Here is a 56,918-nt window from a genome sequence, read left to right on the forward strand (position 1 = left end):
TGCGGCGCTTCTTCGGGCCGCACCATCGTCGAGGCGCGGGGGAGCGTCGGCAGAACCGGATCGGGCGTTTCGGCGATAGCAGTCGCCGGCGCCGGAACGGATGCGACCGGCGGTGGTTCGACCGCTACCGGCGTCGACAAGTCGAGGGTGAACTGCTTTTCGACCCGCGGCGCCAGTTCGGCCTCTTGAGGGCGAGTGCTTGGATCGGCGAGCGTCGGGCCGCTTGCTGCGGCCGGCATTGGTCGCTGGGCGAGAGTTGGCTCTCCCTTTACCAGCGAAGGGTGGATCGCTGGGGTTGGCTCCGGCTTGGCTGGCGTTGGCAATTTAGGAGCGGGGAGAATCGGTCGCGCCGGCGCTCTTGTGGGCGCAGTCGTCTTCGCCTCGGCTACGCGTGTTGCGGAGCGGGGTGAGTCGTCTTGCTGCCAAAGCCAGGGTGATGCCACACTCAGGCCGAGCAGCAAGATGCCATACGCCCAGTAAGCTGGGTGGAGGATTTGGGGATTCCGCCTAGAAGTCACCGTGTTCTAACCCTCGAGAAGTGGCTGGTGCACTGCGAGTCCATAAAAGGACGTAACCCTAGAATCGGATTCTCCGCCTGCTTAGTGAAATCGGATTCGCGCAAACGGCGTCGCGGAGGGCGTTTTTTCCCAAGTGAAGTAAGCTTGCCAGCGACGCTAGCTGGCAGCCTCGCTCCAATCGCGCAAGATTCCGACGACCGCCGGGGCGTACGTGCGGACATCCCACGCTTCGGCGTAGGGCAGGCTAGCAAAGTCGAAACGCTGATCGGACTCGACTACGAAGATGCTCTCGGGCGGAGCTGCCGCTAGCAGCGTCTGAATCAGCGCCAGCATTTCGTCGGCCTGGCTGATGAACAGCTCGTAGGGAGGACTGCAGAAGACGACCCAAGGGGGCTCATCAAATTCGGGCAATCGCTTTGCCCAGAAGAAGGTGTTGGCGGCGAATAGCCGCGACCGTTCGCCCAGACCAAGATTGTCCAGGTTTTGGCGAATAAGTTTCGACGTCGGGATGTGGCGTTCGATGAAGGTCGCGCTGACGGCGCCGCGGCTGAGCGCCTCGATCCCCAGCGCGCCGGTGCCGGCGAACAGGTCAATCGCGTGCTTTTCCTTGATCGACGGGCCGACCAGGTTGAAGACCGAGGCCCGGACCCGCTCTTTCATGGGGCGGGTCACTTCTTCGCCGGAGTAGAGGAGTTTCTTATTCTTTAGCTCGCCGCCGATGATGCGGATCGGCGCATCCAAACGGAGCTCTTTTCCGCCGGCAGCGGACTTCGACTTCGGTTTCCCAGGGCGGCTTGGCATTCGGCTACAATCAAACGCAGTGACGTCAATTTAATCCGATCAGACGACCAAAATACGGGGCCGCCGTCAACCGGCTTGGTTCCCAGGAAGACCGATGAGCGACCCCGAGCCAAGCAGCGAACTGGAACAAGAGATTCGGCGTCATCGTCGCGCCCAGATTTTGTCGGTGGCGATCGGCAATGGAGCGACGCTGCTGATGCTGATCGGTTTGATGGTGCAGTCGAGCCTGCTAGCGGTCGGCGGAGCGGCGACGACTGCAATCTGCTTTATCTCGATCTTGTGGCGCGGTTGGAAGTCGGCCGCAGCGGCGAAGAAGCTCGATGAGAGCCACCAAGAAAAAACCCCGGCCTGAAAGGGCGAGGCGGAACACCCTTACAGGCCATTGGGGTCGAACTTCTGGCCCAGGCAAAGGCCGAAGTATCAGCGAAAGGCGAGCCTGACCGAAGTCAGGCTCACCGTGTCATTTTCTACTAGGCGCCTTGGGCAGCGGCTCCCGAGGTCGCGGTCGAAGCGGCCGCACTTCCACCCGGCGTGCCGCCCAACGACTCCGAGACCAGGTGCGGCGGGTAGGCGTACATACCGTGTTCGGTAATGTCCAGACCCTTGATTTCTTCTTCCGCCGGGACGCGAAGTCCGATGGTGAACTTGATCAGCAGGAAGATGATCAAGCTGGTGAAGAAGGCCCAAACGAAACCAACTGCGATACCGAGCAGCTGAGCCAGCAGCTGCTCATGGCCGAAGCCGAGCAGGATGCCCTTTTCGATACCGACGAGGCCGACCGCCAGGGTGCCCCATGCGCCGCAGACGCCATGGACCGAAACGGCGCCGACCGGATCGTCGATTTTCAGGTTGTCAATCATGACGCAGGAGAAGACCACGATGATACCGGCGATCAGGCCAACTGCGGCGGCCCAGCCTGGTGCGATGGTATCGCAACCGGCCGTGATTCCGACCAGACCGGCCAAGGCGCCGTTCAAGGCGAACGAGGTATCGGGCTTCTTGAACATAATCCACGAGGTGATCAGAGCACCAATGGCGCCAGCGGCGGCCGAAAGGTTGGTCGTCACACAGATGAAAGCGAAGTTCGAGTTCACCGAGGTCGTGCTACCCGGGTTAAAACCGAACCATCCCAACCAGAGAATGAACACGCCGAGGGCGGCCAACGGAATGTTGTGACCCGGGATCGGCTTGATCTTGCCGTCGGCGGTGTATTTGCCGATACGGGGACCGATGACGATGGCGCCCGCCAATGCGGCCCAACCGCCAACCGAGTGAACGACAGTCGAACCAGCAAAGTCGTAGAAGGCGATCTTATTAGAGGGGTCGCCGATATAGAAGGTGTTCAACCATCCAGCAGCGGGGTCGCCGGTCAGAATGCCCCAGGCCCATTTGCCGAAGATCGGGTAAACGATCAGGGTGATTAGAACGGAATAAGCCAAGTACGAAACGAACTTGGTGCGTTCCGCCATGGCGCCCGAAACGATCGTCGCGGCGGTCGCAGCGAATACCGTTTGGAAGATCAGGAACGCCCAGTTGAATTGATCTTCGCCCCCGTCATAGGCGAAGCCGTCAACGCCGATCAAGCCGCCTGCGGCCGAGGTGCCAAACATCAAGCCGAAACCGACAAGCCAGAAGGCGAGTGAACCGATGGAGAAGTCCATCAGGTTCTTCATGATGATGTTACAAGCGTTCTTGGCACGCGTGAAACCGCATTCCACCAGGGCGAAACCGGCCTGCATGAAGAACACGAGGAACGCAGCCAAGCAAGTCCAGAGCGTGTTGACGTTGTTCTTGAAAGCGGCCATTTCCACGGCCAACGATTCGACGGTCGGAGGAGTTTCCTCCTCTTCTTCGGCGGCGACTTCGGCTTCCGCCTCCATTTCGCCTTCGACGGCGGCTTCAACAGCCGGCGCTTCCGCCGCATTTTCGTCTTGCGCTCGCAGCGGTGCGGCGACCATCATCGCTACCGCCAGTGCACACAAAGTGCACCATAGTTTTGGGTTAAGGGAGAGGGAGCTCAACATGGGCGATTACCTTAAGTTGGAGTGAAAACAGTCAGCCTCTATTGCCAGGGCCAATTTCTTTTTGGGTTCGCGGTTCATGTTTGCCCGACTGCGGGCAACCGCCAGAAACGAGAACCTCACGTGCACGCCTCGGTGGAAAAGCAACAGTTGTGCCACCGAGTGCTGGCGCCGTTTATGAAAAAGGGAGAGAAAATAGTGCAAATAGCGACAAACCGTGTGGAGAGAAGCAGTTGCAGCGGACAACGCTTTATTCATAAACCGGAAAGATTTTGCGCCAGTTGGTCACTTTGCTGCGATCGTGCGCATGAACTCTGCGCGATCTCTTAGCAATTGATCGCCTAAATCGCGGCAATTACGCCGCCCATGGGAGAGGAACGGACCGCAATAGGCCGTTTCGGCCAATTAGAGGTAGAACGATTTCCAGAGCGATTTTCCCACAATCGCTGCCCTCACGCAGCGATCGTCGCTCTTGAAGGGGGGGGATGCGTCCGTAAAAGGAGTGAAAAGGCCTAGGCTCCTATTTTCGGCGGTCAACTCGGACCGTCGTAAGGTTCACAGCCGGAATTCGCTAGGGAGAGGCGATCGAATCGATGCGCACAATGCGAGCCCGGCCCTCGTCGTCAATCATCGCCACGCTTTCAGCGCGAATCGTATAAGGGCCCAGCGAGAATCCGCCAATTCCATATTGGCTGGCGATTGGATGCGCCGAACGAGCCAGCACCGCATAGAAATAGTCCGGATTGTGAGGATCGGCATTGGCGTCAAAGACGACCGTCGGCTGGACTTGGGTAATCGCCCCAAAAACCAGCATGCCTCCGCTCGAACCATTTTGATTGCAATTGCCGCCGCGTGGGTCATGGTTCAGGTTGTTCGTTTGCAGCGAAAAGGGGCCGCCAGCCACCAGGTTTCCGCTGGCAAAGTCTGCAGCGACTTGGCGCGCGGTGAGCGTTGAGTGAGGGGCGTTCTCGTCATGCTGGCCCCATTCGATCACGCCTGCTAATACGGCCGCTTCCAGGGCGTCTTCCACCTCGGCCCGAGCCAGCCACAGGCGGCCCGTTTCGATCGTCATCAGGAGTCCGATCAGCGCCAGCGGCATGAAGACGATCAGCCACAAGACCGAGACGCCACGTCGCGAGCGGCGGGCGAAAGGTTGGCGTTGAGTGGTGGCGATCGACATGAACTGGTTCTTACGGGACTAAAGTAGTATCGCTTGTTACGGACTGCCCGGGTTTTGCGGCGGGTTGAGCTGCATGTCGAGGTGACGCAGCGTCGTCGTCTGCGACACGATCCGCCCGCTGATATCCATCCCCAGCGATTGCAGCAGGTTCGGAGTCAGCCCGGTCATGGGAGTCTGGACGGCGACGCGGACGTAATTTCGGGTCGTCGGCAGGTGGTCCATCAGGTCCGTTGGGGCTGGATAGCTGGTTCCGTCCGCCAACTTCGTAACCCCGCTCTGCGTATCGTGGAGCAGAATGATTTGCCGGCCCGGCAAATTCAGCGTCTCTAGTTGCCGGTCGACCGCTGCGATCACGTTACTGGGAGGACTGCCGCCGCTGGGCAACGAGATTCGGGATGCGGTGAGCGCCCCAGCTCGACTTGCCGCCTCCAGACGAGGCAGATTGGCGTATAGCAGATAGAACTCGATGATCGCTAGTAGCAGGATTAGTAATATTGGCAGCGTCAGGATCAGCTCCAACACGACCCCCCCGCTGCGGCGTTTTGCCGGCCGTCGATACCCCAAAGGGCTCAGGAAATAGGGGCTTAGGCAAGACAAGCGAAACAATCTGTGTGGGGGAGAGTGGTGACCGGCGACAACTACTCATTAACGTGAGCAGGCCCGTCCGCGTCAACTATTTACCGGCCGGTTGGCGTAAGTTTCGCCGGATAAGCCGGTTATTCAGATAATTTGGGTTGGGAAGTTGTAAGTGGTTGTCCGCGTTATTACGGTAGAGGTTACGCCAAAAAAGCGCATTTGGCGAAGATTCGCTAGTTTGGCAGGACTGCGAATCCTGGAGTTTCCTCCCCCCACCCAGTAACCACCGGATTTCGCGCGAACATGAATTTTTTGAAATCTCGATTGAGCAAACTGGCCGCAGATCAGAATGGCGGCGTGTTTGTTGAATATCTGATCCTCCTCACCTTGATCGGGATCGGGGCGATTGCAGGCCTTGCCACCGTCCGCGGAGCGCTATTGAACGAGTTGATTGACCTGGCGGATGCGATCTCGCAAATCCAGATCTAGCAGAGGTATCCCGCAGTCTGCGGGGTCGGTTCAATAGTTCGTTCTCCGTTTCGGATGGTTGTCGCAAGAATGCGCGCCTTGTTCTCCAATACGATCTCGACGCGAAAGCGATCGCGCTCCGGCGTGCAAACGTTGGAGTTGGTGATTGCGTTTCCGCTGTTGCTGATCGCCTCGCTGGCGATTGTGCAGTTTGCGGCGCTTTCGGCGTTTCAGGCGACCGTCGAGGCCGCCGTCGCCGAAGCGGCCCGGGAAGCGGCCAAGACGATCAACCCAGCCGACGCGCCCCAAGCGGCGCGCGCGACCTTCAATCAAGCGATGCAGGTGCACGGGCTCTCGACCAGCACGCCCAAGATCGCGCTGGCGATCGATCAGGTCGGCGCGCACACCGTTTATGGCGACCCGTTGCTGGCTCCTTCGCCCGGTTCGGTGATGATGGGCGAGGTGCGCGTTTCGGCCGCCGTCTCGTTGCAAAGCGCACCGACGCTCAATCTGTTGAAAACGTTCGGCCTCGATTTCGACCAACGAATCGTAGAGATGACCCATGTTAGCGGCGCCTGAGCAGGAGCAACTTGGCATGGAATCGGCCAACGACAAGACGAACGACGCTTCGCCGCGCGATACGACGCCGCTATTGAGTGATCGTTATGCGCTTTCGCCGCTTGACTTTGCGATCGTCAGTTTCTTCGTCGTCGCGTTTCTGCTGTTTTATTACTTGCCGCTGTCGACGGTCGGCGTCTGGCGCGACATTTCGGTCGGGCGGACGATTCTGGCCGAATCGCAACTGCCGTCCCATCCAGTGCAGATGCCGCTGGCTGCGACCAGTTTGTATCGACCGACCAATTGGTTGGCGGACATCTCGTTGGCGCTCGTCAATCGCGCCGGCGGCCCCGAGGCGATTTCGTTGGCATCGACCTTGGTGGCGACTGGCTACTTGTTATTCGTTTACTTCGTGCTGTGCCCAAGCAGTTCGCCCAAATGGCTAAGACTGATCGCAGTTGCGCTGGCCGCTGCGACGTTGCTATTCTGTTGGCAAGGCCTGACCCCAGAACTCGCTTCGTCGGTGCGTCTCGCGCTATTTCTCACACCGCTGGCGATCTTCGCCGGCTGGCGACAATCAAATATGGCGCCATCGATTTGGAGTTGGATCGTCGCGCCCCTTGCGATCGTTGCGTGGGCCAACACGCATTGGACGTTCGTTGCGGGCCCACTACTGATGTCGGCGATTGCGGTGGGCGTCGCTTGCGATTCGCGGTTGACCGGTCGATCGTGGGGAGAAACCTGTGGTGATCGCCAGGTACAGGCTTGGGTTTGGTTGGCTCAGCTCTGTTGGTTCGTGACGCTGCTCAATCCATTTGGCTTTGGCGTCTGGGCCGAAGCATTGGCGCAGATCGTTCATCCGCTGGATGGATCGACGCCGCTGGTCTTGGCTTCGGGGCTCGGGGCGATCGTCGCATTGCTGGTGGCGGCGCTTGCTTGCTTGTTGCGACGATCGCAAACGCCAGTACATGGCGGCGATATCGCGATGTTCGTCGTCGCCATCAGTTTAGCGGCTTGCAATACGCATTTCGTTTTGACGTTGGTGGCGGTGGCGACGATGATTTGCCTACCAATGACCGCCGGCCTGTTCGCTCGCTCGGACAAGGCCGAGCCGGTGGCGACTTCGGATACGCAGGAGCCTCGGCCGCTGCGTTTCGCCTTTACGCTGTTGTCACTGTTGGCGATCTGGATCGGTTTTGCGCTGAGCCCAATCAGTGCGTCGGTCTTGGGGGGAACTCCGCGCATGTTGGCCAGTGCGATTGAAGATCCGCCGCTGGGCGTGGTTCGTTTTCTGCACGAAAACCGTCGCGAGCGGTTCATCTTGGCGCCGGTCGTCTGGAGCGACTTCATCGCATACGCCGACGCCGATGCCGAGATGTTCGCCACGTCGGACTTCGATCGTCTACCGCAACAAGCGAAGTTCGATTTTCGACGACTGTATCAAGGAGGCTCGCAATGGCAGCGGATCCTGGATCGGTATGACGTCGACACGCTGGTCATCGACAAGCGGGCGCACGGCGATTTCGCGACGCAGGTTCTGGGCGATGTCGGAGGGGACTGGCAGTTGGCTTGGGAAAACGCTCGCGCCTTGGTTCTCCAGCGAAGGAGCGCCGCATGAGCAGCAGCACACAATCCTCGCGGCGTGGGATGTCAACGCCCTTGTTTGTGATAGTGCAAGCGGTCCTGCTGGCGGTGCTTTCGACCGGAATCGCCTGGGCGATTCGCGGCGATCGCCAGGCGAGCGTCCCGAGCTTGCCGAACCTGCGAAACGCGCCGCAGTTGGTCGGGCCGCAGTACGACCTGCCGGAACTGATCACCGACGAGCAGCTGCGCACCGTTCTGGTCCGCTTGCGTCCCCGCTTTCGTCATCAACAGCCAAAGATCAACCATGTGGATCACGCGCTGCGGTTCTGGGGCGCCGATGCGAATTTCGCCGACGCCGAATGTCTCTCGGGCGAAGAGATGCGGCAGTTGCTGACCGACATGAACGTCTTTCACGAGTACTGGGGAGACGCGACCCGCGAGCTGGTTACCCCGGGCGAATCAGGCTGGGCCGTGCGAACGCAACAAGGCGCGGCAACTTCCAGCCATGTCGATCACACGTTGGCGACGCTGGCCGAGATCGGCACGCCGCTTGATTTTCCGCTGAAGTCGCGGGATGAGACGCTGACGCTGCGCGATCTGCTGGTCGGAGCGCTGCGTGACTTTCGCTTGAATCAACAAGAGTACGAATGGACTTCGATCGCCGCTGCAACGTTCGCTGCTGACGACGGCGGCTGGGTTTCGCGCGAAGGGGAACGGCTGACGTTTGATCAGTTGGCCCAGCGAATCATGCGGCAGCAGTGGGTGCAGGGAGTTTGCTATGGCAACCATCGCCTGTTCACGCTGGCCGCGCTGCTGCGATTGGATCAAGAGACTGGGCTGTTCCAAGACGCGGCGACGCGGGATGAAATCATCGCCCATTTGAGCGAGGCGACCCGCCGTCTGGTCGGCAGCCAAAACGAGGCAGGCTACTGGGATCAAAACTGGTACGACTCTTCCCAGACGCCGGTCGACGAAGGGCTCTCGGATCCGCTGTCGCGGCGGTTGCTCGCCACCGGGCACGCGCTGGAATGGTGGGCGATTGCACCGGAAGACGTGCAGCCCCCGCGAGAAACCAAGATCCGCGCTGGCCAGTGGTTGGCGACGGAAGTCGAGAAGATGAGCGACGACTCGATTCGCGACAATTACACCTTTTTAAGCCATGTTGGCCGAGCGCTTGCGCTATGGCGGGGCGCGTTGCCCGCTGAGCAGTGGGCCCGTCTCAAGTGTGACAAGGCATTGGATAACGACACAACGACTTCGGGCGAAGATGAAGATTCGTCCCTTTCCTCATGAGGTTCGCTAGCATGCGGCTATTAAATCGTCTTTGGTCCGACGAATCGGGTTTCGTGAATTCGGCGGAATTGCTATTGTTCAGTACGATTGTCGTGGTTGGTCTGATCGTGGGTCTGGCGACCCTTCGCGACGGTATCGTGCAAGAGTTGGGCGACACTGGGCAAGCCGTCGGTCAACTCGACCAATCTTATGCAGTGGAGTTCCAGAGCGGCGGACACCTCCAAGTCATGGGGAACCAAGTCATCGTCGACAAGACGTATGGCGGCGTTCACGTTGTGACTGGCTTTCGAAATTTTCGATATATCGATCGACCTGATCTCGGCGACGGCCCAGATGTCGCGGGACAACCTCCAGGTGGAATCGTTATTGGCGGCAATGACACCGATGAAAACGGCACGCCGCCGAATCCCCAGCCTTAATCCTTCGGGGGTTGTGCGTAATTTACGCAAGATATTCCGAAAAAATCAAGGAAGCCGGCTAGGCATAATCGTCAAAGTCATCACAATCTACGCTGTCTACAAATAAAATCATGAAGCGACATACAAATACCTTCCGATCGATCGCCGTTTGGATGCGGCGAGAACTGTGGCGAGATCAGCGCGGAGTCGTCTCGGCTTATGCGCTCATCCTGGTCGCGGTGGTGCTGATTTTGGGCGCCGTGGTCGGACTTACCAGTTTGCGTGACCACATCGTGCAGGAGTTTGGCGATCTCGGGGTAGCGATTGACAGCCTTGATCAGTCGTTCGGCTACGAGATTACAGTCACTCCGCCGGTAGGACCGCCGCAGGTCGTCGTCTCGGCGTTGTATGTCGACCAGGACGAACTGGGTTGGAGCGATCCGGCTGACCAGCCGCCGGCGAACTTGAGTTTCGCGCCCGGGTTTCCGGTCGGTCAGGGAGAAGACGGTCCAACTCCGTAACACACCAATGAAACATCCCTTGATAAGAAAATCGGTCGCGCGACGGCGTCTGGCGTCTCGCGGCCACCACCCAAAGTAAGCGTCTCGCTCGCTTGCCGAAGAGTCGAATGGCGGACTCGTTGCAACGGCACATTGAGCGACGTCGATATTTGATTTTCGCGGTCCGCCACAACAACAGGAGATTGCATAGATGCAACTGGTGAAACGCTTGTGGAATGATGAAGCAGGTTTCATCGTTTCCACTGAGTTGATTTTGATCGCGACGATCGTCGTGATCGGTTTGATCGTCGGCTTGGCCTCGGTTCGCGATGCGGTGACTTCGGAACTGTCCGACGTCGCGGGTGCGATCCAAGACCTGGATCAGAGCTACACCATCTGGGGCGTTACCGGTCACTCGGCCGCCGTCTCGGGTAGCGACTACGGCGACGCTTTGGACTATTGCGATGACAACGGCGACACGCCGGGCGGCATCGACAACTGCATTGTCATCAATGCGGCCAACGACACGGACGAAAGCGGCAACGCTCCGCTTCCGGTCAACCCGTAACGAACTTCGCCGGGTCGCGGCCGACCTGTTTCGGCACGACCAGGCGAGTGAGTTTTGATCTTGAAGTCGCGATTGGGATGTCGCGATTGATTCCTGTTTCCCAACTATTCTAATTGTGGAGTTTCTAAATGTCTTTGCTGAAACGCTTGTGGAACGATGAAGCTGGTTTCATCGTTTCGACCGAATTGATTTTGATTGCGACGATCGTCGTGATTGGTTTGATTGTTGGTCTGGCTTCGGTTCGTGATGCCGTTACCTCGGAACTGTCCGACGTCGCTGGCGCGATCCAAGACCTGGATCAAAGCTACACCATCTGGGGCATCACCGGTCACTCGGCCGCCGTCTCGGGTAGCGACTACAGCGACAATCTGGACTACTGCGACACCGATGGCGCCGTCGCTGGCCAAATTGACAACTGCATCGTCATCAGTGGGGCCAACGACACGGACGAAAGCGGCAACGCCCCGCTTCCGGTCAACCCGTAGTCGTACGTTTGTGACGCTCGCCGTCGCCCGGTTTGTTCGGTCGACGGTGAAAGCGGAAATCGAAAGAGGAGACCGCCGATCCGCGGATAGGCGGTCTCTCTTTTGACTATTGGGGTATCGGCGATTGAATTTGGACAGCGATCAAGCGAAGTCGAATAGAACGTGGACAAGCTGAATCTCGTCGCGGTCCTTGTGGTCGCCCTATTTACGGCGATCGCCTTTGGCGTCGACCTGAAAACCGGTAAGCTACCTAATTGGTTGACGATGCCGGCGCTGGGACTGGGCGTCCTGTTTCACTCGGTCGTCAACGGCTGGGGCGGTTTGCAGCATAGCCTGCTAGGCGCGGTTGTAGGATTCGCCCTCCTGCTGGTTCTCCTGTTGATCGGAGGAGGTGGGGGAGGAGACGTGAAGTTTATGGCGGCCCTCGGAGCCTGGTTTGGCCCGATTCTGGTCGTCCTGGTGTTTATCAGCAGTGCGGTTTTAGCGCTAATCATCACCATCTTCCTGGTCGTGGGAAAGATGATGTTTCGCGCCAGAACCGACAAGCCGGATGCGTCGGCTGGGGGAGATTCGGCGAAGGAAAAGCTCGATATCGCTCGGCAGACGCTTCCCTATGGGGTGCCGGTTTGCCTGGCCAGTTGGATCTTTCTTCTACTGCGACTGGTCATCCTGCTGAAGACGCCGCTCGAAAACGGCTAACCAGCGGCTATTTCTGGGGAAAATGGTCCGTTTCCCGGGTGAAACGGACGCCCCTGTAATTACACTAAGAACCAAGACACGCTTCGGTACGACAGGATGTTGTTCCGCAATTTCGGCACGGATCGCCGCTGAATTCAGATTTAGAAACAGCAACGGATCGCGCTAGCGGAGCGAGCACAATGTCTCGGTTGAGTCCTGGAACGTTATTATTGGGCGTAGTCGCCGTCATGTTCGGCTTGTTGGCCGCTTATGTGGTCCGCAAGAACATGACGCGAGAAGAGCCGGCGCCGGTCGTGGAAACGCCCCCGCCACCGGTCGAAACGTATGTCGTTCCGAAAGCGGCCGCCAATCTGATGGCGGGCCGTACCCTGACCATGGGCGACGTGGTCATCTACCGCTACACGCAAGAGCAGGTCGACGCTCAGCCGCTGCCGAGCGGGTACATGGTCAGCGCCGAGCAGATCATCGGCCGCACCTTGAAACAAGAACTGGCCGATAAGTCGGTCTTTACGCCCGACATGTTCTATCCGGAAGGAACGGGCCCCGGCATCGTTCAGGATCTGGAGCCAGGCCAACGCGCGTTCACCGTGCGAGTCGAATATGACGAAGCGGTCGAAGGGTTTGCTCGCCCCGGCACGAAGGTCGACGTGTTGTTTCGCGTCGACGCCGATGTCGAAAATGAGTTGCCGCAAACGACCGTGACGCTGCTGCAAGAAGTCAAAGTTCTGTCGTTCGACGCCAGTCCGTTGTCGGTCAATCCTATTGCCGATCCCCGCGTGGCCCGTCGACGTCAGACGGCGACCGTGACCCTGGCGGTGCAACCGCAGGACGTCATCAAGCTGCAAGTCGCCGAGAACCACGGCACGTTCGCGCTGGCGTTGGTTTCGCCAGATGGGAACGCCGTTTCTTACGACGGAGCGCCGCGCACGTTGTCGGAACTGATGGACCGCCGCCCGCCGTTGCGAACGATGATGCGGGTCTATCGCGGCGCGAGCATCTCGGAACTGGAGTTTCGCGAGAATGCTGACGGCCGCGATCAGTTGTTCCGCGCGTCGCAATCGCAGGACGCTGTCGACGCCGCGGCCGATGTCGCCGTCGCCAGCTAGCCGAGTCTCTTTCTCCCCCATCTTCGTAGGCAATCGCGCGATGATCATGTCCAGCCAAACCGCGGCCGACCGAGAAATCGACCAGGACGAACTGGAGTTCCAGCGTCTCAAGACGTCGCTGCATGCCGAGATGGTCGACTCGCTCGACTTGGGCGCCGTCACCAGCCGAAACGAAGAGGCGATCCGCGACGACATTCGCAACCTGTCGAGCAAATACTGCCAGCGCAAGAACCTGAAGCTGAATGACGAAACCCGCCGTCGTCTCGAGAAAGAGCTTGACTACGAACTGTTTGGTCTGGGGCCGATCGAGCCGCTGATGAAGGACCCCTCGATCAGCGACATTCTGGTCAACGGCGCCGCCGAGGTTTACATCGAACGTCACGGCCAGTTGGAACTGACCGATGTGATTTTCGCGGATGACGCCCACGTGCTGCGAATCATTCAGCGCGTCGTCGGCCGGGTAGGGCGCCGGATCGATGAAGTGAGCCCGATGGTCGACGCTCGCTTGCCGGACGGATCGCGGGTAAACGCCGTCGTGGCGCCTCTGGCGTTGGGCGGACCAAAAATGTCGATTCGCCGATTCGGCATCGAGCACCTACATCTGAAGAATCTGATCGCGACCGATTCGCTCTCGCAAGAGATGGCCGATTTTCTGCAGGCCTGCGTCGCTTCGCGGATCAGCTTCCTGATCTCCGGCGGTACCGGTGCCGGTAAGACCACCTTGCTGAACGCCTTGTCGGCGTCGATTCCGCATGACGAGCGGATCGTCACGATCGAAGATTCGGCCGAACTGTTGTTGCAGCATCCGCACGTCCTGGGCATGGAAACCCGGCCCTCCAACAGCGAAGGCGCCGGCGCCGTCACGCAGCGCGACCTGGTTCGCAACAGTTTGCGGATGCGTCCCGATCGCATCATCGTCGGCGAAGTGCGCGGGCCTGAAGCGCTCGACATGTTGCAGGCGATGAACACCGGTCACGAAGGTTCGCTGACGACGATTCACGCCAATGATTCGCTCGACGCGCTGGCCCGGCTAGAAATGATGGTCGCGATGACTGGTTTTGAGTTGCCGGTCAAAGTGGTTCGCCAATACGTTGCCGCTGGAATCAAGTTGGTGATTCATGTCGCCCGCTTGAAAGGGGGCGTTCGTCGCGTCACCCGCATCGCCGAGATTCGCGAAGTCAACGAGAACGGCGATTACGTCTTGGACGACATCTTCGGGTTCCGCCAAGAAGGACTCGACGAACATGGCCGGGCCAAAGGTCGCTTTTACGCTACCGGTTACTGGGCCGTTTGTCGAGAACGCTTCGCCGACGCGGGCGTCGATTTCGACGAGAACGTCATGCAGAAGCATGAATCGGATCCGATCTACGCCAAGTACATCAACTCGGTCGGCCGAGTCGCCCTGTCGAGCGAAGAGTCCGGCTTGATTGATCTGGCGGCGGATGCCGACCACCGCCATGAGCCCGCTGATCGAGAGGAGGAGTCGTAGTGCTCGATAATCTCGATCCCAACATCATCGCCGTGCTGATCTTTGCGGGCGTCGCTTCGGTGGCCGCGTTCATTTTTCTGGCGGTCAAAGAGCTGGCGTATGGTGGACAGAGCGGTTCGTCGACATTGGTCGGACTGCGGCAGTTTCCGCCCCGACGTAATTTGACCGAAGGTTCGTCGATCGGCGAGTTCGATCATTGGTTGACCCGCACGTTGTATCTCTCGGGCGTCGATTTCGGGCCGACGATGGCGGTGACGTTGTTGCTGGCGATCGGACTGACATGCGGCTTGGCGGCGTTTGTGTTTACCGAGGATCCGCTGGTGACCGGTTTGGCGACCGTGCTGGGGATCTTTGCCGGACTGGGCGTGTTGATCTGGATCAAGCGTCGTCGCTTACAGGCGTTTCAAACGCAGTTCCCCGGGGCGCTAGAGTTAATTGCACGTGCCGTTCGGGCCGGCGAAAGCTTTGAGCAAGCCGTTCACTTGGTGGGCGAGACAAGCGAAGATCCGATCGGTATCGAGTTCCGCCGCTGTGCCAAACAACTCGACGTCGGTTTGCCGGTTCCGGCCGCGATGGAAGGAATGGCGGATCGCGTCGAATTGATGGACGTCAAGATTTTCGCCACCACGATCAGCGTCCATCGCGAGTCAGGCGGCGCCTTGCCCGAAACCCTGGATCGGTTGGCGGCGGTCATTCGCGACCGGATGGCGTACCATCGCCAATTGCGGAGCATCACCAGCGCCGGGCGAATGTCGGCGACGATTATTTCGCTGCTCGCACCGCTGCTGCTGTTGTTCTTCCTGCTGTTTCAACCGGAGTACTTCAGCGAGTTCTTCTCTCATCCGTGGGGGCGATACTTGTTGCTGTTTGCCTTGATTAGCGAGGCGCTTGGTCTTTATTTCGTCTATCGCCTGGTGAAGGCCGACTACTAAATGGCCAACCAAAAAGCGGATCGTCAGAGTTACTTCCCATGAACAACCCCATGCTACTGGTCGTCGGCGCCTTCTTTGGCGTCACCCTGTTGATCTATCTGGTAGGGCGGTTGTTGCTTTCCAGCGATCGGAACCAGCCCGACGCGATGCTGCATCCCGGGGCCAAGCCGTCGATCGGTTTGGGGCGGATGACGCGGGCCTTCGCCGGAATCGTGCCGGTCTCTTCGTCGTCGTACGAGACGCTGCAGAAAGACATGGTCAAAGCGGGCTACTATCACCGTGACGCGGCGGATGAGTTTCTCGCGGTGCGTAACGCGGCGCTGGTTGCCTGGATTATCTTTGTCGGCGTCGCCTTGGTGGCGATTCCGGATCTGAGCGAATCGCTGACGCAGTTGATCTTGATCTTCAGCGTCGCGGTCCTGATTTTGATCTTCGCGATTCCGCGCGTCATTATCAGCTCGCAGGCGTCAGCCCGCGTTAGTCGTATTCAGCACGCATTGCCCGACGCGCTCGACATGATCACCATGACGACCACCGCGGGGCTGCCGCTGCAAAAGTCGATCAAGCGGGTCAGCGACGAGATGGTGCAAGCGCACGAAGACTTGGCGTGCGAGTTGATGATCATTGATCGTCAGGCTGAAACCGGCTCGCTCACCCAGGCGATTCAGAACTTCGCCAAACGGTTAGAGATCCCAGAAGTCAACGCGTTGTCGACGCTCGTTACCCAAGCGCAGCGCATTGGCGGCAGCGTAGCGGGAGCATTTCGCGAGTTTGCCGACAGCATTCGACGCACGCGGCGCCAGTTGGCCGAAGAGCGGGGGAATCAGAACTCGATCAAGCTGCTGATCCCGGTCATCTTTCTCTTGGCCCCGCCGATCTATATCTTGCTGCTGGGGCCATCGGCGTTGCGGCTGCATGACTTCATGACTACCGGCGCCCAGGAAGGTGGAGCGCTTGACCAGAACACGTCGGCCGCGGCGAGCCCGCTGCCAGAGCGGTACGAGTCGCCGTAGTTACTCGCTTCGCCGCGTGTCACGCAGCGTGTTTTCGGCAAAGCCCAGTCGTTGAGTAGCGCTCGGACTGTCGCTGATGGTCTGCTTCATCTGATTCAGCTTCAACGACGGCGGAATCGACATGATCTGCGGGTAGTGCAGGCCCGACTTGCTGGTCATCGCCGACTCGACCTTCGTTTCCAGCGACGCTTGACCGGCGTCCACGACCAACTGTTGCGTCTGCGCGGCATCGGCAACGGTGTTGGACGGGTTTTGCGGGGCCATGTAGGCGACCGGCGCGACCTGTTTGGGCGTTTCTTCTTCGGAGGCGGCGACGACAGGAGCTGCGGTTCGCTTCTGCGCCACCTGGTCGGCCGTTTTCTTCTCACGCTTGGTCGGAACCTTTCGCACCGGTTGGATGTGACCCCGCTTGCTGGCGATCTGCACCAGGGCTTGGGCGGCGCGTTTTAGTTCGGGGTTCATTTCCAGGGCCTGGTGGTAGTTGCCTTCAGCCGACTCCAGATCTCCCATCTGCGACTGGATGAAGGCGAGGTTGGCGTAAGCTTCCCCTTCGTCGACCGCCAGCATGAAGTGTTTCAGGCTCTCTTCATACCGCTGTTGTTCGCCCAGAATCAGCCCCAGGTTATTGTGCGCGGCGCGATACGAGCCGTCGGTCGCCAGCGACTTTTGGAAGTACTGTTCAGCGCCTTCCGTTTTGTTCTGCAGGTAGAGCCAATAGCCGTAGTCGTTGTAGAACTCGGCGGTTTGCAGGCCGCTGGCTTCGGCGGCTGTAAAGTACTTGCCGGCTTCGTCGTGGAGGCCCCGTTTGGCGGCCATCACACCCAGGCGATGGTTGGCGACGACGTTGTCGGGTTGCTCTTTCAGGATCGCATGGTAAATGCGTTCGGCCGACTCCGACTTGTCTTGACGTTCCGACAACCGCGCTAGACTTAGCTGTTGGCTATAGTTGGCCGGACCAGGATGAGCTGAGGAGAAGAGTCCGCCTCCCTGCCCAAACGGCGCCGAGGCGCAGCCGACGCAAGCGACGGAAACGAGCAAGGCGATCGGAGCGTATTTGGCCATGATGTTCGCTACTTTATTCGGTTGAAAGTCGTTCAATATCGGGGTGCGCTGGTCGGTCTTGCGGAAAGACGATTAGAAGAAACCGCCGCCGCCGCCAAATCCGCCGCCGAAGCCTCCGAATCCGCCACCAAAGCCGCCGCCGTTGCGGCCACGTCCGCCAATCCGCGAATTGCCATAGGCGGAGGCCGCTTCCGAGGCGTTCAAACCTTCCGAGAAGGATGGCGCCACGACGACGCGGTTCTCGGCGTCGGCGACGCCCATGTGCACCAGCGCCGAGACGACGACCTGACGACGTTTCTCGTCGATCTCGCTGTTGTAGTGGACCGGGTATTTGTAGGTGCTGCGAGGATCGACGCTCGTCTGGCTGCGCTCAACCACAACCGGAAAGCCGACCCCTTCCTTCATCTTGGCGGCGATCTGCTTGACGTGATCTTCGCCGTAGTCGTTCAGACGCCAGGCTTTGACGTTGCGGACCTTCTCTTCCGGCACGCTCGCTTCAAACTCGTGCATGTAGATGACGAACTTGGCGGCTTCCGCATTTTGCTCTTGGGCTTCGTTCATCTGATCGATCACCGAACCGAGCGGCGGATAGGGCGCCGGTTCGATGATGCCGTGCCGGTGGCAGCCTGTCACGGCGCCGAACATCACGACCGACAGGCCGAATCCAGCGACAATGTTGCGGCGTTTTTTCATCGGGAAGGTCCCTCAGTGATGGCTAGGTGAAAAATGTATCGAGAACAACGAAGGTGGGGGCGAGCCAGACTAGTCGGAGAAGCCGGCTGGTCCGTGGACGTAATACCCTTCGCTTTCCTGATATTGACCGCGGCACTTGCGAGCCTCGCGCTTGAGACGCACTTGCTCGAAGTTCTGGTGGTGAATCTGATGGCGATAGGTCGGCCAGACCGTGCTGCGGAAATCGTAGCCCGGCAAGCCTTCGATCTGCTGATGCAGGAAGAACTCTTTGTCGGTCGGGTCGGTCACTTCCATGCCCGGCAGGTAGAGCGGCACCTGGTCGCGTTCCATCGGGTGGACCAACTCGGGGCTGACCAGGATGACCAATTCGGTTTCGATCCGGCGGGTCGTCTGGCTGCCGAAGGCGGCGCCGACGTAAGGAATGTCGCCCAACAGCGGGAAGCGAGAACGGGACGCTTCTTGTTCGTCTTGAATCAAACCGGCGATCGCCAGCCATTGACCTTCACGCAGATCGACCGTCGTGACGGCGCCGCGAATATCGAGACCCGGCACTCCATCGACGCTCAGGTTTTGATTGACCGAGCTGACCGACGGCGCCACCGACAAGCGAATCATATCTTTGTCGGTCACCGTCGGAGTGAAGCTGACCTGCGTACCAAAGCCGCGGAACGAGGTGCTGACGGCGCCGATGCCGCCGACGCCGACTGCCGTGGGAACGGCGAATTCGCCGCCCGCGATAAAACTGGCCGATTGGCCGCTGAGGGTCATCAAGGTCGGCTCGGCCAGGATCTTGGCGGTCCCATTGCTGCTGAAGGCGCGAATGAACAGCTCGACGTCGCCCCCATCCAGAATGGCCGACAGGTTGCCGGCGCCGCCCATGATGGTGTGGGCGATCGAGAACGAATCTTCCACCACCGAGAAGTCCATGCCAAGTTCACGCGCCGCTTCTCGCGACAGTTCCGCAACGCGGACCTTCAGCATGACTTGTTGTTCGCCAGGGACTTCCAGCAGGTTAATTAGCGAAGTCGTTTGCAGGTCTTCGGCGTTCGGCAAGCGAGCGACCGAGCCGACGTTGACGGCGCCGCCGTTAGTCAGGTTCCCATTTTGGTTGACCGTTTGCTCGCCGACGACCGCCAGAATCTCGGCCGCCTCTTTGGCGTCGCGGGCCTGGCCGCGGATGATCAGTTTGTCGGCGATCGGGAAGAGTTGAACGCGGCTATAGGGGAATAGCTCGTTGATTCGCGCTTGCAGTTTGCCGAACTCCAGGTCGGCTCGATCGTCCTCTTGCTGCACGATAATCAGATATCGCAGCGTCGAGACGGTGCCGTCCGGATTGTTGAACCAGAGCGTCATCGTCGTCTGGCCGATTTGCGAGCCGATCACTTCCAACTCCGTCGGCGAGAATTCGTTGACTTCGACGATCGACGGATTGGTGATTGCGATACGGAAGACCGGCGCCTTGGTGCGGACGATCTTTGACTGCGACTCGAACAGACTGAAGATCAGCTCCGGTTCGAGTACCTCGTCAATCAGGTCGGACTGCTTTTGCAGCGTCGCCGAATTGGGGCTGGAGAGCTGCTCAATTTGGTTGGGCGCCGGCAACAATTCTTGCGCCTGGCCCCGCGCAATTCCCCACGAGCAGAGAATGATCGTCAGAGCCGCAAATGCGTTGGTTGTGTTGCGCATCGTCATCCTATTGGTCTTTCTATGTCGCAGCCGCCGTGGCTTGACGCGCAGATTCTTAGTCCGTCTGCTGAGTCAAGATGATCGGCAATGTCCTTTAGGATCGGAAAAGCTCTGCAGGTCAGTTCAGTCTGGTTGGCAAAATCCAATGATTTTGATGATTCTTCCTGATCGAGCGGCGCCATGCTGGCAGGTCAGAACGCTAGCGATGTACCCGGAAAATGGAGGTTCGGGCGGTTTGCGTAGTACGAAGAGATCTGCGCAAGCTCTCTGGGTGGATCCGGTTTTTCTGAGAACCGGCGACGCGATGTCCGAACTTAGGAAGGAGGCGTGACTCAAAGTCTGGGGTGCGTCCAGTTCCTGACGTTCTATCTGGGAAAGTAGCGGACGATGGTTCAACTTACATTTCTGGTTGCCGTAGCCGCCGTGTCGGCTCATCCTGGTCATGGCAGCACGACTCGCCATCTGATCCCGCCGTCGCTCCGCGAAAAGCCAGCAGTGCAGGCGCCGGCCAACGAGATCGGAACCGGCGTCATCAAACCGAGCGTCGCCAAAGCTAACGTCGTACAGCCGGTGAAGTACAACGCACCGACCGTCGCCGCGTATCCTGAAGAAACCGTCATCGAAGTCGCGCCGACCGAGCTCGAAACTTCGGCGGTTGATATATCGTACGCCGCGTCGCCGGTCGACTATACGTCTGGCCATGGCGAGGCCTACTTCGACCGGACCTCACGTCGCAGCGATCAGTACTATCACGGTTGCGAGCAGTACTACAGCTTCTGGTCCAATCACTGTATGCCGGCCGTCTGGTGCTGCCCCGGCAACATGCGACAGCATTTCCCGTACGAAGCCTCGCCCCACTTCTACTATTACTTCCGTCCGTACAACGCCGCGATGATCGCGCCGCAGCAGGTGGTCGCCGAGCAGTGGGTCGCCAACCCGCGCTTGCCATACTCGAACGACGTATTTGAAGAAGTCTACCGCGACTTCGACGCGAAGTTCGCCCCGCCGGCCGAATTGATCACGCCGTAGCGGCGCCGCGAGATTCGCACATGCCGTTCGTACCGAAAAGCCCCGCCGCCAATAGCGGGGCTTTTTGATGCGCCTCGCTCGAAAATGGCGATCCCGATACAATCTAGGCAATGCGGCACGGCTTTGCCGCACTTGCGCAAACGCTGGTAGGAATGCGATGGAGAGCAGACGAATACTGGGAATTGACCCCGGGCTGAACATCACCGGTTACGCCGTGGTCGAAGCGAAAAACCGCCAGGTGAAAATCATTGAGGCGGGCGTCGTGCGAGGCAAAGCGCGCGGTTCTTTGCCAGCCCGCGTGCGCGAAATCTACGATGGCGTGCGGGATGTGATCGAGACGCTCAAGCCCGAGGCGATGGCGATCGAGCAACTGTATTCGCACTACGAACGCCCCAAGACGGCCATCATCATGGGGCATGCCCGCGGCGTCCTCTGCCTGGCCGCCGAACAGGCCGGTCTGCCGATCCATCATTATTCGGCGACCCAGATCAAGAAGCTGCTGACCGGATCAGGTCGGGCCCCCAAAAGCCAGATGCAACTTTCGGTGCAGCGCGAACTGGGGCTGGCGGAAATCCCCGATCCGCCCGACGTCGCCGACGCTTTGGCCGTGGCCCTCTGCCACTATTATCTCGAGAGCTCGCCGACGCAGGTTGCGTAACGGCGTCGGTATCCTCTAAAAACGTGGTTTCGCTTTTCTTTGCGCATCCAGGAACCCTCGCGTTGATTACTAAAATTACGGGCAAAGTGAACTCGGTCAGCGAGACGGCGCTGTCGCTCGCCGTCGGGGCTTTTGAATACGAAGTTCTGATTCCCGAGTTTGTTCGTCGACAATTGCAAAATCGCATCGGCGAAGAGATTTCGCTCCACACGATCGAGTACCTGGACGGCAACCCTCAGCAGGGGCGTCTGACGCCGCGAATTATTGGGTTTTCTGATCGAATTGAGCGAGAGTTTTTCGAGCTGTTTTGCTCGGTAGACGGGGTCGGCGTCCGAAAAGCTTTGCGTGCGATGGTTCGCCCGGTCCAAGAAGTCGCCTCGTTGATCGAAGAACAAGACGCCAAGGGACTGTCGGCGCTGCCGGGGGTTGGACCCGCCACCGCCGAGCGGATTGTGGCGAAGCTGCGCCGCAAGGTGCCGAAATTCGCCCTGTTGGTCGGTCGCAACGATATCCCCGAGGATCTGGCGCCGCGCGACGTCATCACCGAGACGTTTGAAGTGCTGCGGTCGCTGGGGCATAGCGAAAGCGACGCCCGCAAGTTGGTTGACGCAGCCTTGGAAGGGAAGAAGAAGTATAAAGACGTCGAATCGCTGCTACAGGCAGTGTATCAGCTGAGTCACTCTAGTTAAGTCCTCTAGTCTCGAGTCGTCCGTCCCATGTCCACTGCCGAAACGATCCCGCACGATGAATTGGTCCAACCGATCGACGACGACGTAGTCGACGCGGAAGTTGTGCCGCCGTCGGGCAACCCGTGCCCGGCGTGTGGATGTCCGGTCGAGCCGCAAGACAAATTCTGCCCCGCCTGCGGTACGCCGAGCGAAGTGGTCGAGCCGCTCAAACCGGTCAACAGCCAAGATGACCAGCACAAGTTCCTGCAATGCAATAGCTGCGGCGCCAAGGTCAGCGTGTCGATCGATCAGCGGGCCTTCGTCTGTCCCTTTTGCGATTCCAACTACGTCGTCGAATACTCGCCAGAGGTCGCCGGGCGGCAGCGTCCCGAGTTTGTAATCGGCTTTCAGATCACGCCAGAGCAAGCCGAGGCGAAGTTCTACGCCTGGATCAAAGACAACAAGTGGTTTCGTCCCGGCGATCTACGGTTGGCGAAAGTGGCCGAGAAGCTGCGAGGCGTCTATCTGCCGTTTTGGGGTTTTACGATGTTGGCCGAAAGTCGCTGGTCGGCGTCGATCGGCGAATATTGGTATCGCACCGAAACGTATACCACGATGGAAAACGGCAAGATGGTCACCAAGACCCGGACCGTGACCGAGACCGAGTGGTGGCCGCTGGATGGAGAACATCATCGCTACTATAGCGGCTATATGATTTCAGCCAGCAAAGGACTGCAGCAAGCGGACGCCGACCGGATTAAACCGTTTAACTTGCCGGCGCTAAAGCGATACGAGCCGTTTTATCTGGCAGGCTGGAGCGCCGAAGAGTACTCGATCGAAAAGAACGAAGCGCTGCAGATTTGTCGCCAAGAGTTCTATCGCCGCGAACAGGCGAACATCGCCGGGTTCCTGCCGGGGAACACGCATCGTAGTTTGGTCGTCGATACGCAATTCAGCCGCGAAAGCTCAGACCTTTGTCTATTGCCGGTCTATTTGCTCAGCTACCGCTACAAAGACAAGCTCTATCGCTTTCTGGTCAACGGCCAGACCGGCAAGATCGCTGGCGACAAGCCGATTTCGTGGCAGCGGATCGGCGGGGTGATCGGCGGCGTCGTGGGGCTGTTGGTCCTGCTGGTGATTCTCATCCTGATTCTCAAGTCGCTGGGTTAGGAGCAGGATGAGCGAACGACTCGAAAAATGCCAGAACTGCGGCGCCCTGATTGACGAAGAGGATCTCTTCTGCGGGAACTGCGGAACCGAAGCGCCCCATCGTGAAGGACGCGAAGCGGACAAGGCGACGATGACGACCCTCAGCTTTGACTGCGAGGGATGCGGCGCTTCGATGAGCTATTCGGCCAAAGAGGGAACGCTCCGCTGTCCGTTTTGCGGCAGTGAGAAGCTCAAGAAAAAGAAGGATCACAAAACGGTCGCTCCGCAAGCGGCGATTCCGTTTGCGGTCGATCGATCGCAGGCGGAAAGCCTGATGCGGGACGCGCTCAAGAAGGGGTATTGGCGCCCCAGCGACTTGTCGACCGCCGCCATCATCGAGAAGATTACGCCGATCTACGTGCCGTTTTGGGTTTTTCAGGCGAAGGTTTTCAGCAACTGGACCGCCGACACGTCGGACTTGCCGTTTGGCTCGACCGGCGATTGGCGGCCCGTCTCGGGACAGCATCAAGCCGAATACCGTGGTTTGCTGGTTGGGGCGAGCGGCGCACTGACGCCGCATGAGACCGATGCGATCGGGCCGTTTCGCCTGGATGCGGCGGCTGAACCGGCCTCGGTCGATTTCGACTCGTTCACGGTCGAGGATTTTAAGGTGTCGCGAAAGTACGCGCGACCCTACGCCCGCAACGGACTGGAGGAGCTCGAGCGTCAGGCCTGCGACGCCGAATATGTTCCTCCCCGCAGTCGGAACGTCAAAGTGAACATGCGGATCCAGGACATGTCGAGCGAGCCGATGTTGCTGCCGATCTGGATCATGGCCTACCGCTACAAGGACAAGGTCTATCGCTTTCTGATCAACGGGCAAACCAGCAAGACCTTCGGTCAGGCTCCGGTTTCTTACGCCAAGATCGGGGTCGCCGTGGCGGCGACGGTCGGCGTTGCGTTGGCCGTACTGGCGGCGATGGCCATTTGTGCTGGACTTGCCGGACGGTAACCTTTTCTCCCCCCAATTGTCTTCTGCCGGCGTTCCTTACGCGTAGGTAGATAGTCCCATTCTTCTGTTCATGGGACCATCACCTATTAGCCAAGGGAGCGGGCCATGAGCGACCGGCGTCAAGATTACGCCCAGGCGATCCACTTCGCCGTCGAGACCTTTGAGCGGTGGCGGCAAGAGGGCTGTCTATCGGCGGAACATCATCAAGAGATTTTGGGGCAATATCGCGAACTGGCTGACAACCCGTCGGCGATTCCGCCTGTCGAATTGCAAGAGCCGCCGAAAGGGGAAGAGGAGGGGAGCCTGGCCCAAGAGTTCCGTTATCTCACCTTTCTTGATCGAGAGATCGATCGTCACTTGCAGAGCGGACGCTTGAATCTGGCCGAGAAAAGCTTGTGCCAACGGCAGAACCGCTCTCGCGGACGTGACGTGCGGGCCCAACTGAATGTCAAACCGGCGACTGAACCGCGGGCCGAAGAAACGACTTCAGAACCAGCGACGGCGGAAGTGATCGACGAGCCGCAGCGCAGCTTCTTAGAAGTGGCGCTCGATCCGAAGACGCTGCAGTACTTGATGGCGATCGGGGGCGGCCTGTTGATGATCGGCCTGGTCATTTGGCTGGCGACGATCGGCTTTTTTGATGATCCGCTGACGGTGGCGATTTGTCTGGGGGCGGGGAACCTGGCGATCTTGCTGAGTGGCTTCGCGTTGATTCGCTGGTCGAAGTTTCAAACGGCCGGCCGAGGCGTGGCGCTGTTGTCCTGTTTGTTGATGCCGCTTCATTTGTGGTTCTACGACGCCCAAGGCTTGATCGTCTTGAACGAAGGAGGGCATCTGTGGATACCAGCGCTGGTAATTAGTTTGCTGTACGTGCTCATGGCGCGGCAGGTCCGCGATGCGATCTTTGTGTACGTCGTGGTGGGAGGCGCCACGTTGACTGGGCTGTTGATTCTGGCCGACCAGCATGTCGCCCAGTTCTGGCAAGGCGCCGCAGCGGCGACGCTCTTGATGGCGATCGCCGCGGTAGCGATTCACGCTGAGCGAGCCTTTCCGCCGGGCAATGGCGACTTCAGTCGAGACAAGTTCGGCGTGGCTTGCTTTCGCTCGGGGCAGATCTTGCTGCTAGGGGCGGTTTCGGTACTTGTTGGCTGGTGTGTGGCGGCCTGGTGTTACCAGTCGCTCCTGGTCGACCTGTGGCATGGATGGTTGCGAGGCCCTTTGACCTTCGACAGGCCATCGCTGGCCGACGACTTCGCCTTGAAGTCGCTGGCGCTGCTGCTCTCGATAGGCGCGGTCTATTTGTACGGGTATTCGCACTTTGTCGTCGAGCGGAGCGGCAAGTACCTGGTCGGGGCGATCGTCAGTTGCTTCTTCGCCGAGTTGGTGTTCCTCGACCTGCTGCCAATCGAGATCAAACCGGAAACGCTGATCCTGGCGATGTCCTGCACCTCGCTGCTGATCAACGCGGTGCGCCTGGTATTGATGCGGCGAACGGAACATCGTTTGACGCCGCTAATCGATCGACCGGCAGCCGAAACGATCACGCATGCGTTGGCGGTCGTGCTGTTGGCGGCGCCGCTGGCGATCGGCGTCTTTCAGTACCTGCAGATCGAGTACTTTGAGCCTGCCGCCGCGTGGAGTTGGATCTACGTAGCGGCGATGCTGGTGACGGCGGTAAGCTGTCGCTTTGGCGCCCACGTGGCGCTGAAGGACGAAGGAGACGCCGAACGAGTCTACTTCGGCGCGGCGGCGCTGGCGGTGATGCTGGCTTCGCTGGGCGGTTTGGCCTTGTTGGGATTCGGGGCCTGGCATGTGGCGGCGCCGATCATGATGGCGATTCCGGTCGCCTACCTGGTCGCTTCGCGATTCTACGAAAAACCGGCCGCCGGCGGACTCGAGATGGCGGCTCATTTAGCGACCGGCTTGTTGCTGGCGCATGCGATCGTTTCGTCGCTGGGCGTGATTGCTCCTTTAGGTGGGGCAGCAGTCGTCGCCAAGACGGTTCACTTGCGCTTGGCGATCTTCTTCGCCGAGGTTTGCTGCTTTTACCTGTTGGCGGCGCGACTGCAGCGGCATGCGGTGGGGGGCTACCTGGCGACGGTCGCCGGCATATTGGCGGCCTGGCAGGCGCTGTGGTATGCCGACGCGGGGATTGTCGGCGGGATCGCGACGTTCGCGGCCGCCGGCCTGGTGCAGTTGGGACTGTATCGCTGGCAGATCCTTGATCGGGATGAAAGTAAGACTGCATCGGACGCGATGTTCTTGGGAGGAAATCTGGTGCTGTCCCTCTCGGGCGCTGCCGGCATCTTGTATACGCTCAATCGGTTGCCGCTGCGTGAAATGGACGTTCGAATCGTTATTCTGTTGGTCGGCTTGGGAGTGGCGTCCCTGGCAGGGGCGGCGATGGTCGGCAACCGGCCGTGGCGTCGCGGGTACGGCGTGTTGGCGGTCGTCCAGGCATTGACGTTGGTGATCTTCTGCGCCGCTTCGAGCAAGCTGTTGATTCACCAGAAGGTCGAACTGGCGGCGACGGTGATCGGCGCCTTGATGTTGGTCGTCAGTCACATTGGTTGGTATCGCGAGGAAGGGGAAAAGCAGGACGAGGTTTCGATCGGGTTGTGGATGGGAAGCTTGTTGTTGGCGGCGCCGATGACGGTTGCACTATTGTGGCGGCGATTTCAATTCGCGACCGACTTGTCGGCCTGGTGGATGTTCCACGAAATCGGCGTGCTGGCGATCGCCCTGGTGTTGTTGGGAGTTGGCCTGGTTTGCCGCGTGCGGGGGACGACGATTACCGGCGGCGTTGCGCTGCTGCTCTACTTCGGCTCGCTGGTTTGTTATGTGCAACTGCCGAGCGTGTTGCAGAACGTGGCGGTCGCGATGATGATCGGCGGGGGACTCTTTTTCGGCGTCGCCCTACTGTTGAGCCTCTATCGTGACGCACTCCTTGCCTTGCCCTCGCGGGCGAAACGTCACGAGGGAGTCTTCAAAGTGTTGTCGTGGCGTTAACGGCGAAGAAAATAAATGGAGCCGATTCGCCCAAAAAAAACGATTCGGCTTCGTTCGCCGTCGTATTACTAGCGTAAACCTATATCCGCCCTGCGAAGGAGAAAAATATGTTCACTCGTTTTCTGTCCGCCTTGTTGTTGTCGGCAGTCGTCGCTCCGCTGGCGATTTCGGCCGAGCTAGAAGTGGATCCTCAGCAAGATTGGTATGGCAAGACGCCTGACAATTCGCTGAAAAGCTTAGCGCCAAAGTCAGGCTTTGTTGCCGATTCCGACGCTTGGGAGAAACTGTGGACCGCCTGGCGGCCGAACGAGGAATTGCCGAAGCTCGACTTTGATCGACAGATTGTGCTGGTCGGCGTCGTCGACGGGCCGAACCGGGTCATGATGCGTCCTACGCTCCAGGCGGATGATATTCGTTTTATCGCGGCCGGCACCCGGATGGCCGGGCCCGGTTTCGCTTATCGCCTGGTTGTGGTGGACAAAGGGGATGCGAAGAAGGTGAACGGAAAGGCGATTTCCTCAGGCTCAACCGGCGAAGGTTCGATCGAAGTGACGGTCGTTGGCACGCTTGAGTCCGGCTTGTTCGCCATCGGGGGAGAGACGACCGGCGCCACCATCACCGCGCAGGGAATTACGTGGGAGCTTGACTTGGGAAACGACGCCGCATTTCGCAAGCTGGCCGAAGAGCAGAGCGGCAAGCAAGTGAAGGTAGTTGGCAGCCTTCAGTGTAAGGCTGGCGTTGAAATCGCGGATCGTTGGATCGTCACGGTGCAGCGGATCACCGCCATCGACTAGCGCCAGGCGTTCGCAACGTCGCGATTGTAAGACCGACGGACGAGTAGGTACTCGTCCGTCTTTCTGTTGTCAGCTCGCTTGCTGCTCAAGCGTTGTTTCTAACCGCAACTGACGCCCAGACGACCGGCGAACTGGCAAAATCGGTTGTTTCACGCGCGCATCCGTCGCAATGGTTACGGTCGGTTAGGCGAAGTGTGCGCGGTGCCGCACCTGGCTTCGGCAATCCGTAGTTGCACAAACCGCGTGAAGTTCAGCTGAGACAAGGAGTTATCAAACGCTAGTCAATTGCTGTTCGATTCTTTCCCTCTATTTCGCTCGCTTGCTGACCACAGAAGTTGGCGTATGGTTTCAGAGGTCGCAATAGCGTCAGTTTGTCGCTTATGGTTTTGCCCGCCATGACAGGCTGATTGCGGCTCATGCCCACAAAACTTGGACGACATAGCTCGCTAGCCAGAGGCGTCGTCGAAGTCATCCTACCAAGGTTTGAGAGGATCCCTGCTATCCACTTGCACGGAACCTCTTCGCGATAAAGTTCCTACCTAAATCGCTAAATTGACCGCATGGTCGAAACGGGGGCAAAACATGCTGGCGCAGCTGAAGAAAGAAAAGAAACGCAAGCGGCGACACCTACTGGCGAAAGCGAACAAGCCGCCGCTTCTCTTAAGCGTTGACGACGACCCGGATTACCAAAACCTGCTCGCGTTGCGAATGCGTGAGTACGAGGTCGAATTCGAGCCCGCCTACTACGGGATCCAGGGAATTCGGGATCTGATCGTGCGTCGTCCCGATCTGATTCTGATGGATCTTGAGATGCCCAACGGCGATGGCGAGTTCTTGCTCGACTGCGTGCGGACCAACCCGTCGACCCGCAATCTACCGGTGGTCGTCCTGACCGGCACGCGCGATGAAGCGCGGAAGAAGCGGATCCTGGCCGGCGGCGCTGACCTGTTTCTGACGAAGCCGATTCCGTTTGACGGGTTGCTTGAGCGCCTGAGCAAATTTGTGCGGATTCGCCGTCGAGAAGAGCAGGTGTACCGAAAATGAATCTGGAAGCGACCAAAATTCGGGTTCTGGTACTCGAGGATGACGCGGACGACTACCGGCTGATCGCTCGCCAACTCTCGGCGGCGGGAAGCATGTTTGACGTTCAGTGGGTGCAAACTCTCGAAGAAGCCTCGCAGCGATTTTGCGAAGAGGATTTCGACGTGATTGTTACCGACCTCACGATTCCCGATAGCGTCGGTCTCGAAACGGTCTCCACGTTGCGGGCGGTCTCGGCCACGACGCCGATCCTGGTGCTGACGTCGCTAGAAGACGAGAGCATGGAGAGCAAGATCCTATCGGCCGGCGCCCAAGATTATCTGCTGAAAGGAGAGTTGGCCGGACGCACGGTCAAACGCGCGATCTTGCACGCCGTTCAGCGACAGCGATCGCTCAACGAGGTGACCAGTTTGGTCGCGGAGTTGAAAGAGAGCCAGGGCCTGATGACGCAGCAGGCGCGTCTGCTGAAGCGAAAAAATCGCCGCTTGAAACAACTGTACAAAACCGCGCAGGAATTTGTCGACAACGTCTCGCATGATTTCCGGACGCCGCTGACCGTCATCATCGACTACGTGGCGCTGATCCGCGAAGGATTGGCGGGCGAAGTGAATGACGAGCAAAAACGGATGCTTGCGAAGGTCTCAGTCCGGGCCGACGATCTCAATAACATGGTCGACGACTTGCTGGACGTCAGCCGGATCGAATCGGGACTTCTGGGCGCCTGGCGCCGCAACGTCGATCCTACCGAGATTATTCGACACGCCGAGTCGCTCTTGTCGCCGCGGGCCTTCGCCAAACAGATCGCCTTCTTCGTCAATTGCAAGCCGGACCTGCCAGAGGTCTATTGCGATGCGGAGAAAGTGGGCCGGGTGATCACCAACCTGGCCGTTAACGCCATCAAGTTCACGCCCGAGGGAGGACGGGTGGAACTGTGGGCGAAACCGGATCACGAAAGGCGGGAACTGGTGATCGGCGTGACCGACACGGGGCCCGGCATCGATGCGGAGTCGCTTGAGAAGTTGTTCCTCCGTTTTAAGCAGCTCGATCAAGGCGTGAAAGAGTCGGCGAAAGGCTTTGGCCTGGGGCTCAACATCGCGCAGCGCCTCGCCAAGCTGAACCTGGGCGAACTGAATGTGACGAGTAAGGTCGACGAAGGGAGCGAATTCTCATTTGGAATTCCCTTTGCCTTGCCGACCGAAGTGATGCGGCGTTGGCTTGAGTTTCGCCGTAGCTCGAAGGATTCGCTGCAACTGATTGAAATTAAGATCGACGACCGCGTTCCGGCGCCCGTTCCGAAGGAGTTTGACGGCTTCCTCAATTGCCTGTTGCGGATCGACGATCTGTTGTTACGCGTCGATACCAATCGCTGGCTGTTGGTGATGACCGCCTTTCCGACCGAGTCGGACGAGTGGTTCCGCCGCGCTAAAAAGGAGTATGACAAGCACAGCCGCAATCGACCGATGGGGCCCCTGCCTGCCTATCACGCCGAGACGATCTGCCAATGGAGCTCGCAAGAAAGCGTAGCGAAGATCCTGAAGCAGTTCGACGCGTTGTTGTTGGAGTCGCCAACGGCGAATTTCATCGGTTGATGAGTGCGAGTTGATGAAGGGGAAGTTCAATGTGCCGGAACAAACGAGTCTTGGTGATCGACGATGAAACCGACATTCAGCTAGGCGTTAGTTGTTGGTTGCGTCACGCCGGCTACGAAACGATCATTGCGAAAGATGGATTCGAAGGGTTGGAGATCGCCGGCCAAACGACGCCTGATTTAATCCTGTTGGACATGTTGATGCCGAAAATGGATGGCTTGAAGACCTTGGGAGAACTGCGGGCCAAGACCGAAACCGGCGATATTCCGGTCGTGATGCTGTCGGCGAGCCTACGCGACGAGCAGCGGGCCTTGGACGCCGGCGCTCGCTACTTTGTGAAAAAACCATACGAGGGAAAGCGACTCGTTTCGACGGTCAACGCCGTCTTTGACGAAGCGGCGACAGAACCACCTGAAGTTGTGCAACCATGAAGTTGGAGAACGTATCGATGGGCTTTCGAACGCTGATTGCGGATGACGACGCTGATATTGTCGAACTGTTGGCGTTTCATTGTCGCCAGAAAGGACTTGGGGTTCACTTCGCCTGCAACGCAATGACGACGTTGCAAAAGGCGGAGCGAGTCATGCCAGACGTGATTATCCTCGACGTTAACATGCCGCAGGGTAACGGCCTAAGCGTATGTGAAATGCTGGCGAATCATCATCGCCTAAGCGGAGTCCCGGTCATCATTTTGACCGGCTGCTCCAGCGAAGAGACGATTCGCCGATGTCATTCGTTGTGCGCCTACTACGTTCCGAAGTGTGCGAACATTTGGGCGCGGATCGAACCGCTATTGGATGAACTCTTGACTACCGGAGAAGAAACTCATGCAGTCGCCAGCTAAACCGAATGTTCCGTCGTCCACCGACGATGCGAAGCACAATGTAGAGATCGACGATATCTTCGCGATGTGCTCCGCCGGCGCCGATGACGCGTTGTGGGGCGAAGATTTCGAGCGGCTGGAGCCCGGGTCGGAACGTCCGTGGGTGTTGACGATCGAAGATGATGACGACTTCGCCGCGATGTTGCGGATCAAGCTCGAAGAGGTCGGCTTCCGCACAATTCGCGCTGGGGTCGGCATGGAAGGCTATCGTCGCGCCTTTTTTGACGCGCCGAAAGCGATCTTGCTCGACTACGAATTGCCGATGGGGCAGGGGGACTACGTCCTGGGACGGCTGAAAGAGTCGCCGGCTACCGCCAGCATTCCTGTGATTGTCCTGACCGGGCGACGCGATACGCCGCTGGAGCGAAAAATGCGAATGCTGGGCGCGGACGAGTTCTTGACCAAGCCGGTCGATTGGAATCGCCTGACTACGACGTTGACCGATTTGGTACCGGCATAGCCAACGTATGACTGTTCGGCGCGCAGGGAAACTCAAGAATGAGGGCGGCGATATGAGTCGACGGATCACTCTGTATCGACGCTTGTTGAGCTCGCACTTGCAGGTCGCCATGTTCGGACTTGGCGTCCTGCTGATTACGGCCGTCTTAAACGTGCTCGTGCGGAACTCGCTACCGCCACCGGCGGAACTAAGCCGCCTGGCGTCGGATATTGGCGACCAGCAGTCGGGCGAGCTGCTCCATCGCTTACAGTTGGCCAGAGACGCGGCGAACTTGTCGATGGTCGTCGCCATCGCTCTCTTTTTCGCGCTGCTCAACATCGCCTTCTTCGTCGCGCGGCGAAATGCCCGGCAATTGGTGGAGCCGGTCACAGCCCTGTCGCACGCGATGCATCAACTGGCCAATGGCGAACGGAAGGCCGACGTGCCGGTCGTATCTGACGATGAGTTGGGAGAACTGACGCGTAGCTTCAACCAGATGCGGTACGAAATTGACGCTCAGCATCGGGCCATTGTCGAAACCAACGACAAGCTGCGGCGATTCGAGTATCGATTTCGGGCGACTTTCGACCTGGCCCCAGCCGCGATGGTCATGATCGACAAAGCGGGAACTATTGTGCTGGTGAACGCCGCGACCGAAAAGCTGTTCGGCTATGCCCGCGACGAACTGATTGGGCAGCGGGTCGAACTGCTGGTGCCCGATCGCTATTGCGAAGAGCATCCCGCCAACCGGGACAAATACTTTCTGAATCCGACCGTGCGGCCGATGGGGGGGCGTCGCGACGTCTTTGGGCTGCGGAGCGACGGGGCCGAGGTTTCGATCGAAATTGGACTAGGTCCGCTAGAGACCGAAGAGGGGAATTTCGTCCTGGCGGCGATCGTCGACATCTCGGAACGAGAGCGTCTGAAGAACGACCTGGTCCGGGTTAACGAAACACTGGCGCAAAACAATGAAGAGTTGGAGCAGTTCGCCTACATCGCGTCTCACGATCTGCAGGAGCCGCTGGTCAAGATCTCGTCATACTGCCAACTGTTGAAAGAGGACAAGGGAGATCGACTCGACGAAGAGGGGATCGAATTCTTAGACGTCGCCATCGATGGCGCCGAACGTCTGCGAACGCTCATCCGCGACTTGCTCGAGTTTTGCCGGATCACGACCCGCGGCAAGCCGGTCACGTCGGTCAATCCGAATCGCGTCATCCAGGCCGTGATCGACAACCTGGAAGTGACCATCGAAGAGTCGGAAGCCGAAATCACCGTCGACGAATTTCCGCCGGTCATGGCGGATGAGAGCCAATTGGCTTTGCTCTTGCAAAACCTGATCGGGAACGCGATGAAGTACCGCAAGGAGGTTGCCCCCCGAATCCACATTGGCGGCCGTCCCTGCGAGCAAGAGTTCGAGTTTTGCATCAAAGACAACGGGATCGGCATCGACCCGAAGCACTTTGAGAAGGTATTCGTCATTTTTCAGCGGCTGCACAATCGCCACGAATTTAGCGGCACCGGCATCGGCCTGGCCGTCTGCAAGCGAATCGTCCAGCGCAGCGGCGGCCGGATCTGGGTCGAATCGACTCCTGGCCAGGGGAGCGCTTTCTATTTCACGTTGCCGCTGGGCGAAAATCGTCCAGCACGTGAGGAGAGCCTCGGTTTTGGCGAGGTTGCAGCTTCTCACTAGTGGCCGCGTTATTCAGCCGAGCAGGGTGTTGTTCTCGCGCGTGGAGATCAGCCCGATTCTTAGAACCTGCTCATCTGCTGGACCTGACATTTTACCGTCTCCGCCCGTGCCGCGAACAAAATCGGCCGCCTTTGTTGATCCCTTATCCGAAATTTGAGTGACCATTGGTGTCACTCTGGCGCCGTATGATTTAGAGATTGCTCAATTGACATTCCCCAGGTTGGGGGTGATAACTTTAGACACTGCACCGGAGGGGAGAAGAAATGAAGGTTGTTTATGTCGCAGGCCCATACCGAGCAGAAAGTGAGTATGGGGTTCTTGTCAACATTCAGAAGGCAGAGCGGTTGGCATTGAGGGTTTGGTTAGCCGGCGCGGCTTGTATTTGCCCTCACAAGAACACCGCCTTTTTTGGCGGTGCTACTCACGACAACGTTTGGCTTGAAGGTGACAAGGAAATGATTAAACGTTGTGATGCGATTGTGTGTACTGAAGGTTGGGAGAGTTCGATAGGGGCGTGTGGCGAGGTCGACCTCGCACGGACGCTAGGTATACCTGTGTTTGAGCAATTCGAAGAGTTCGAGGAATGGCTAAAGCGAGAAAGTCCAGAATTCCCACGCCAAAAACCAGTTGGCAACGAATCATCGAAAGACACTTCGTCTATGACGTAATCATCGCGTGGTTTGCGCTGTTTGCTGGGGCGGCGACAGCAATGCGTTCGTTCGCAGTGGGAAAGTGGCCTGATTTTATCGCTGGTTGCCTTTATGTGATCGGTGCCTTGGGAATCGTAGTACTTGCATGCCTGAAATTTCGAGCGCAGTGGAAGAAACAAGAAGATGAAGACTCGATCCACGATTTGGAAGCGTGCCTGTACGTCCTGCATCATCAGTTGATGCAGGCAGTGCCTCGCGAAGCAAGGCAGGACACGCGTATTCGGCTGACAATTCACGTGCCGGATTTTGAAAATAGCAAGCTAGTTCAGGCGTTGGACTACGTCGGCGGAGATCCAGACGAACCTACGTCACGTAGAAAGTTCAATATAAAGGCGGGCATTATTGGTCGAGCTATAACTAAAGACCGTTGCATCACTGCAAAACGTGAAAACAATGACGCGGCCCTGTTTTTTAAGGATCTGACGGAGGTCTGGGGTTTTACGAAGGCGGAAGCGAAGCGTTTGGATCCACTTACAAGATCTTGGGTAGCGATTCCAATTGGCTCCCCTATACAGGGGGTGCTGTATGCGGATTCAACTTGTGTTGATTTTTTTGACGATGAATCAGTGCTGCAATTATTTCCCGCTGTAGCCGTTGCAATCAGCAGGTACATTGAAGTTAGATACTGATCGCGATTATGGAGGCAATTTAATGGACGGCCAAATCCTTCACGGAAATGTCCAGCGACAATCGAGCGAAATTGCTTCTTCGATGATCCCGGTGACACATTCTGGTAGGACGATCACAGCAAGATCGTTTCTCTTGCCGGAAGAATCACAAGAAGAAATCGCGTCGATTTTGGGAGCACGTCGAAAGAGCAAAAAAAAGACAATCACCGAACGACGAAACCGAGCCGCAAAGAAAAATTCAGGCGAGTAAGATCGGCGAATTTCTTCTTAGGGCCGATGCTCTTGAGTCCGTACTTCGTCCAACACGCCGTTAATGGACAAAACTGCAAGTGGCAAAGGGTGCCAAGACTGATATTGCGCGGAAATGTCCCAGCCGAGAAAGTGGACCCAAGAAACAAAAAAAGGACTCGCGTCATCGACGCAAGTCCTTATCTCAATAGCCTTTTCGGCCAAAAGCGGAGGGCAAGGGAGTCGAACCCTCAACCCGTTGCCGGGCGCCTGATTTCGAGTCAGGTTGCTAACCATTCGCGTACCCTCCAGGCGAAGTCCCTTAGTTTAACGTTGGACGCTTAATAGACAAGTCCGCCCCCGCGATGGTTCGTCTGGGAAATTAGGGCGGCGGCGTCTCATCTTGAAACAGATTTTGGCCTGCGTCTCCGTCTGAAACGGGGCCCACAGCGAACAGCGTTGAATTTTGCTGTTCAATTTTGACCAACACCAACGTCGGTAGGGAATGCATGCATTATGCGGTTTGGGGCGATGTTGGCAGGATCGAAACCAGTCTGGCGGAATGGCTGTCGGCGGACCACCAACAAAACGTGAGCAAAACCGCCGAAGAGTGACCAAAATTGAGAAAATCGACGATTTTCGCGCCTTTTGGCCTGTTTGGTTTGCCGTTTGCTTCTACAACTTTTCCGCTCACGCAAGGTAAATGGATTTTCCTCGATTATTCCCCCAGGAGCTTAAGCTTATGTTGGTTCTAACACGCAAACCGGGCGAAACCATCCGTATCGGCGATGATATCGTGATCACCATCAGCCAGTTGAAGGGTGGCCGCGTTCGTGTTGGCATCGACGCCCCGGCCGAAATGGGAATTCGCCGTGGTGAATTGGATGACCACCAAGACAAGCAGCCAGAGCTGCCAGCCGCGATTCCGTTCTATTCGCACGCTGGTACGCATGCGCAAAACTCCTACGTCGGCTAATTATCCGGCCACGTCGGCAGCAAATAGATCGCGACGGATCACCACGCCGGGTGGTGGGTCGCACGTCGTGTGCATTGTGCCGCTTGTATTCGATAGTCTCGCTTTAAGTCCTTAGTCAGAAAACCTTTGTCTCTGCTAGCAACCCGTCGATAACTATCCCTGTCGCCAAGAGCGATTGGGAACAAACGACGAGACAACAGCGGAGGAGGCGTTTATGGCAAAGAAGGATACTTACCGAATCGTGACCCGCGGTCAAAATGGTCAACTGCGGATCAAAGATTACGATACCGCGGAACCTCTGCTGAAGATGCACATCCAAGTCGGCGTCGAAGATTGCAGCACCGATCTTGGACTGCGCGGAATGCCGATCTTTCGTGGCTTGATTGGTCCGATGCCCGAGGGCAAGAACGTGATTCGTTATGAATCGCCTGACGTCTTCGAATCGCTGACCAAAGAATGGAGCACGACAAAAACCAAGCGTCGTCGTCGCACCGCCCGTCCTGACGGTCTAACTTCCGACGTAAAGTCGGACGACGCCACGACCTAGCGCCGATTTTCTACCGTACACCTCCCTGCGACTTTGGTGGGACCTGTTGCCGCCAAAGTCGCCGAAGTAAGCCCCTAGCCGGGGAGTCGAGAGGCGCTTCGTCGAACGCGCGACTGGGCGCCGAACGACCACTACCCCGAGCCTCTCCACTCTCCGGCTGGCTTACCTCGCTTCTATATTGTAGATCGCTTACCTACTCAAGCGCTCCGCCGCCACTGTGCTGCTCTTCGATATGGCGGAAGAAAACGAGCTTCGAGAGTTCGTACTGCGCTCCGTCCGCGCCGGCCGTCGCCAACCGCCGCTTGAGCTGCGCATAACGCTCGGTCGAACCGCCGCAATGCGAAATCGCGATTCGAAACTGAATCGCCCGCTGCCAAAAGTCTCCCTCAAACGGCGCCATCAACAGCCGATAGGCGGGGGTGCTGCCAACCCGCGGACGACGGAACTCGCCCAAGACGCCCTCTCCGCCCAGCTTGGTTTCGACCGGGGTAAAGCGGAGGCCTTCGATATAAGGAGCGACCGCCGCCAGTTGCTCGGCATTTTCGACGGCCACCAGCAAATCGACCACGCCATCGCGAGCTGGCGCCAGCGGAATCGCCGTTCCGCCGACATGCTCGACCTCCGAAATCAAACCTTCGGCCGCAAATCGCAGGCTCGATTTCATTTGCTCAAAGGCTTGGGGCCAGCGGGGGTCATAGGCGTACAACACAAGTGGACTCACTGAACTCGCTCCTCGGTCGGTGCTAGCGGCGGGCGGCATTTACAACACGATTCCGGCGGCGATCGCCTAGCAGTCCGTTGATTTTCTCAACGGGCTGCTGGATCGCGGGGATGCGATCCCAAAATAGCGACGGAAGTCGTTATTTTGGGAGCCGCGAAGAGCTATGCTCTGAGCCTGGCGAGGTTGGAAAATGCCACGAGGGCATTTTTCAACAGGCAGCTAGATCACTCTAGTCGCAAACCGGCTTGTCGGCCTATAATCCCCGGCCTGTATCTCGTGATTGCTCGGATGGCATTTTAACGGAAAATCGACCAGCAGATGGCGTTTTCTCGCGGACAAGGAGGTCCGACGGTGAGACGCGCGCGGCGTAGTATGGCGCGTCTTGTCTGTTGCTATGCGCCAATTCTATTGGTCTGGTCGCTGCTGGGCTTGGCGAATTTCGCCGTTGCCCAGGACCCAAACGAGCCAGTTCAGCTTGATCTGCGGATTGCCTGGGGCGGCGGACCGGTACAACGCTGGAGCGGCGACGTTCGCGTTTCCACCGGTCAGCTTCGACTCAATCGCTTGTTAGGGATGGAAGCGGACGAGGCGCGAGCCGTTCGCCAGGTCGACGGTCGTTTGCGGATCGAACATCGCACCGAGCGGGCCTACGATGGTTTCGATATCTCGGTCACGGCGCCCCTTTCGGCCAACCTGCAAATCCACCTTTATCCCCAGTCAACCGACGGCAGCGCCGAAGCGATCGTCGTTCCGCTGCAACTGTTGGTCGATCGCCCGCATAGTGCGGCGCTTGACGACCAGGGAACGCAGCTGTTAGTGCGGCGTACCCCAGGTGACATGCTGCGGCCCATCTTCGACCGGCCGAGTCTCGTCTTCGCGCCAGGAGAAACGTTCTCGGTCCGCTACCAGGCGGTCGAGCCGCAGTTGCCGTTGGGCGCCAAGTTGCGATTTGAATTGCGACTCAGTCACGCTCGCCAGACCGACGCGATTTGGTCGCAAAGCGAAGCGGTCTCGGCAGATCGCAGTGGCGGCGTCGACTTGCCGACCACCTTTCCGGTGCCGCTGCCCAGCGAAGAAGGGGTCTACGAACTGACGGCGACGCTGGTGGAGGATCGGTTGGCGAACCTGGTCTTTTCGGCCAAACCGCTTGTCGAACGAAAGGTGCAACTGGTCGTGATTGATCCCGCCAAAGCGGCGTCTCTTGAGGATGGACCGCTGCGCTCGATCGTCGACATCGACCCGGCCAGTCCCGGGTGGTGGCAACGGATGTCGCGGCTATCGCAATACAATCCGTGGCGTCGTCAGCGCCCGACCGAATTATTCAATCAACCGCCGACAACCCGCAGTCATCTCGATCGCAAATGGAGCGAACTGACGGTCGACGGTTGGCATGCCTTTCCGCTGGCGATCGAACGAGTCGGCGAGCCGCATCTGCTGGAGATTGAGTTCCCTAGCGATGTTCCCCAGAGCCTGGGGATCAGCGTGATTGAACCGAATGCCGCCGGGGCGATCTCACCGATCGGCGTCGACGCCGGACTTGAGAACAAAGGTCTGGTCGGCGGTGAGACGGCCGAGGTGAAAAAGCATCGTCTGGTCTTCTGGCCCAAAAGTTCGACGCCGCTGTTGGTGCTGACCAATCGTCGTGACGACGGCGAGGCGGTCTTCGGTCGGATACGCGTACTGGCCGGACAAGCGGCCGTTGCGCCCGCAACCGCGCAGCCGCTGGCCGACGGTCGATTGGCGATCGCCCATTTCGAGAAGCCGCTGTTCGTCTCGACCTTCTCGGCGACTCAAGATGTGAATCCGGTCTCGCAGCGCAGCCTGGACGATTGGCTCACCTTCTACGAAGGGGGCGATCGGTTGGTGAAGTACCTGCAGCATACCGGCTACAACGGCGCGTCAATCTCGGTGCTCAGCGAAGGTTCGGCTCTGTTTCCTAGCCAGCTGATCCTCACCAATCCGAAATACGACAAGGGCGTGTACTTTTTGGATGGTCGCGACCCGGTTCAAAAAGACGTGCTGGAAATGCTGCTGCGACAGTTTGATCGCGCCGGATTGACGTTGTTCCCGGCGATCGAATTCAACTCGCCATTGGCGGCGCTCGAACAATTGCGCGAGACCTACGGCGATGGCCGAATTGACCTGGTTGACGAGCAAGGTCGACTGGCGCTTGACGTCAGCAGCGCCGGAGGGCAGGGCGCGTACTACAATCCGCTTCGCCCTGAGGTTCGTGCGGCGATGGCGCAGGTCGTCGAGGAACTGGTTCAGCGGTATGGTCACCATCCGTCGTTCGGCGGCGTTACGCTGCAGCTGAACGCCAACGGCTACGCTCAACTGCCAGGCGCCAAATGGGGCATGGATCGCGAAACCGTGACGCGGTTTCTGCAAGAGACGCGGATCGCCAACTCGATCCACGAGCTCGGCCCACGCCCGTCGACCGCCATTCTAGGACAACATCGTCAGGCGTGGCTCGCTTGGCGAGCCGATCAGCTGTCGCAGTTCTATGACGCAGCGGCACAAAGCATCCGCCGCAGGAAGCCCGGCGGGCTGTTGATGCTTGATACGGCCGGCGCTTTCCGCGGCTACGACTGGAACGATCGTCTGGCGCCGACCTTACTCCGAAATATGACGCTAGATGCAGCGCTGCTGGAAGCAGGCGTTAGTCGGCCGCAACTACAGGCCAGCGACGCCATCGCGCTGCTGCGGACCGGCTATGTCCGTCCCGAGGGAGAGCCGGCGAATCTCGGCGCGTACGAGATGATCAACGCCTCGCAAGAGGAAGCGGCCTACAGTCAACACGTTAATCGCGGCGTGCTGGAATTTCACGTGCCGGCGACGATGCGTTTGACGAAACTCGACCAGGCGAATCCGTTCGGCGGGGCCGACAACTTCTCTTGGATCGCGGCCGAGTTTGTCGGCGTGGGGCGCCAGGCTCGGCGTCCGCTGATCGAAGCGCTGGTCGACGTCGATGCGGCTCTGCTCCTGCGCGGCGGTTGGACCGTTCCGCTGGGCGAAGAAGAGAACGTTCGCGAGGTGCTGCAGACGATTACTGCACTGCCGCGTGAGCGGTTTGACGACATCGCTTGGGCGAAGCCAAGCCCGCTGCAACCGGTAGTCGCACGTCGGCTGGTAAAGAACGGAACGACCTACTGTTACTTCGCCAACGCCTCGCCGTGGCCGATTACCTTGAACATGACGGTTCGCAGCGCCATGGCGACGACTGCCACTCCGCTCGGTAAGTCGGCGGCGGAGGATGTTTCGCTCAGTGCCGGCGACGCCGCCTGGTCGGTGACGTTACCGGCGTATGGGCTGGAAGCGTTTGCGATCAACTCGCCAGCGACGGCGTTTGAGTCGGCTGAGGCGCTCTTGCCGTCGGCCATGTTGGCGGCCCTGGATCAACGCAACAAAGATTTTTCGCTTCGCCTACGCAGTTTGCGGAGCGTGCCGCCGTTGGCAGTGCTCAAGAATCCAGGCTTCGAAACCCCGCAACAAGGAGAAGGGCTCGCCAACTGGACCTTCAACTCGGCGGCCGACGCCCGCGTTTCGCTCGACACCGACAATCCGCCGAACGGCGTCAACGCCCTGAAGATGCAAAGCGATGGCGGCGTTGCCTGGATTCGGAGCGATTCGATTCCGCGTCCCTCCACGGGCCGACTCTTCGTCCGGGCCCAGATTCGCAGCAACCGGGCTCAGCTATCGCCACCCTTGCGAATCTCGGTCGATGGCGAAGACTACTATCATCCGCTGTCGCTGGGCGCCGGGCCAAATCCGGTGGTCGAACCGAACTGGCGGATCTTCGAGCATGGCGTGTATGACTTGCCCACCGAACTGGTCGACTTGAAGGTCGGCTTTGATTTGATGGGGGCCGGCGATGTGTCGATTGACGAAGTGCAGGTCTTCGACGTCGGTTTCAGCGAAGGGGAGAAGCGGGAACTGCAAAAGCTGCGGACTCTTTCCGACGGCAAGTACCATCAGGGGCAGTTCGCCGATTGCTACCGAATTCTCGACAGCTATTGGGTGAGGTTCTTGCAAGAGCGAGTGCCGATCGCCCCCGAACTGACGCAGCAGCCAAAGGGCGTGGAACGAACGGCGACCTTGCCCGACCGCCCTGCGCCGGCCGAACCGAAAGAAGAATCGCGGTTCGAATGGCTCCGCAAATACACCCCGCGGTTCCCGCGGTTCTAAGAAAGCAAAATACTAGCCCGCAGCGCCAGCGAGGGAATGCGTGCGCAAGTGAATGACGAATGTCGAAGCTCGAATGACGAATGATCTCAACCTCGATATTCTGGTTTCGACATTCGTTATTTAGCCCAACGCATTCCCTCGCTGGCGCCGCGGGCTAGTGTTGGTCTTCTTACCCGGCCAGGGTCGTGAAGTAGTACCGCGTAATGTGATAAAAGACCGGCGCGGCGAAGCAGATGGCGTCGATGCGGTCCAAGACGCCGGCGTGACCTTCGACCAGCGTGCCGTAGTCTCGCACGCCGCGGTCTCTTTTGATGGCGCTCATCGTCATCGTCCCAGCGGCGCCCATCACGGCGATCACGATCGACATCAACGCCGATTGCCACGAGTTAAATGGCGTTGCGCCGGTTAGCGAGAGCGCCGCGCCGATGATCGCCGTGCAGCCGGTGCCGGCGAAGAACCCTTCCCACGTGCGACTGGCGTTGATCGACGGGGCGATCACGTTGCGGCCAATAAACTTGCCGCAGACGAACTGCAACAGATCGCTCAGCTGGGCGATCAGAATGAAAAAGAACAAGAGACCGGCCGAGGTCGAATAGTCGGCGTTGGTCCAGTTCTCTAGGTAGAGCAGCGCCGGGGCATAGCTCAAAGCGTACACGCAGATGTAGAGTCCGACCTGAATCTTAGCGACCCGCTCGAGGAAACGCTTGTAGTCGCCAGCAATCGCGATCCGGGCCGAGACGAACAAGAAGCCGTAGACCGGGATCAAGATGCTGAATAGTTCATAGTGGGCCGTCCCCAAGCCGACCAGTACGTATTGCGCTGGCGTGAGGACGAAGAAGACCCAGAACAAGGTGCGGTGATCGCCCAGTCGGGTTGGCGTGAGCGTAATGAATTCTCGCAGCGCCCAAAACGAGATCAGCCCGAACAAGATGACCGTCGCGACCGGCGTCGGAATCAAAAAGGTGACCGCCAGGATTGCGGTCATCAACCACCACGCGCGAACGCGATGGATGAACGCCTGGACGATCGCCGGGTTGACGCTCGAGTCGGGCTGCCGCTTCAGCACCTGGCCGGCGGCGGTGGCGATCAACAAGCAGCCGATCACGACCCCCAGCAAGACGCCGGTCGGTCCATCCAGAAGATGGCCGCTAGGCGACTGGGCGAGCAGCGTCAAGATTTGGGAAAACAAAATCATTCCGTGGCCGATTAAATGTCTCGCAACCGCAGGACCGACTGACGCGCCCGCGCCAGAAAATCGTTCTTCGTCTCCCCCTTTTCCAGCCAGATCGGAGCGCCGAACACGACGCGGCTGAGCAGCGGGACCGGCAGAAACTCGCCGCGCGGCAAAATGCGGTTCATATTGTCCATGTAGACCGGCACCAGTTCCAGGTCGGGACGCTTTTTATTCAGGTAATAGATGCCGCTTTTGAACGCCCGAATCTCGCCGCTGTCGCTGTGGGCTCGTCCCCCTTCCGGAAAGACGATCAACGAATACTTGTCGCCGATCTCCCGAATCATCATGTCGATCGGGCTTTGATGGACTTTGATCTTGTCGCGATCAATCAGCAGCGCGTTGAGCGAACGGGCCAAGTGACGACGAAACCATCCTTGCGACCAGTAATCTTTGGCGGCTGTCGGACGCGTCACCTTCCGCACGTCTGTCGGCAGCGACGACCAAATCACCATCGAGTCGACATGGCTCGTGTGATTGGCGAAGTAGACGCGCTGACACGTGTCTGGCTGCGAGTCGACCCAGCGCACGCTCGGGCCTGCGAATACTTTCGTCAGCCCTGTCAAAAAGGATGCGGTGAGGTTCAGGTCCACGGCAATTCAGAGACGGCGGATCCTTCTACCGCCCATCACGATAAGGGAAATGTCGACGCCTCTATGGTATCGCGCCGGTTCGCGCTCCGATAGACCGCGGATGCTTTGTAACGTCTGTATTTATGCGACGTTACGCAGGCGACGCAGGATTTCCGGCATATCCGGCGCGAGGGCCGATTTCCGCCGATTCCGGGTATTTTGCCGAATAGATCGACTCGATCAGCCCTTCGTACCCCTCGACCATCGTTTCCAGCGATCCATAGCGAATCGATTTTTCACGCGCTGAGGTCCCCATTTCTCGCAGCCGAGCAGGGGACGACAGCAGCTCTTGCATCGCTTTGGCGACCGCCGCCAGATCGCTGGCGGGGTAAAGCAGGCCATTTTTTCCTTCATCGACCGCTTGGGGGATGCTGCCGACCCGGGGGGCGACGATCGGCAACTCGACCGACATCGCTTCCAGAATCGAGACCGGGCTCGCCTCATTCTTGGAGGTCAGTGCGAACAGATCGCACGCGGCCAGCACTTCCGGAATATCGCTGCGATTGCCCATCAAAACGACCTGCCGCTCAACGCCCAGCTCGCGACATTCCGCTTCGATGCCGGGGCGCTCTGGCCCGTCGCCGACGATCAGAAACCGGGCTTCAGGAACTGTTTCCAGCACGTTGGCCGCCGCGGCGACAAACAGGCGATGATCTTTCTCGGGCCGCAGCGCCGCCACGATTCCACAGACCGGCGCGGTCTCGGCGATTTGCAACTCGCGACGGAGCTTGCGGCGGGCTTCGCTGTTGGGCCGGAACCGGGCGGTGTCGATGCCGTTGCGGATGACCACCACTTTCTCAGGCGGAAAGCCTTCGACCTTGACCAGGTGCTTGCCGTGCGGATCGGCGACGCCGATAAACCGATCGGTGATCGCGGTCAGGCGGCGATTGAGCCAATTGATCGAATCGGGCCAGCCGGTCGAATGAATCGCAGAAGCGATCACCGGCACGCCAGCCAGATAAGCGGCCAACCGTCCCCAAAACATCTTATCGCCGGCGCCAACCGTGACGATCGCGTCAATCTGCCGCATGCGAAACAGCTCGATCATCCGCGGCAAGACGCGCAGATCGTACTTGCCGCTCAGCAGGTGTTCGAAAGTCGGAATCTCTTGCGCCAGTTCTTCTCCCAGTGGTCCTCGCTCTTTCGTGCAGCAAAGCTCTGGGGCAAACCGCGTGCGATCGAGCCGACGAATCAAGTTGACCAGCAGCGTCTCGGCGCCGCCGACCGGCATGCTGGTGGTAGTGAACATCACCCGCAGCGGGCCACGGCGATCGAGCGGTTGGCGAACGTATCGGCTCATCGGAGGACTCCTTAAGCGGTCGCGTTTTTGCGGCCCGCGTAGCGATTGCGCAGTTTGCTAAACCCGGCGGCGATTTGCCGCCTTTCGTTGTTGGACAAGATCGAGCGCCCGCTCACGGCTTGCCAGATCATGACGATCCAGATTGGCGCCGCGATCATCAGACCGAAACCGAGCGACATCGGCAGCAGCACCGCCATCCAGGTTGCCGAATCGATTTCCATCCCCAGGCGCCGGCACAAGATCAGACCGACGCAGAAGGTGACGCCGTTGGAGACGGCGGTCGCCAACACGGCGCCTTCCAGTCCCAACCGCGGCAGCAATAGGAAGTTCAAGCAGATATTGAAGGTCAGGCCGACCGCGTACAGCAGACTGACCAGTCTCGCCTTCTCGGCGCAGTACAGGTAAAGCAGGGTCAAGCCGCCGATGCTGCTCGAAGCACAAGACGCGACGGTCCATGGCAGCACTTCCAGCCCGCCGTCATACTTGCCGTTGAACACGACCCCAAACAGCCAAGGCGCGGCAAATAGGATCGCCACTCCGCCGCCGACAAACGTCAGCGAGCCCAGCTTGATGATCAGGTTGGTGTTGTCTCCCACCTCGCGCTTTCGGCCCGCTTCCCAGTCGGCCGACAGGTGAGGCAGCAGCACGCCAATTACTAGGCCAGAGATCGACGCCATCAACCACGGCACGACGCGACTACTGTGATAGTTGGCGACTTCGGTCGCCGCTTGCTCGGGCGTAAACCCGCCAAAGTGAACGATCATGTAGCGATCGACGATCAGGAACAGATTCGACAGCAAGTTGGCGATCCACATCCATGCGGCGAATGGGGCCAGCTTGGCCCAGAATTCGCGATGCGTCGAGACTTCAGTCTCCGACGGCAGCAGGCGATATTTGCTGGTCAGGAAGTAGGCGCCCAGGACGCAGCTCGCCGCACAAGCGACGCCGTACGAAATGATGACCGCCATCGACGTTGGCACCCAGAACTGAATCAGCCCCAACCCGACCGCGGCGAAGATCAAACTGTTGACAAATTGCATCACCGACACGACGCGCATCTGCCGCATGCCGATGAACAACTCGACCAGGTAGTTAAAGCCGACGACCGCCGCCAAGGTGATCGCAGTCGCGACCAGCGTTTGGTAGGAAGCCTCTTCGTTAAACACGATCATGGCCGCCTGGCGATCCCAGACGATCAGCGCCGCGCAGCCCAAGATCGTCAGCACCAGTGAAACGACGCCGGTCCGCTTCAAAAACGTCCGCAGTTGTTGGCGTTGATTGTAATACTCGACATAGCGGCCGAATGTGCCCGGTACGCCCAGCACGACCAGCGGCCCAGCCAGCATCAGAAAACCGAACAGCAGATCCCACTGGCCCAGTTGCTCGGGCGAAAGCCAGCGGCAAAATAGGACGCCACGTATGAAGCCGACCAGACGCTGCACGACCGTCAGCAGCGCGAGCAGAACTAGGCTCTCGGCGAGCGGCGTGGCGGAGATCTGACTCGGAGTGTCGGAGGCGACAGACTTGGAAGCGGGGGAAGCTCCAGCGCTCATACCATCACTCCCGACGCTTCGTCGGCGTGGTTAGGCGATTGCGGGCTGCTGCACATCGCTTCGGGAGTATAGCGGGGAATCGACAGCTTGCGAGGGTCGATCGTCAACCAGTTTCGCAGACGCGACATTTGGGGGTCGCCATGAATCCGCTGCAAGTGAAACGGATCATCGCCAGGCATGTTATAGGCGCCATAGGCGGAGCAAACGCCGAGCAGGCCTTCGTCGCGACACATCTCGAATGCGCGATCATTCAAGTTCTTCGGCAGTCCGTACGGAAAGGCGAAGTAGCGAATCGATTGACCAACCGCATCGGCCAGTTCGCGCGTTGCGAGCACAACCTCGTCGTACAGTTGTTCTTCGTTATCGACGGCGCCGAGATCGGCGTGAAATCGCGTGTGCGCTCCGATCTCTCCGCCAGCGGCCGAGATGTTGCGCAATTGCTCGATGGTGTTGACCGGAGCCTGAAACTCCGCATCGACTTCGTGCGGGAACGGCTGCCCGGTCAGGATGTTGCCGGTGCTGACGAAATAGGTGAACGGGATCTTGCGTTTGACCAGCAAGGGAATCGCCTGCTCGCAGTTTTCGGCATAGCCGTCGTCAAACGTGATCGCGACGCAGGGACGCGGGTTGTAACGTAATGCGATTCGCCGCTGCGATTCTTCGAGCGAGACGAACTCAAACCGAGCGCCGATCCAGTCGAGATGCTCCTCGAACTGTTTGTTGGAGATCGTCCAACTGCTTGGGTTGTCGTCGGCGACGCGATGGTAAAACAAAACCATCACCGGCGCCAAACCGACGCGCGCATGACGATGATTCCAGCGTAGCCGCCAGGGCAACGTTGCGCGGTAGTAGAGGTCGATCAGTCGTTCTCGGGAGATGCTCATAACGTTTGTGGCCGGTTAGGCGCCGCCGAGCTACTCGGTAGCGGTGATGTTGAGCCCCGTCTTGACCCAGTTTTTTACTTCCTGACCAGCCAGCCAGAGGCCGTGCCGCATTTTGGCGGCGGTGCGGTTGGGGGTGGCTCGCAGGTGAATGCAGCGATACGGAGTCGCTCGCCAGTGGGCCTTGTAGGGTTCGTCGCCTCGCAGGAAGTCGATTGCGGTATGTCCCAGCTCGATCGATCGGCGAATGATCGCGGCTTGCATCAAGCTGCCGGGGTCATCGGTCAGTCGATCAGGATCGACGCCTGCCTGGTAGCAGAAGGGAATGCCTTCGCCCAGGAAGTGAATCTCGGCGGCGATGGGCGCCTGGTCCAGGTCGAGCCAGAGGATCTCGCACTTACCAATCGTCGTCAGCTCGGCCGCCGCCAGGCGCAGAAAGCGATCAAACTGCGGCGACGCGAAACAGCCTGGTTGCCCCAGGCTTTGACGCCGACGCATATGCAGATCGATCAACACTTCCATCGCATGGGGCAACTGGTCTAACGTATTGCAGACGTGCAGTCGGGCTCGATCGGTGTCGAGGGTGCGCTTGTAGAAGCGGCGAATTTGTTTGCGGTGCGATTTGGACTGGCCGGCCTCGTACTCCTCCAGGCTCGCCGGCAATTGCAATCGCCAGCACTGCAGCGCTTCGCGCTCGTGAAGCAGATTGCCCGCCTGGTCGAGTTCGTGACGAAGCAGGGACACCCCTTCATCGTCAGCGGCGACGTTTTCCAGTTCTAGCAGATCCCAACTGTGGTCGGTCGAAGTCGCGGCGTCGGTCAGCCACTCGGCAAGCGCCGCGCAGACATGCGGTAAATCGGTCGACGTCGCCAACACGCTGCAGTAGTCGGTGCAGACTTCGCCATCGCCGATCAGACGTAACACGGCGCCCTTGGCGGCGGAGCGAGTCCGATACAGCGGCAGCGCACCAGCCAGGCGATCGCCATCATAGATGGCGAGCAGATAGAGTTCGCCCGACAAATAGCTTTCCCACCAGGGGACAAGCCACTGGGGGCGACGAAAGGGAACTTCCCGCACCAACGGCGACCAGTCGGTCGTGGCGGTCAGGAATTCCGAAAATGTCGTCAGGCGTTCAACGCGCATAACACTACCAGGCGGGAAGGGGCGTACCGGCATCGTCTCGTTCCGATTCGGAAACGTCGTGCCGATACACAACAATTCGCCATGGCGACCTAAATGCAAATCAAATTGGCAAAATGCCGGTCTTGCCATGATGCAAAAAAGCAACCTGGTCGTTTCGCCGAGTCATCACGTGGCGAAAATGCCCCGTCAGCCGGTAGTTGCGTGTCGGAAATGTTGCCGCCAGTATTTGCTGTAAGTTGTTCTCTGTTAGCGTTTTACGGCTGATTGTTTGCGGCTTTTTGCCGGGCTTGGCACGCTGCCTGCATGATCGGTCCGTCACGAACTGGGTTGGAGTTGACCGAGGCGCCGCCAAGTCAGGTGGCGTCTGGGTACGCTCCTAAAGCTTGCTCTTCTCCCACCGGCAGACCGCCAATGATTGACCCGCCAAAAATCCTCGACATCCTCCTTGCCCACCGGTATCGCTGGATCGTACCGACCGTCGTCATCACCATTGCGGCGGTCGGTTACGCTTTGCTAAAGCCTTCGATGTGGTCCGCCTCGCAGACGCTTGTGCTGCGGGAAGTCTCCATTGGCGGACTCGATCGACCCGGCGCCTTCGCTCGTCCCGAGGATATGAAAACCGCGCAAGAGACGATCCAGACGATCGCTCGTTCGCGAGAAGTGGTGGCCCGCACGCTGGAAGAGATCGGCCCGCCGCCGACCGGTTGGTTGTCGTCTGCGCCGAACGACTGGCCGAATGCCGACAATATCAGCGCCTATCGCAATTACATCTCGGTCGGATCTCCCTCCGGCACCGAGTTTGGCACGACCGAGATCTTCTCGATTCATGTCGAAGCCGAATCTCCCGAACGGGCCGCGCTGTTCGCCACCACGCTTTGCGATCAGCTGGATCAACAACTGGAACAAGTCCGCGATCACAAAGCGAAAAGCGTTGTCGCCGAGCTAGAAGAAAGTGAACGTCTGGCCGCCGAGGTGCTGAACCGCTCGACCGAGAAAATCTCGAAACTGGAAGCCGAAGTCGGCCGCGATCTGGCCGAACTTCGCATCTTGAACGAGTCGGGCTCGGGAGACGGCAACCTGCGGCAACAGTTCGTTCAGGTCGAAGCCGAACTACGGGGCGCTCGCGACCAGCAACAATCGAACGACCAACTGCTGTCGCTATTAGAGGCGGCCGCCGCCAACCCGCAAGAGTTGCTCGCCACACCCAACAGCCTGCTCAATTCGCAGCCGGCACTTCGTCGCTTGAAAGATGGCCTGGTCGACGCCCAGTTGCGTACGGCTCAGTTGCAGGGAACGCGAACGGCCGATCATCCGGCGGTACGCTCGGCCCTGGAATCGGAGAAAGAGGTGCGCGACCACCTGTTTAAGGAAATTGCCATTGCCGTCCGCGGTTTGAAAGCGGAGCGAAGCGTCCTGAAGCAACGGATCGAAGGGTACGCTCGGCAACGTGATCAGATTAGCGGCCGCATGGTCGACTTGGCCGAAGTTCGCGCCTCGTACGGCAACCTGGAAAATGAAGTTCGCCAGCGGAGTGAAAAGCTGACCGAAGTGCAGCGGGATCTGGCCGACGCACGTTCGTCGTTGGCGGCCGCCCATGCGACAAGTTTGTTGACGCGAGTCGGGTTGCCCGAAGTGAGCGACTATCCAGTCGGACCGAGCCGCAAGATAATCGTCGCCGCGGGCGTATTCGGCGGCCTGGTATGCGGCCTGGGGATCCTGTTCTTGACGACCCATCCTGCACAATTGACAGAACCGGCGCAAACGGCGCCGACTGCCGTGGGAGGCGCCAACGAAGCCGTGGAGGACGCAGCCCCGCAATCGATCCGCAAACTATCTTTTACCGACGCTCTGATCCACCTCGCCAATCGTGCGTCGCACGCCAATCCGCGCTAGAAGTGCGCGGACGTGCGTCGACAGCCCCACATTGAACTGAACGCTGCATGACCGCCATCTACGCCATCCTGGCGATCGCCGGATTCCTATGGGGAACCATCTGGATGATTCGGGGGTCGCTGCTGCACGGTTGCATGGCGCTATTGATCTGCACGTCGACGTTTGGGGTCCTCTTTTTTGAGTTCAACGCCGGCATCAATCTTTCGATCGATCGGCTGGCCTTGGTTGGCTTGATCGGCGCGTTTCTGGTGCAGTGGAAACTTGGCAAGGTCACGCTGCGCAGCTGGGTGACGGTCGACTACGTGATCGCCGCCTTGATGGCGATCATCTTCATCAACAGTTGCTTCGTGTCATGGAGCGACGAATCGCACGTCATTCAGCATTTTCTCAACGGCTATTTGATTCCGCTGACGATGTACGTGATCGCGCGGAACTTGGACTATACCGAACGATCGGTCCGCCAGATCCTGGTCTTCTTCGTCCTGTTCGGCGTTTATCTTGCGGGAACGGGCGTTTTGGAAGGGGTGGGGCAATACAGCTTTCTTTTCCCTCGCTACATCGCCGATCCCAAGATTGGGCTTCACTTTGGTCGGGCTCGCGGTCCGATGGTGCAGTCGATCAGCTACGGCGTCTATCTGTCGACCTGCATGTTGGCGGTTTGGATCTTGCGAGATCACATCAGCGCCAAGTGGCGCCCCTTGCTGTACGCGATGTTGCCGGTCTTTCTGGCGGCCGTCTTTTTCACCAAGACGCGTACGGTGTGGCTGGGCGCCGGCGGCAGTTTGCTGGTTGTGTTGTGGCTGACGCTGCAAGGTCGCGCTCGCACGCTGGTGATCGGCAGCCTGTTCGCCGTGGCGCTATTGGGCGGCTTGACGAAGCTGGACGGCATCATCGGCCTGAAACGCGAAGGAAGCGTGCAAGATACGCGGCGCTCGGTCAGCATGCGGGCCAGTTTCGCCTACGTTTCGTGGAAGATGTTTTTGGACAAGCCGATCTTCGGACATGGATTTACGCAGTTTAAGGGAGCAAAACTCGATTACCTGGGAGACCGCAGCGTCGACCTGGTGCTCGAATCTATTCGCGATTACGACCATCACAACACCTTCCTGAGCGTGTTGGTCGATCTGGGGATCATTGGGTTCATTCCCTTCATGGCGATCTATTTTTACTGGGCTCGCGATGCCTGGATTCTCGCGCACCGAGCCGAGCCTCCCTGGGCCAGATCAATTGGCGTCCTGTTCCTAGGAGTCATCGTGATCTCTTGGATGCAGATGTTCGGCCATGAGATCACCTACACGCCAATCGACCACTTATTGATCTTCTGCGTCGCCGGAATGGCGATTGGAATCAAACAGCAATTTGAACCGGTGGTCGCCATCGCGCCCCCGGTTTCGACCGTGACCGCTCGCCCTGGGGCGAAGCCGATCGTGATGGAAAGAAGGACAACATGAGCCGCCGCGTGAAATTGTTTGGCGTCGAGATCGACGCGTTGCGAATGCCGGAAGTGGTGAGTCAAATTCGCCGCCAGTTGGATTCGCCCGAGACCAAGACTGAGTACGTGGTGACCCCGAACGTCGACCATGCGGTGATATTGCAGGGAAATCCGGAACTGCAAGCGGCTTATGCCGACGCACGCTGGGTGTTGGCCGATGGCTGGCCGGTCGTCTGGGCGTCGCGCCTGTTGCGGCAACCGCTGCCTGACCGGGTCGCCGGATCGGATCTGGCGCCGGCCCTATTTGCCGACGCGACCGAAGCGAAACCGCTGACGGTCTTCCTGCTGGGCGCTGCGCCCGGAGTGGCGCCGCGAGCGGCGACCGAGATTCAGAAGCGTTGGCCGCACGTGAACGTCTGCGGGACCTACAGTCCGCCGCTCGGTTTCGAGCGGGACGATGCTGAGAACGAGCGGATCGTCGAGATGATCAACGCCGCGGCGCCGCAGTTGTTGATCTTGGGATTGGGGGCGCCGAAGCAAGAGCTGTGGATCGCCCGGCACCATGACCGCCTGCAGGTGAAAGCGGCCGTTTGTGCCGGAGCGACGATCGACTTTCTCGCCGGCGAAAAGCGTCGGGCGCCGCGCTGGATGCAGCGAAGCGGCATCGAGTGGCTCCACCGGATGCTCGTCGACCCGAAGCGTCTGGTTCGCCGCTATGTGCGCGACGCGATCGTCTTTCCGACGCTGGTGTGGCGCGAGTGGCTGCATGTCGGCCCGCCTGAGTCGTCTACGTCGCACTAGCCCACTGTCACACGACAAGTTTCTACGCCATGCTTTTTCCGCGTCTTCGCGGGATAAGCATGTCTTCGGTGAGTATTGAAAAGCGAAAAGCCATGCTCATCCGGCGAAGACGTCGCAAGAGCATGGCTCCAAATAACCGAAGGGTTTAGTGTCGAAGTAGCGTCGCGGACCGACTACTTCGAGCTTATCTCATGCACCATGTCGACTAGCGCGATGGCGTTGTCGACCGGCGTCTGCTGTAGGATGCCGTGGCCCAGGTTGAAGATATGCCCGGGGCGGCCCGCCGCTTGGTCGAGGACGTCCTTTGCGCGGCGGCGGATTTCGAGCGGATCGGCCAATAGCGAGACCGGGTCGAGATTCCCTTGCACGGCGAAGTTCTCGCCAATCGTGTTCCAAGCGTCGGCCAGGCCGATTCGCCAATCGACGCCGACGACCGCCGGGCCGGCTTCGGCCAACAGCGGCAACAGCGCCGGGTTGCCGGTCGCAAAGTTGATGATCGGCGTGCCCGGCGTGATGCCGGCGACGATCTCTTTCATGTGGGGAAGCAAATAGCGGCGATAATCGGCCGGCGATAGGCAGCCTGCCCACGAGTCGAAGATCTGCACGCACTGCGCTCCGGCGGCGATCTGCGCGTTCAGGTAAACGGTGACCGCGCGAACCAGACGTTCCATCAACGCTCGCCACGCATCCGGATCACGGTACATCAGCGTCTTGGTAAACAGGTAGTTGCGGCTGGCGCCCCCTTCGATCGCATAGCTGGCCAGCGTAAACGGCGCTCCGGCGAAACCGATCACCGGGATATGTTCCGGCATGTCGGCGCGGGTCTGCCGAACCGTTTCCATCACGTAGTGCAGCGAGTCGGCGCTTTCCAGCTCTAGCACGCGGTCGATGTCGGCACTTTCGCGGATCGGATTATGGATGACCGGGCCTTCGCCTTGAGCGTATTCCAGGTCGAGACCCATCGGCTCCAAAATCGGCAACAAGTCCGAGAAGATAATCGCCGCGTCGACTCCCAGCTTGTTGACGGCGGTGCACATCACCTCGCTGCAGAGTTGCGGATTCTTGCAGAGTTCCAGGAAGGTGGTCTTGGCCCGCACTTCGCGATACTCGGCCATGTAGCGGCCCGCTTGTCGCATCAGCCAAACCGGCGTTACGTCGGTCGGCTCGCGACGACAGGCTTTCATGAACGGACTGTCGTACCATTTGGCGGTGCGGGGATCGGCCTGGGGCGTGCTGGCGGACAAGACGGCTCTCACTTGTTTTTTGCGAACGAGGATGTCGTGGGACTTCTCGGCCGCCGCAGCGACCAGCGGTCCCATTTTGGGATGGATCGGTTCAATGTCGACCGGCAGGCCGAACTCGCGGAGCCGTTCGCTCATCGTCGGTCCGACCGACGCAATCACGACGGTCCGCATCGCCGCCAGCAGTTCCTCTTTGCGGCGCTGGCGTTCGGCCAGGATCAACAGATGGTTCAGCTGATTGGCCGAGGTGAACATCACGACGTCGACTTCTCCCTGGATGATGCGTTCCAGGTTCTTCGCCAACGGCTGCGTATCAAGCGGCAAGTCCCAGTCGTAGACGTGTACCTGCACCACTTCGGCTCCGCGGGCCTCTAAGCCGGCGATCAAACTAGGATTAGCGACGCCATACTCCTGCAGGCCGATCTTCAGATTGGCGATGGGGAACTGAGCGTCCAGCGTCTGCAGCAGTTCGCGCCAGGTGTTCGGCTCAGGCACGCGGATCGACGGCGTCAGTCCTTCGGCCTTCATCGCCGCCATCGGTTTGGGGCCGCGGACGATGGTGGGAATGTCCGACAGGGCGTCAAGAAATTGCTGGCGATCAACATGCCGCTCGATCGCTTTCATTAGATGTTGAAAGCCGACGCCGGTCATGAAGATCACGGCGTCAATCTGGCCGGTGATAACATGATTGGCGAAATCGATGGCGTCCCGGTTTTCTTCGAGCGGAACTTCCCGCATGGACGGACTGACCAGCGCCTGGCCGCCGAACTTTTCGATCAGCGTCCCCATTTCTTCGCCGCGGCGACTCTCAAACGACGCGACGCGAAGCTGGTTGAAGCTGCTTTTTCCCGATGCCATCAATTCGATTCCCCGCGGTCAAAACCGGAAGCTCAGACGTCCGTAGTCCCTCAATTGTACGGGCAACCGGGCGTTTCGTCGTTGGGGGGAGGGCCGGCCAGCGGTTGGGCGAGGCTTTAGCAGTCCGTTGATTTTCTCGATGGCCTGCGTGATCGCAGGGATCCGCGATGAGCTACGCTCTGAGCCTGGCGAGGTTGAAAAATGCCACGATGGCATTTTTCAACAAGCAGTTAGCGATTCTCGGGGCGAATCAGCAGTTCCGGCTTGTCCAGGAACATGTAGTGCCCATGGTCGGCCGTGACGATCAGGACCGACTCGTCCCAGTTGCTGTTCTCTTCGACCCAATCGGTGATCGCCTTGACGGCCGAGTCGCCGCTGTTGACGGCGCCGATCGACGCATCGAGATTGTTCGAGTGGTTCGCCCAGTCGACGTCCCCCGATTCGACCAGGAGCCAAAAACCCTTGTCGTTCTTCGAGAGGACCTCGATCGCCGCCGTGGTCATATCAGCCAGCATCGGGTTTTCTTTCAGGTCGGCTTCGTCGTATTTGATTCCTTTCTTGGCTACCCCCAAAGCCGGGTGATAGTCCCCTTCGCCCGAGAGAAACGGCAGATGGGCGCCTGCATCGCCGCCGCCGGCAACGCCGAAGAAGCCAAACAGACGCTGTCCCGTCTTGGCCGCTTGGGCCGCAGCCGACGCGAGAACCTGCCGGCCATCTTCGCCGGGGGTGCGCGTCGCGACGATGTACTTGCCGCCGTTTTCGACGTTCAGCTTTTTCAGGTCTTCGTCGGCCAGATACTTGTTGCCGGGCACGAAGTTGTCTCCCTGTCCCTTGTCGCTGGTCGTGTTAACGCCATAGCCGGCGCCGATCAAGACATCGAGTCCGCGGAGCGGCGTCTCTGGGTTGTTTGATGAGGGGAGTCCCAGCAAATCGCGGGTGATGTCCTGATAGTCATTGCGGGAAACGTTGTAGGCGTACGATGCGCCGGGGGTGGCGTGGCTGATCGGCACGCTAGTGACCGCCCCGGCCAAGTACCCTTGTTCCTGGGCCAGGTGCGCCAGCGTTTTGGGGCGTTCGCCATGCGGGCCGACGCCGATCGCCGCGTTATAGGTCTTGATGCCTCCCATCATGCTCGTCGCGCTGCTCGCCGAGTCGGTGTAAGCATGTTTGACGCCATCGTCGGTGCTGGACCGACCGATCAGGTATTCAATATCGGTCGGCATCTGCCATGGAGCGGAACCAGCTTGCGTCACGTCGTAGCCGCCAAACAGTCCACCTCCGGCTGACTTGACGATTTGCTTATTAATGTCGACGTTGGCGCCATCGCAGAACGGGCTTGTCACCATCAAGCCGAACTGGGTCGTGCCGTTGGCCTGGTACTCTTGGAAGTGGGTGCCGACGCCGCGTCCTTCGGTATAAGGGATGCGTTGGGTGTTCCAGATCGCGGCGGCCTGGGTGGTTTGCCAATCCATCCCGTCGAAGACGACCAGAAAGATATTCTTCTTGCCTGCATCGAGCGCCGCTTTCTGCAGATCAAAGAGATTGGTTTGATCCAAGTAATCGGCGGCCGGATTGACGGTCGCTTGGGTCGGCTTGCCGTAGATGCGGCGAAGCTTGTTCTCGCTGCGGTAGGGGCTGTTTTCGCCGGTGTAACTGTTGAGATCGATTCCGTTGGGCTGCCCCTTTGTCCCGAAGGTATAGACTGGGATCAAGCGATTGGAGTGGGACGTCCAGGAACTGTACTTCTTCGGATCCGGTCCCCAGTGCACGGCGTCGCTATGTCCGGTGGTAATGCCTTGTTCTTGCAGTTGGTGTAAGTAGTCGCCGCCCATGGCGGTCGAAACGAGCATACCGAGGATGAACGAGAGCAGTACGGCGAGAATCGTGCGGTCCAATGCGACACCCAGATAGCGGTTAGGGGGAGGACGAAGGTGAGAAGGTAAACTGGAAATTATAGTTACGAAGAGTTTGCCGGAAATCACGCTACCGGACGACTCCCGCGAAAAGGCGAAGAAATGTAGTTCATTTTGTGAGGAAATCGTTTGTTATCCCCGGGCGCCGATCGGTTTTGCGCACCACCGTAGTGGTGGTTCGGCGGCTAGAATATTGCTACGGAAAAAACCGTAGATCTTTCGTCCCCGCCTGCCAGATCGTTGACCGTTCTCGGACATGCCCCTACCATAAGGTCGTAAACAGTCAACGACTTGCGTCGACTCCTTGATTCGCTGTTGCGCGGCACTTTTCCCCTTTTCGCCCCGATATGCAGCTCACATGCTTTTATTGTGGTAACGTCCTGCGAGCCACCGCCGACCAGTTGGGCGGCGAGGTCGTTTGCCCTCACTGTCATAAGGTGGTCCGACTTC

Annotated in this window: 54 protein-coding genes and 1 tRNA gene (2 of these 55 running past the window's edge); 36 read left to right on the forward strand and 19 right to left on the reverse strand. The window is 59.0% G+C overall.

Annotated elements, in window-relative coordinates; all coding sequences use genetic code 11:
- Positions 1–323, reverse strand: the beginning of a protein-coding gene (locus Enr8_RS06450; protein ID WP_146429752.1) for a hypothetical protein. It extends 2,110 nt beyond the left edge of the window; 323 of the gene's 2,433 nt are visible here — the first part of the coding sequence; the start codon lies at positions 321–323; the stop codon falls past the left edge of the window.
- 351 nt (positions 324–674) lie between these two features.
- Complete coding sequence (locus tag Enr8_RS06455; RefSeq protein ID WP_146429753.1) at positions 675–1,319, reverse strand: RsmD family RNA methyltransferase; 645 nt, start codon at positions 1,317–1,319, stop codon at positions 675–677.
- 94 nt (positions 1,320–1,413) lie between these two features.
- On the opposite strand from Enr8_RS06455, the gene Enr8_RS06460 reads away from it, so the two are divergent.
- Positions 1,414–1,671 (forward strand): hypothetical protein, encoded by a 258-nt coding sequence (locus tag Enr8_RS06460; protein WP_146429754.1) that lies wholly within the window; start codon positions 1,414–1,416, stop codon positions 1,669–1,671.
- Between the two features lie 118 nt (positions 1,672–1,789).
- On the opposite strand, the gene Enr8_RS06465 is transcribed toward Enr8_RS06460, so the two are convergent.
- The 3 genes from Enr8_RS06465 to Enr8_RS06475 form a co-directional block, all read right to left on the reverse strand.
- Entirely contained in the window at positions 1,790–3,343 is a 1,554-nt protein-coding gene (locus tag Enr8_RS06465) for an ammonium transporter (RefSeq protein WP_246119961.1), read from the reverse strand.
- 568 nt (positions 3,344–3,911) lie between these two features.
- Positions 3,912–4,520: a TadE/TadG family type IV pilus assembly protein gene (locus tag Enr8_RS06470; protein ID WP_146429755.1), complete on the reverse strand. Its 609-nt coding sequence runs from the start codon at positions 4,518–4,520 to the stop codon at positions 3,912–3,914.
- Between the two features lie 36 nt (positions 4,521–4,556).
- A complete protein-coding gene (locus tag Enr8_RS06475; RefSeq protein ID WP_186767466.1) occupies positions 4,557–5,042 on the reverse strand; it encodes a TadE/TadG family type IV pilus assembly protein in 486 nt (161 codons plus the stop codon).
- 357 nt (positions 5,043–5,399) lie between these two features.
- Between Enr8_RS06475 and Enr8_RS06480 the strand changes: the two genes are divergently transcribed.
- The 13 genes from Enr8_RS06480 to Enr8_RS06540 all read left to right on the forward strand — a co-directional run bounded on the left by Enr8_RS06480 (position 5,400) and on the right by Enr8_RS06540 (position 16,189).
- Positions 5,400–5,585, forward strand: a complete 186-nt coding sequence (locus tag Enr8_RS06480) for a hypothetical protein (protein WP_146429757.1) — start codon at positions 5,400–5,402, stop codon at positions 5,583–5,585.
- Between the two features lie 69 nt (positions 5,586–5,654).
- On the forward strand, positions 5,655–6,143 hold the full coding sequence (locus Enr8_RS06485; protein WP_146429758.1) for a hypothetical protein: 489 nt from the start codon (positions 5,655–5,657) through the stop codon (positions 6,141–6,143).
- Complete coding sequence (locus Enr8_RS06490; protein ID WP_146429759.1) at positions 6,127–7,740, forward strand: hypothetical protein; 1,614 nt, start codon at positions 6,127–6,129, stop codon at positions 7,738–7,740. The genes Enr8_RS06485 and Enr8_RS06490 overlap by 17 nt, the downstream gene beginning before the upstream one ends.
- Complete coding sequence (locus tag Enr8_RS06495) at positions 7,737–8,999, forward strand: hypothetical protein (protein ID WP_146429760.1); 1,263 nt, start codon at positions 7,737–7,739, stop codon at positions 8,997–8,999. The genes Enr8_RS06490 and Enr8_RS06495 overlap by 4 nt, the downstream gene beginning before the upstream one ends.
- Positions 9,000–9,052: 53 nt before the next feature.
- Complete coding sequence (locus Enr8_RS06500; RefSeq protein ID WP_146429761.1) at positions 9,053–9,418, forward strand: hypothetical protein; 366 nt, start codon at positions 9,053–9,055, stop codon at positions 9,416–9,418.
- Positions 9,419–9,528: 110 nt separating this feature from the next.
- Complete coding sequence (locus Enr8_RS06505) at positions 9,529–9,918, forward strand: hypothetical protein (RefSeq protein ID WP_146429762.1); 390 nt, start codon at positions 9,529–9,531, stop codon at positions 9,916–9,918.
- Positions 9,919–10,108: 190 nt separating this feature from the next.
- Entirely contained in the window at positions 10,109–10,465 is a 357-nt protein-coding gene (locus tag Enr8_RS06510) for a Flp family type IVb pilin (RefSeq protein WP_146429763.1), read from the forward strand.
- Positions 10,466–10,593: 128 nt separating this feature from the next.
- Positions 10,594–10,950 carry a Flp family type IVb pilin gene (locus Enr8_RS06515; RefSeq protein ID WP_146429764.1) on the forward strand — a complete coding sequence of 119 codons (357 nt, stop codon included), beginning with the start codon at positions 10,594–10,596 and terminating at the stop codon, positions 10,948–10,950.
- 162 nt (positions 10,951–11,112) lie between these two features.
- Positions 11,113–11,649, forward strand: coding sequence for an A24 family peptidase (locus Enr8_RS06520; RefSeq protein WP_146429765.1), 537 nt, complete (start codon positions 11,113–11,115; stop codon positions 11,647–11,649).
- Positions 11,650–11,828: 179 nt separating this feature from the next.
- Positions 11,829–12,755, forward strand: coding sequence for a Flp pilus assembly protein CpaB (cpaB, locus tag Enr8_RS06525; RefSeq protein WP_146429766.1), 927 nt, complete (start codon positions 11,829–11,831; stop codon positions 12,753–12,755).
- Positions 12,756–12,795: 40 nt separating this feature from the next.
- The gene (locus Enr8_RS06530) at positions 12,796–14,244 is read left to right on the forward strand and encodes a CpaF family protein (protein WP_146429767.1); all 1,449 of its coding nucleotides are present in this window, start codon (positions 12,796–12,798) and stop codon (positions 14,242–14,244) included.
- Complete coding sequence (locus Enr8_RS06535) at positions 14,244–15,176, forward strand: type II secretion system F family protein (RefSeq protein ID WP_146429768.1); 933 nt, start codon at positions 14,244–14,246, stop codon at positions 15,174–15,176. Before Enr8_RS06530 ends, Enr8_RS06535 begins: the two co-directional genes overlap by 1 nt.
- A gap of 38 nt (positions 15,177–15,214) precedes the next feature.
- Positions 15,215–16,189, forward strand: a complete 975-nt coding sequence (locus Enr8_RS06540) for a type II secretion system F family protein (protein WP_146429769.1) — start codon at positions 15,215–15,217, stop codon at positions 16,187–16,189.
- Here the strand turns inward: Enr8_RS06540 and Enr8_RS06545 are convergent, their stop codons facing one another.
- The 3 genes from Enr8_RS06545 to Enr8_RS06555 form a co-directional block, all read right to left on the reverse strand.
- Positions 16,190–17,251 (reverse strand): tetratricopeptide repeat protein, encoded by a 1,062-nt coding sequence (locus Enr8_RS06545; protein ID WP_146429770.1) that lies wholly within the window; start codon positions 17,249–17,251, stop codon positions 16,190–16,192.
- A gap of 72 nt (positions 17,252–17,323) precedes the next feature.
- The gene (locus Enr8_RS25260; RefSeq protein ID WP_186767467.1) at positions 17,324–17,944 is read right to left on the reverse strand and encodes a hypothetical protein; all 621 of its coding nucleotides are present in this window, start codon (positions 17,942–17,944) and stop codon (positions 17,324–17,326) included.
- Between the two features lie 69 nt (positions 17,945–18,013).
- On the reverse strand, positions 18,014–19,636 hold the full coding sequence (locus tag Enr8_RS06555) for a type II and III secretion system protein family protein (protein ID WP_146429771.1): 1,623 nt from the start codon (positions 19,634–19,636) through the stop codon (positions 18,014–18,016).
- Between the two features lie 381 nt (positions 19,637–20,017).
- On the opposite strand from Enr8_RS06555, the gene Enr8_RS06560 reads away from it, so the two are divergent.
- From Enr8_RS06560 to Enr8_RS06620, 13 genes are all read left to right on the forward strand, one after another.
- Positions 20,018–20,659: a hypothetical protein gene (locus Enr8_RS06560; RefSeq protein WP_146429772.1), complete on the forward strand. Its 642-nt coding sequence runs from the start codon at positions 20,018–20,020 to the stop codon at positions 20,657–20,659.
- A 157-nt stretch (positions 20,660–20,816) separates the two neighbouring features.
- Positions 20,817–21,317 carry a crossover junction endodeoxyribonuclease RuvC gene (gene ruvC / locus Enr8_RS06565; RefSeq protein ID WP_146429773.1) on the forward strand — a complete coding sequence of 167 codons (501 nt, stop codon included), beginning with the start codon at positions 20,817–20,819 and terminating at the stop codon, positions 21,315–21,317.
- Positions 21,318–21,379: 62 nt separating this feature from the next.
- Positions 21,380–22,006, forward strand: a complete 627-nt coding sequence (gene ruvA / locus Enr8_RS06570; RefSeq protein ID WP_146429774.1) for a Holliday junction branch migration protein RuvA — start codon at positions 21,380–21,382, stop codon at positions 22,004–22,006.
- 27 nt (positions 22,007–22,033) lie between these two features.
- Complete coding sequence (locus Enr8_RS06575; RefSeq protein ID WP_146429775.1) at positions 22,034–23,155, forward strand: zinc ribbon domain-containing protein; 1,122 nt, start codon at positions 22,034–22,036, stop codon at positions 23,153–23,155.
- A 7-nt stretch (positions 23,156–23,162) separates the two neighbouring features.
- On the forward strand, positions 23,163–24,146 hold the full coding sequence (locus Enr8_RS06580; RefSeq protein ID WP_146429776.1) for a zinc ribbon domain-containing protein: 984 nt from the start codon (positions 23,163–23,165) through the stop codon (positions 24,144–24,146).
- Between the two features lie 105 nt (positions 24,147–24,251).
- Positions 24,252–27,155 (forward strand): hypothetical protein, encoded by a 2,904-nt coding sequence (locus tag Enr8_RS06585; protein WP_146429777.1) that lies wholly within the window; start codon positions 24,252–24,254, stop codon positions 27,153–27,155.
- Between the two features lie 107 nt (positions 27,156–27,262).
- On the forward strand, positions 27,263–27,949 hold the full coding sequence (locus Enr8_RS06590) for a hypothetical protein (protein WP_146429778.1): 687 nt from the start codon (positions 27,263–27,265) through the stop codon (positions 27,947–27,949).
- A 552-nt stretch (positions 27,950–28,501) separates the two neighbouring features.
- The gene (locus Enr8_RS06595) at positions 28,502–28,993 is read left to right on the forward strand and encodes a response regulator (protein ID WP_146429779.1); all 492 of its coding nucleotides are present in this window, start codon (positions 28,502–28,504) and stop codon (positions 28,991–28,993) included.
- A complete protein-coding gene (locus Enr8_RS06600; RefSeq protein ID WP_146429780.1) occupies positions 28,990–30,579 on the forward strand; it encodes a hybrid sensor histidine kinase/response regulator in 1,590 nt (529 codons plus the stop codon). Before Enr8_RS06595 ends, Enr8_RS06600 begins: the two co-directional genes overlap by 4 nt.
- A 29-nt stretch (positions 30,580–30,608) precedes the next feature.
- Positions 30,609–31,010: a response regulator gene (locus tag Enr8_RS06605; RefSeq protein ID WP_146429781.1), complete on the forward strand. Its 402-nt coding sequence runs from the start codon at positions 30,609–30,611 to the stop codon at positions 31,008–31,010.
- Positions 31,007–31,423, forward strand: coding sequence for a response regulator (locus Enr8_RS06610; RefSeq protein WP_146429782.1), 417 nt, complete (start codon positions 31,007–31,009; stop codon positions 31,421–31,423). Before Enr8_RS06605 ends, Enr8_RS06610 begins: the two co-directional genes overlap by 4 nt.
- Positions 31,407–31,922, forward strand: a complete 516-nt coding sequence (locus Enr8_RS06615; RefSeq protein ID WP_146429783.1) for a response regulator — start codon at positions 31,407–31,409, stop codon at positions 31,920–31,922. Before Enr8_RS06610 ends, Enr8_RS06615 begins: the two co-directional genes overlap by 17 nt.
- A 52-nt stretch (positions 31,923–31,974) precedes the next feature.
- Positions 31,975–33,594 carry a sensor histidine kinase gene (locus Enr8_RS06620; protein ID WP_186767469.1) on the forward strand — a complete coding sequence of 540 codons (1,620 nt, stop codon included), beginning with the start codon at positions 31,975–31,977 and terminating at the stop codon, positions 33,592–33,594.
- 12 nt (positions 33,595–33,606) lie between these two features.
- Here Enr8_RS06620 and Enr8_RS25265 read toward each other — a convergent pair whose 3' ends face one another.
- A complete protein-coding gene (locus Enr8_RS25265) occupies positions 33,607–33,759 on the reverse strand; it encodes a hypothetical protein (RefSeq protein WP_186767470.1) in 153 nt (50 codons plus the stop codon).
- 98 nt (positions 33,760–33,857) lie between these two features.
- Here Enr8_RS25265 and Enr8_RS06625 point away from each other — a divergent pair, with 98 nt between their 5' ends.
- Together Enr8_RS06625 and Enr8_RS06630 are read left to right on the forward strand one after the other, a co-directional pair.
- Positions 33,858–34,262 carry a DUF1937 family protein gene (locus Enr8_RS06625; protein WP_146429785.1) on the forward strand — a complete coding sequence of 135 codons (405 nt, stop codon included), beginning with the start codon at positions 33,858–33,860 and terminating at the stop codon, positions 34,260–34,262.
- A complete protein-coding gene (locus Enr8_RS06630) occupies positions 34,178–34,933 on the forward strand; it encodes a hypothetical protein (RefSeq protein WP_146429786.1) in 756 nt (251 codons plus the stop codon). The genes Enr8_RS06625 and Enr8_RS06630 overlap by 85 nt, the downstream gene beginning before the upstream one ends.
- A gap of 456 nt (positions 34,934–35,389) precedes the next feature.
- Here Enr8_RS06630 and Enr8_RS06635 read toward each other — a convergent pair.
- Positions 35,390–35,471 (reverse strand) — tRNA-Ser (locus Enr8_RS06635).
- A 432-nt stretch (positions 35,472–35,903) separates the two neighbouring features.
- Between Enr8_RS06635 and Enr8_RS06640 the strand changes: the two genes are divergently transcribed.
- Entirely contained in the window at positions 35,904–36,137 is a 234-nt protein-coding gene (locus Enr8_RS06640) for a carbon storage regulator (protein WP_146429787.1), read from the forward strand.
- 214 nt (positions 36,138–36,351) lie between these two features.
- The gene (locus Enr8_RS06645) at positions 36,352–36,684 is read left to right on the forward strand and encodes a hypothetical protein (RefSeq protein ID WP_146429788.1); all 333 of its coding nucleotides are present in this window, start codon (positions 36,352–36,354) and stop codon (positions 36,682–36,684) included.
- A 193-nt stretch (positions 36,685–36,877) separates the two neighbouring features.
- Here Enr8_RS06645 and Enr8_RS06650 read toward each other — a convergent pair whose 3' ends face one another.
- The gene (locus Enr8_RS06650) at positions 36,878–37,405 is read right to left on the reverse strand and encodes a GrpB family protein (RefSeq protein WP_186767471.1); all 528 of its coding nucleotides are present in this window, start codon (positions 37,403–37,405) and stop codon (positions 36,878–36,880) included.
- Positions 37,406–37,777: 372 nt separating this feature from the next.
- Here Enr8_RS06650 and Enr8_RS06655 point away from each other — a divergent pair, with 372 nt between their 5' ends.
- Positions 37,778–41,590 carry a family 10 glycosylhydrolase gene (locus Enr8_RS06655; RefSeq protein ID WP_186767472.1) on the forward strand — a complete coding sequence of 1,271 codons (3,813 nt, stop codon included), beginning with the start codon at positions 37,778–37,780 and terminating at the stop codon, positions 41,588–41,590.
- A 169-nt stretch (positions 41,591–41,759) separates the two neighbouring features.
- On the opposite strand, the gene Enr8_RS06660 is transcribed toward Enr8_RS06655, so the two are convergent.
- The 6 genes from Enr8_RS06660 to Enr8_RS06685 form a co-directional block, all read right to left on the reverse strand.
- On the reverse strand, positions 41,760–42,785 hold the full coding sequence (locus Enr8_RS06660) for a phosphatidate cytidylyltransferase (protein WP_146429791.1): 1,026 nt from the start codon (positions 42,783–42,785) through the stop codon (positions 41,760–41,762).
- Between the two features lie 11 nt (positions 42,786–42,796).
- Complete coding sequence (locus Enr8_RS06665) at positions 42,797–43,414, reverse strand: lysophospholipid acyltransferase family protein (protein WP_390620156.1); 618 nt, start codon at positions 43,412–43,414, stop codon at positions 42,797–42,799.
- 130 nt (positions 43,415–43,544) lie between these two features.
- Positions 43,545–44,753 (reverse strand): glycosyltransferase, encoded by a 1,209-nt coding sequence (locus Enr8_RS06670; protein WP_146429792.1) that lies wholly within the window; start codon positions 44,751–44,753, stop codon positions 43,545–43,547.
- Between the two features lie 11 nt (positions 44,754–44,764).
- Complete coding sequence (locus Enr8_RS06675) at positions 44,765–46,306, reverse strand: lipopolysaccharide biosynthesis protein (protein ID WP_146429793.1); 1,542 nt, start codon at positions 46,304–46,306, stop codon at positions 44,765–44,767.
- Complete coding sequence (locus Enr8_RS06680; RefSeq protein ID WP_146429794.1) at positions 46,303–47,190, reverse strand: polysaccharide deacetylase family protein; 888 nt, start codon at positions 47,188–47,190, stop codon at positions 46,303–46,305. The genes Enr8_RS06675 and Enr8_RS06680 overlap by 4 nt, the downstream gene beginning before the upstream one ends.
- Before the next feature lie 30 nt (positions 47,191–47,220).
- Positions 47,221–48,330, reverse strand: a complete 1,110-nt coding sequence (locus tag Enr8_RS06685) for a GNAT family N-acetyltransferase (RefSeq protein ID WP_186767473.1) — start codon at positions 48,328–48,330, stop codon at positions 47,221–47,223.
- 411 nt (positions 48,331–48,741) lie between these two features.
- Between Enr8_RS06685 and Enr8_RS06690 the strand changes: the two genes are divergently transcribed.
- From Enr8_RS06690 to Enr8_RS06700, 3 genes are read left to right on the forward strand one after another with little or no spacing between them, the layout of a single operon-like run.
- Entirely contained in the window at positions 48,742–50,223 is a 1,482-nt protein-coding gene (locus tag Enr8_RS06690) for a GumC family protein (protein ID WP_186767474.1), read from the forward strand.
- A 47-nt stretch (positions 50,224–50,270) separates the two neighbouring features.
- A complete protein-coding gene (locus Enr8_RS06695) occupies positions 50,271–51,674 on the forward strand; it encodes an O-antigen ligase family protein (RefSeq protein WP_146429797.1) in 1,404 nt (467 codons plus the stop codon).
- Positions 51,671–52,456 (forward strand): WecB/TagA/CpsF family glycosyltransferase, encoded by a 786-nt coding sequence (locus Enr8_RS06700; protein ID WP_146429798.1) that lies wholly within the window; start codon positions 51,671–51,673, stop codon positions 52,454–52,456. The genes Enr8_RS06695 and Enr8_RS06700 overlap by 4 nt, the downstream gene beginning before the upstream one ends.
- Positions 52,457–52,629: 173 nt before the next feature.
- On the opposite strand, the gene hemE is transcribed toward Enr8_RS06700, so the two are convergent.
- Both hemE and Enr8_RS06710 read right to left on the reverse strand, forming a co-directional pair.
- Positions 52,630–54,555, reverse strand: coding sequence for a uroporphyrinogen decarboxylase (gene hemE / locus Enr8_RS06705; RefSeq protein WP_146429799.1), 1,926 nt, complete (start codon positions 54,553–54,555; stop codon positions 52,630–52,632).
- A gap of 230 nt (positions 54,556–54,785) precedes the next feature.
- A complete protein-coding gene (locus Enr8_RS06710; RefSeq protein WP_246119963.1) occupies positions 54,786–56,450 on the reverse strand; it encodes an alkaline phosphatase in 1,665 nt (554 codons plus the stop codon).
- 365 nt (positions 56,451–56,815) lie between these two features.
- On the opposite strand from Enr8_RS06710, the gene Enr8_RS06715 reads away from it, so the two are divergent.
- Positions 56,816–56,918 carry the beginning of a vWA domain-containing protein gene (locus tag Enr8_RS06715; protein WP_146429800.1) on the forward strand. It continues 938 nt past the right edge of the window, so the window shows 103 of its 1,041 coding nt (coding positions 1–103); the start codon lies at positions 56,816–56,818; its stop codon lies off the right edge, out of view.

The sequence above is a fragment of the Blastopirellula retiformator genome, assembly GCF_007859755.1.
Classification (GTDB): Bacteria; Planctomycetota; Planctomycetia; order Pirellulales; family Pirellulaceae; genus Blastopirellula; species Blastopirellula retiformator.

Coding starts and splice junctions, on each gene's coding strand:
- Enr8_RS06455 (WP_146429753.1), bottom strand. CDS start 1,319: ATGCCAAGCCGCCCTGGGAAACCGAAGTCGAAGTCCGCTGCCGGCGGA.
- Enr8_RS06460 (WP_146429754.1), top strand. CDS start 1,414: ATGAGCGACCCCGAGCCAAGCAGCGAACTGGAACAAGAGATTCGGCGT.
- Enr8_RS06465 (WP_246119961.1), bottom strand. CDS start 3,343: ATGTTGAGCTCCCTCTCCCTTAACCCAAAACTATGGTGCACTTTGTGT.
- Enr8_RS06470 (WP_146429755.1), bottom strand. CDS start 4,520: ATGTCGATCGCCACCACTCAACGCCAACCTTTCGCCCGCCGCTCGCGA.
- Enr8_RS06480 (WP_146429757.1), top strand. CDS start 5,400: ATGAATTTTTTGAAATCTCGATTGAGCAAACTGGCCGCAGATCAGAAT.
- Enr8_RS06485 (WP_146429758.1), top strand. CDS start 5,655: ATGCGCGCCTTGTTCTCCAATACGATCTCGACGCGAAAGCGATCGCGC.
- Enr8_RS06490 (WP_146429759.1), top strand. CDS start 6,127: ATGTTAGCGGCGCCTGAGCAGGAGCAACTTGGCATGGAATCGGCCAAC.
- Enr8_RS06495 (WP_146429760.1), top strand. CDS start 7,737: ATGAGCAGCAGCACACAATCCTCGCGGCGTGGGATGTCAACGCCCTTG.
- Enr8_RS06505 (WP_146429762.1), top strand. CDS start 9,529: ATGAAGCGACATACAAATACCTTCCGATCGATCGCCGTTTGGATGCGG.
- Enr8_RS06510 (WP_146429763.1), top strand. CDS start 10,109: ATGCAACTGGTGAAACGCTTGTGGAATGATGAAGCAGGTTTCATCGTT.
- Enr8_RS06515 (WP_146429764.1), top strand. CDS start 10,594: ATGTCTTTGCTGAAACGCTTGTGGAACGATGAAGCTGGTTTCATCGTT.
- cpaB (WP_146429766.1), top strand. CDS start 11,829: ATGTCTCGGTTGAGTCCTGGAACGTTATTATTGGGCGTAGTCGCCGTC.
- Enr8_RS06530 (WP_146429767.1), top strand. CDS start 12,796: ATGATCATGTCCAGCCAAACCGCGGCCGACCGAGAAATCGACCAGGAC.
- Enr8_RS06540 (WP_146429769.1), top strand. CDS start 15,215: ATGAACAACCCCATGCTACTGGTCGTCGGCGCCTTCTTTGGCGTCACC.
- Enr8_RS06545 (WP_146429770.1), bottom strand. CDS start 17,251: ATGGCCAAATACGCTCCGATCGCCTTGCTCGTTTCCGTCGCTTGCGTC.
- Enr8_RS25260 (WP_186767467.1), bottom strand. CDS start 17,944: ATGAAAAAACGCCGCAACATTGTCGCTGGATTCGGCCTGTCGGTCGTG.
- Enr8_RS06555 (WP_146429771.1), bottom strand. CDS start 19,636: ATGACGATGCGCAACACAACCAACGCATTTGCGGCTCTGACGATCATT.
- Enr8_RS06560 (WP_146429772.1), top strand. CDS start 20,018: ATGGTTCAACTTACATTTCTGGTTGCCGTAGCCGCCGTGTCGGCTCAT.
- ruvC (WP_146429773.1), top strand. CDS start 20,817: ATGGAGAGCAGACGAATACTGGGAATTGACCCCGGGCTGAACATCACC.
- Enr8_RS06575 (WP_146429775.1), top strand. CDS start 22,034: ATGTCCACTGCCGAAACGATCCCGCACGATGAATTGGTCCAACCGATC.
- Enr8_RS06580 (WP_146429776.1), top strand. CDS start 23,163: ATGAGCGAACGACTCGAAAAATGCCAGAACTGCGGCGCCCTGATTGAC.
- Enr8_RS06585 (WP_146429777.1), top strand. CDS start 24,252: ATGAGCGACCGGCGTCAAGATTACGCCCAGGCGATCCACTTCGCCGTC.
- Enr8_RS06590 (WP_146429778.1), top strand. CDS start 27,263: ATGTTCACTCGTTTTCTGTCCGCCTTGTTGTTGTCGGCAGTCGTCGCT.
- Enr8_RS06600 (WP_146429780.1), top strand. CDS start 28,990: ATGAATCTGGAAGCGACCAAAATTCGGGTTCTGGTACTCGAGGATGAC.
- Enr8_RS06605 (WP_146429781.1), top strand. CDS start 30,609: ATGTGCCGGAACAAACGAGTCTTGGTGATCGACGATGAAACCGACATT.
- Enr8_RS06610 (WP_146429782.1), top strand. CDS start 31,007: ATGAAGTTGGAGAACGTATCGATGGGCTTTCGAACGCTGATTGCGGAT.
- Enr8_RS06615 (WP_146429783.1), top strand. CDS start 31,407: ATGCAGTCGCCAGCTAAACCGAATGTTCCGTCGTCCACCGACGATGCG.
- Enr8_RS06620 (WP_186767469.1), top strand. CDS start 31,975: ATGAGTCGACGGATCACTCTGTATCGACGCTTGTTGAGCTCGCACTTG.
- Enr8_RS25265 (WP_186767470.1), bottom strand. CDS start 33,759: ATGGTCACTCAAATTTCGGATAAGGGATCAACAAAGGCGGCCGATTTT.
- Enr8_RS06625 (WP_146429785.1), top strand. CDS start 33,858: ATGAAGGTTGTTTATGTCGCAGGCCCATACCGAGCAGAAAGTGAGTAT.
- Enr8_RS06630 (WP_146429786.1), top strand. CDS start 34,178: ATGGCTAAAGCGAGAAAGTCCAGAATTCCCACGCCAAAAACCAGTTGG.
- Enr8_RS06640 (WP_146429787.1), top strand. CDS start 35,904: ATGTTGGTTCTAACACGCAAACCGGGCGAAACCATCCGTATCGGCGAT.
- Enr8_RS06645 (WP_146429788.1), top strand. CDS start 36,352: ATGGCAAAGAAGGATACTTACCGAATCGTGACCCGCGGTCAAAATGGT.
- Enr8_RS06655 (WP_186767472.1), top strand. CDS start 37,778: ATGGCGCGTCTTGTCTGTTGCTATGCGCCAATTCTATTGGTCTGGTCG.
- Enr8_RS06660 (WP_146429791.1), bottom strand. CDS start 42,785: ATGATTTTGTTTTCCCAAATCTTGACGCTGCTCGCCCAGTCGCCTAGC.
- Enr8_RS06670 (WP_146429792.1), bottom strand. CDS start 44,753: ATGAGCCGATACGTTCGCCAACCGCTCGATCGCCGTGGCCCGCTGCGG.
- Enr8_RS06675 (WP_146429793.1), bottom strand. CDS start 46,306: ATGAGCGCTGGAGCTTCCCCCGCTTCCAAGTCTGTCGCCTCCGACACT.
- Enr8_RS06680 (WP_146429794.1), bottom strand. CDS start 47,190: ATGAGCATCTCCCGAGAACGACTGATCGACCTCTACTACCGCGCAACG.
- Enr8_RS06685 (WP_186767473.1), bottom strand. CDS start 48,330: ATGCGCGTTGAACGCCTGACGACATTTTCGGAATTCCTGACCGCCACG.
- Enr8_RS06690 (WP_186767474.1), top strand. CDS start 48,742: ATGATTGACCCGCCAAAAATCCTCGACATCCTCCTTGCCCACCGGTAT.
- Enr8_RS06695 (WP_146429797.1), top strand. CDS start 50,271: ATGACCGCCATCTACGCCATCCTGGCGATCGCCGGATTCCTATGGGGA.
- Enr8_RS06700 (WP_146429798.1), top strand. CDS start 51,671: ATGAGCCGCCGCGTGAAATTGTTTGGCGTCGAGATCGACGCGTTGCGA.
- hemE (WP_146429799.1), bottom strand. CDS start 54,555: ATGGCATCGGGAAAAAGCAGCTTCAACCAGCTTCGCGTCGCGTCGTTT.